The sequence below is a fragment of the Streptomyces roseifaciens genome (assembly GCF_001445655.1).
Lineage (GTDB): Bacteria > Actinomycetota > Actinomycetes > Streptomycetales > Streptomycetaceae > Streptomyces > Streptomyces aureoversilis.
In genome coordinates, this window is sequence record NZ_LNBE01000004.1 from 1,315,937 (window position 1) to 1,372,676 (window position 56,740).

The following is a 56,740-nucleotide window of genomic DNA, read 5'->3' on the forward strand; positions in this document are numbered from 1 at the left end:
GGCCCCAACAAGGGCTGACCCCCGTCATCGCGTGCACGGCACGCCGGGCGCCGCCACCGGGACCCCGCACCGCGGGGAACTCGGGGGCGGCGCCTCTTCGTTAGGCCCGTCCGCCGGGCCCGCCGCGGCGTCACCCGCCCGGCCTTTTCGCACGCCCTCCACCGGCGTGCCCGCTGTTCCCCGGTACGCGGGGGTGTGGCACGATGCTGATCGATTCCGCATCCCCGCAGCCACCGCCACAGGAGTCAGCGCGCGTGCAGCCACCGGCAGACAGTGCCCGTCCCGCCCCTGAGCCCGCCGCGCGCCGGCCGCACACCCGCTCCGGGCCCGGCCACTGGCTGGCCACCGCCGCGGCCCTGGCCGCCGTCGTCGCGGCCGCGGTCGTCGCCGGCCCGCGCGAGGATCCCGCGCCCGCTCCGGCCGCCGCCTCCGCCGCGACCGCCGAGACCCGCGCACAGCTCGCGGCCCGCTTCCCCCTGCGCTGCGGCCCCGGCGGCGGACCCGACGTCGTCCAGCAGGTCACCAGCGACCTCGACGGCGACGGCCGGCCGGAGACGGTGGCCGTCGTGCGCTGCCGCGCCGGGGGCGGCACTCCGCCCAGCGGCGTCTACGTCCTCGCCGCGCCCCGCGAGCCGGGCGGGCGGCCCCGTGTCCTGGCCACCCTCGTGGACCCCGGGGAGAAGATGACCGTCACCGGTCTCACCGTCACCCGGGGCACCGTTTCGGCCACTCTGCTCGGCTACTCCGGCCCGAGCGTGCCCCGTTGCTGCCCGGACATGAGCCGGACCGTCGAATGGCACTGGAAGAACGGCAAGTTCGTCCTCCGCCCGATGCCCGTAGCGGGGAGTGTGTGATCCGTTACCCGGCGTCCGGGCCGTAGATCTCCACCTTGTCCGAAATGCGGCGGACATGAATGCAGTCGCCCGGGCACTCCTTGGCCGAGTCGCGGACATCCGTGAGCAGGGGAAGCGGCACGGGCGTCGTCGCGCCCGGCTCCTGCAGCAGCTCGTCGTCGGCGCTCTTCACATACGCCAGGCCGTCGATGTCCAGCTCGAAGACCTCGGGCGCGTACTGGGCGCAGATCCCGTCCCCCGTGCACAGGTCCTGGTCGATCCAGACCTCCAGGGCCTCTCCGTCGGCCTCCGGGGCGGGGCCCGGGCCGTCCGCTGCGGTCGCCGTGGCCCCCGGGGCCACCGGGACCCCGGCCGCCTCCGCGCGGTCGTCGTTCTGCACGGTCATCTCGCCCTGCCGTTTCCTGCGTACGTGAATCAATTGGAGCCAGCCCTGACGGGTGTTGACCGACTCGACGATACAACCGCCCGCTTTCCGATGTTGATGGGTGGGTATTCCCCTGCTGTGGGGACGTGCGCAAGGGTGAAGATCGGACACACTCCGACCGGGTTTGTGATCTAGGGGTTTCAACCTGCACCGGCCCAGGTAGGGTCAGGAAGCGTCCAGCTCCCCTTGGAGGAGGTGAGGACCGTGGCAGCCCACGACGACGACATGAACCGCGGCATCCGGCCGGGACGAGCGTCCGACGACCTCGCGAGCCAGGTTGCCTATTACGAGCAGGAGATCGCCGTCCTGCGGCGCAAGCTCGCCGACTCTCCGCGTCACACGAGGATTCTCGAAGAGCGGATCGTCGAGCTCCAGACCAACCTGGCCGGAGTGTCCGCTCAGAACGAGCGGCTCGCCAACACCCTCCGCGAGGCGCGCGACCAGATCGTCGCCCTCAAGGAGGAGGTCGACCGGCTCGCGCAGCCGCCGGCCGGCTTCGGAGTCTTCCTCAAGGCCAACGACGACGACACGGCCGACATCTTCACCGGGGGCCGCAAGCTCCGGGTGAACGTCAGCCCCAGCGTCGACCTCGAGGACCTCCGGCGGGGCCAGGAGGTCATGCTCAACGAAGCGCTCAACGTGGTCGAAGCCATGGAGTTCGAACGAGCCGGGGACATCGTCACCCTCAAGGAGATCCTCGAGGACGGCGAGCGTGCCCTGGTCATCGGGCACACCGACGAGGAGCGGGTGGTGAGGCTCGCCGAGCCGCTGCTGGACACCACCATCCGCCCCGGGGACGCCCTGCTCCTCGAACCCCGATCCGGCTACGTCTACGAGATCATCCCGAAGAGCGAGGTCGAGGAACTCGTCCTCGAAGAGGTCCCGGACATCGACTACACCAAGATCGGCGGTCTGGGGAACCAGATCGAGCTGATCCGCGATGCGGTCGAGCTCCCCTACCTCTACCCCGACCTCTTCAAGGAGCACGAACTGCGGCCGCCCAAGGGCGTGCTGCTGTACGGCCCGCCCGGCTGCGGCAAGACGCTCATCGCCAAGGCCGTCGCCAACTCCCTTGCCAAGAAGGTCGCCGAGGTCACCGGCAAGCCCGCGGGGAAGAGCTTCTTCCTCAACATCAAGGGCCCCGAGCTCCTCAACAAGTACGTCGGGGAGACCGAGCGGCACATCCGGCTGATCTTCCAGCGCGCCCGGGAGAAGGCGAGCGAGGGCACCCCGGTCATCGTGTTCTTCGACGAGATGGACTCCCTCTTCCGCACCCGCGGATCCGGGGTCAGCTCGGACGTCGAGAACACCATCGTCCCCCAGCTCCTCTCGGAGATCGACGGCGTCGAGGGCCTGGAGAACGTGATCGTGATCGGCGCCTCCAACCGGGAGGACATGATCGACCCGGCGATCCTGCGCCCCGGCCGCCTCGACGTGAAGATCAAGATCGAGCGCCCGGACGCCGAGGCCGCCAAGGACATCTTCTCGAAGTACCTGACCCGGACCCTGCCCATCCACGCGGACGACCTCACCGAGCACGGGGGCGACCCCAAGGCCGCCGTGGCGGGCATGATCCAGTCGGTCGTCGAGCAGATGTACGCCGAGTCCGAGGAGAACCGCTTCCTCGAGGTCACCTACGCCAACGGCGACAAGGAAGTCCTCTACTTCAAGGACTTCAACTCCGGCGCCATGATCCAGAACATTGTGGACCGGGCGAAGAAGATGGCCATCAAGGCCTTCCTCGACCACAACCAGAAGGGTCTGCGCGTCTCCCACCTGCTCGCCGCCTGCGTCGACGAGTTCAAGGAGAACGAGGACCTGCCCAACACCACCAACCCGGACGACTGGGCCCGGATCTCCGGCAAGAAGGGCGAGCGGATCGTCTTCATCCGCACCCTCGTCACCGGGAAGCAGGGCGCCGACACCGGCCGCTCCATCGACACGGTGGCCAATACCGGCCAGTACCTGTAGCACCATCGTCCGGCTGCGGATGTCCCGTGCCCCCCGCCCCGGCGGGGGCACACCCCGGGACAACCGCGGCCGGATGTGTTTTCCCGCCGCCCGCGTCGTTTTCCGACGGGTTTCTCGCCAGGATTTCGCCACGGGGAGCGCCCATGGCCCGGGTACGCCACGAACCGGAGCAATGACTGTAATGATCTCCCCACCGCCGCAAAGCCGTTCTAGGCTCTTCGATACCGCCGCACAGCGCGATGGGGGATCGAGGGCCGGACACGGACCGGATGCGCAGCGGTACTTGAGCGCCGACCCCACCAGGGGGCGCCGCCGGGCAAGGAGGGCCGCATGACCGTACGGCGAGTAATGGGCATTGAGACGGAGTACGGGATCTCCGTCCCCGGTCACCCGAACGCCAATGCCATGCTCACCTCGTCCCAGATCGTCAACGCCTACGCCGCGGCGATGCACCGGGCGCGACGCGCCCGCTGGGACTTCGAGGAGGAGAACCCGCTGCGGGACGCCCGGGGCTTCGACCTCGCCCGCGAAGCCGCGGACTCCAGCCAGCTCACCGACGAGGACATCGGCCTCGCCAACGTCATCCTGACCAACGGCGCGCGACTCTACGTCGATCACGCCCACCCCGAGTACAGCTCCCCGGAGATCACCAATCCCCGGGACGCCGTCCTGTGGGACAAGGCCGGCGAGCGGATCATGGCCGAGGCCGCCGAGCGCGCCGCCCAGCTGCCCGGAGCCCAGCCGATCCACCTCTACAAGAACAACACCGACAACAAGGGCGCGTCCTACGGCACCCACGAGAACTACCTGATGAAGCGGGAGACCCCCTTCTCGGACATCGTGCGCCACCTGACGCCCTTCTTCGTCTGCCGCCAGGTGGTCACCGGCGCCGGCCGCGTCGGCATCGGCCAGGACGGCCACGAGCACGGCTTCCAGCTCAGCCAGCGCGCGGACTACTTCGAGGTCGAGGTGGGCCTGGAGACCACGCTCAAGCGGCCGATCATCAACACCCGCGACGAGCCGCACGCCGACGCCGAGAAGTACCGCCGGCTCCACGTGATCATCGGCGACGCCAACCTCTCGGAGATCTCGACCTACCTCAAGCTGGGCACGACCGCCCTGGTCCTGTCCATGATCGAGGACGGCTTCATCGTCTCCGACCTCGCCGTCGACCAGCCCGTGCGCACCCTCCACCAGGTCAGCCACGACCCCACCCTGCAACGCCTCATCACGCTCCGCAGCGGCCGCACGCTCACCGCCGTACAGCTCCAGATGGAGTACTACGAGCTGGCCCGCAAGTACGTCGAGAACCGCTTCGGGGCGGACGCCGACGAGCAGACCAAGGACGTGCTCGGCCGCTGGGAGGACGTGCTGAACCGGCTGGAGCACGATCCGATGAGCCTGGCCGGCGAGCTGGACTGGGTGGCCAAGCGGGAGATCCTGGAGGGCTACCGCCGCCGCGACGGCCTGGGCTGGGACGCGGCCCGCCTGCACCTGGTGGACCTGCAGTACGCGGACGTCCGGGCGGACAAGGGCCTGTACAACCGGCTCGCGGCCCGCGGCAAGATGAAGCGGCTGCTGGACGAGACCGAGGTGGAGCGCGCCCGCACGGTCCCGCCCGAGGACACGCGGGCCTACTTCCGCGGCCGCTGCCTGGAGCAGTACGCGGACGACGTGGCCGCGGCCTCCTGGGACTCGGTGATCTTCGACCTCCCGGGCCGTGACTCCCTGCAGCGGGTGCCCACCCTGGAGCCGCTGCGCGGCACGCGCAACCACGTCAAGGAGCTCCTGGACCGCTGCCGCACCGCGGAGGAGCTGGTCCGGGTGCTCTCCGGGGGCTGAGCAGGTCTGAGAGGACGGCGTTCAGGGAATCATCACCGTGGTTCCGGGACGTTGTAGCAAGTACAGGGCCGATGTCGGACCCTGCTTGTAGGGTCTGATCTTGCAGGGCTGAGTACGACTGAGTACGTCCGATCTTGTACGTCGAACCGAGCGGGGTGAGGGATATGGCGACCAAGGACACCGGCGGCGGTCAGCAGAAGGCCACGCGATCCACAGAGGACGTCGAGGAGCAGGCGCAGGACGCGCAGGTCTCGGAGGACCTCAAGGAACGGCAGGAGAAGCTGTCGGACGACGTCGACTCCGTGCTCGACGAGATCGACGACGTCCTCGAGGAGAACGCCGAGGACTTCGTGCGCTCCTTCGTCCAGAAGGGCGGCGAGTAGGCGGCTGCCTGCGCCTGTCGATCATGATCATGGGACCGGTAAGGTCCGTGACGTACTGTGCCCCAGCTCCGACGCGGCCCTGGGGCGGTTCAAGGATCGAGCGGACGTCATGGGGCGGGCCGCTGCATACGTGGAAGGAAACGTGTGGAAGCCAACACTCGTAGCACCGGGCATCTGCCGGCTGCCTTCCTGACCCCCGGCTCCTCGTCGTTCATGGATTTCCTGGCCTCGCACTCCCCGGAGCTGCTCCCGGGCAACCGGACGCTCCCCGTGGTGCAGGGCGCCGTGGAGATCCCGCACGGCACGACGATCGTCGCGGCGTCGTTCCCCGGCGGTGTGGTGCTGGCCGGTGACCGGCGGGCCACGATGGGCAACGTCATCGCCCAGCGCGACATCGAGAAGGTCTTCCCGGCCGACGAGTACTCGGCGGTGGGCATCGCCGGCACGGCCGGTCTGGCCGTGGAGATGGTCAAGCTCTTCCAGCTGGAGCTGGAGCACTTCGAGAAGGTCGAAGGGGTTCAGCTCTCGCTGGAGGGCAAGGCGAACCGGCTGTCGACGATGATCCGTGGCAACCTCGGCATGGCCATGCAGGGCTTGGCCGTGGTGCCGCTCTTCGCCGGCTGGGACGTGGACCGCCAGAAGGGCCGGATCTTCTCCTACGACGTGACCGGCGGGCGCTCGGAGGAGCACGGCTTCGCCGCCACCGGCTCGGGCTCGGTCTTCGCCCGGGGGTCGCTGAAGAAGCTCTTCCGTGAGGATCTGACGGAGAGTCAGACCCTCACGCTCGTCGTCCAGGCCCTCTACGACGCCGCCGACGACGACTCCGCGACCGGCGGACCGGATCTTGCGCGGCGTATCTATCCGATCGTCACCGTCATCACCGACGAGGGGTTCCGAAAGCTCACCGAGGCGGAGTGCTCCGAGATCGTCCGGGCGATCCACGACCGGCGCCTCCAGGAGCCGGACGGCCCCCGGGCCGCCCTCCTCTGAGGCCTCGGTCAGCATGTACCCCTCATTGACAGAAAGGGACGGATAACCGGTGTCGACGCCGTTCTACGTATCTCCTCAGCAGGCCATGGCCGACCGCGCCGAGTACGCCCGCAAGGGCATCGCGCGCGGCCGCAGTGTCGTGGTGCTCCAGTACACCGATGGCGTTGTCTTCGTTGCCGAGAACCCGTCCCGGGCGCTGCACAAGGTCAGCGAGATCTACGACCGGATCGCCTTCGCAGCGGTCGGCAAGTACAACGAATTCGAGAACCTGCGGATCGGCGGTGTGCGCTACGCGGATCTGCGGGGTTACACCTACGACCGGGACGACGTCACGGCCCGTGGCCTGGCCAATGTCTACGCACAGACGCTGGGTTCGATCTTCTCCAGCGCCGCCGAGAAGCCCTACGAGGTGGAGCTGATCGTCGCCGAGGTCGGCGCGGCTCCCGAGGACGATCAGATCTACCGGCTGCCGCACGACGGCTCGATCGTGGATGAGCACGGTTCGGTCGCCGTCGGTGGCAATGCCGATCAGATCAGCAATTACCTCGATCAGCGGCACCGCGACGGAATGACCCTCTCGGAGGCGCTGAAGCTCGCGGTCGAGTCCCTCACCCGCGACAACAACGGCGGCGAGCGCACGCTCACCTCCGAGCAGCTGGAGGTCGCCGTCCTGGACCGGACGCGGCCGCAGCAGCGGAAGTTCAAGCGGCTGCTGGGCCGTCAGCTGTCGCGTCTGCTGGAGGAGGGCACGCCCACCGGCGCGGCCGCCTCCGGTGCCGCCGAGTCCGGTGACGAGCCGGAGGGTTCGTCCGAGGAGGGCGGAGCGGCTTCCTCCGAGAGCTGATTCTTCTGCCTGCTGTCACACCGTGCGCCCCGTCGGATCATCCCGGCGGGGCGCACGGCTTTCGCCGCCCGGGCGCTGCCGGGCTGCGGGCGCTACGGGCGGGCGTAGGCCGTGGTGCCGCGGGTGACGAGCCGGACCGGGAGGGCCTCGGGGGCCGGCGGCCGCCCGTCGAGGACGGCCACGAGGGCGCGCATGCCGGCCTCGCCGACCGCTTCGGCCGGCAGCTGCACGGTGGTGAGCTCGGGCTCGACGGCCGTGGCGAGGGCCAGGTCGGTGAAGCCGGTGACGGAGAGGTCGGCGGGCACGTGCAGGCCCAGCCGGCGGGCGGCCTTGCACGCGCCCGCGGCGAGGACGTCGTCGTCGCAGACGATGGCGGTGGGGCGGTGGCCTGGCTCGGCGAGGGCCCTCTCGGTGGCGCGCAGCCCGTCGGCGACGGTCAGGGGCGCCCGCTCCGTCCGCACCGCCGCGCCCTCCGTCCCGCGCAGGGCCTCGGCCAGCGCCCGGGCGCGGACCCGGAACGTCCAGGTGTCGATGTCCGAGGCGAGGTGCAGGAACCGCCGGTGGCCGAGGCCCAGCAGGTGCTCCGCGACCTGGCGCATGCCGTCGGCGATCTCGGGATTGACGGTGGCGGAGGCGCCTTCGTGCCCGGGGTCGCTGTCGAGCATGACGAGCGGGAGGCCGCCGCCCCGGATGGCGCCGAGCGCCTCGGCGGCCATCGAGGAGGCGAGGACGCCGTCGAGGGTGGCGCTGGCGGAGGCGAACGGGTCGCGGGCCGGGCCGGTGCCCTCGGGGGAGAGGTAGAGAACGACGCCGAGGCCGTGCTCGCGGGCCACGCGGACGACGCCGGTGTGGACCCGGGCGAAGAATTCGTTGGTCAGCGCCGGGACGACGAGCAGGACCGTGCGGGTGCGGCCGAGGCGGAGGTCGCGGGCGGCGAGGTTGGGGCGGTAGCCCAGGCTGCGGGCGGCGGAGCGGACGCCCTCGGCGGTGCGCTCGGAGACCCGGCCCCGCCACTTCTCGCCCATGACGAGGGAGACCGTGGCCTGGGAGACGCCTGCGGCCCGGGCGACGTCGCGGCTGGTGGCGCGGGCCCCGGCGCGGGGGCCGCGGGCCGTGGGCCACCGCTCGTCGCGGCGCTGCGTCGTCTCGTCGCCGCTGGTCACTGTCGGTGCCTCCCCTATGCCCCAGCCTGCGGCGGTTGGACCCGCGGGCTGCGGCCATGATACGTATGACGCTTCTAGTTATACGTAAAACCCGAGGCTCGGGGAAGAGAGGAAGTCACCGATGGCGGCCGGCTACGGCGAGATGCTCAGAACGCGGCACGCCGCGCGCCTGCTCACAGGCACGCTGGTGGGCCGCCTGCCGAATGCCACGGCCGCGCTCGCGATCCCGCTCTTCGTCCTCGCCGAGGGCGGCAGCTTCGCGTTCGCCGGAGCGCTGTCCGCCGTCTACGGTGTGGCGAACGCCGTCGGCCAGCCCCTGCTGGGCCGGGCCGTCGACCTCTACGGCCAGCCCCGCGTCATGCTCCCGTCGGCCCTGATGGCCGCGCTCGGCATGGCGGTCTTCGCCGTCACCGGCCCGGAGCCGGCCTTCCTAGCGTACGCGGCCATGGTGGTGTCCGGATTCTTCACCCCGCCGCTGGAGGGCGGCCTGCGGGCGCTGTGGCCCTCGGTCCTCAAGAGCGAGGAGCGGATTCACGCCGCGTACTCCCTGGACGCCATCGCCCAGGAGCTCATGTACGTCGTCGGCCCGCTGATCATCTCGGGCATGGTCGCCGTGTGGTCCCCGGCCGCCGCACTGTTCGTGATCAACGCCCTCGGCGCCCTGGGCGCGCTCGCCGTCGTCACCTCGCGGCCCTCGCGGGAGTGGCGCAGCGCGCCGCGCGAGGCCCACTGGCTGGGCGCTCTGCGCTCGCCCGGACTGCGTGTCGTCCTCGGCACGTTCTTCTTCATCGGCACCGCGCTGGGCTCGATCGCCGTGGCGGCGATCGCCTACGGCAAGGACGCCGGGAACGACACCACCGCCGGGTACATCCTCTCCGCGATCGGCGTGGGCGCCCTCATCGGCGGCACGGTCTACGGCCACCGCCAGTGGCCGGGCACGCCGGAGCAGCGCCTGCGCCTCCTCGTGGCCGGGCTCGCGGTCTGCTACCTGCCGCTGCTGGTGGTCCCGGGCACCGTGATGATGACGGTGCTCGCCGGTGTGGCCGGCATCTTCCTGGCGCCCTGTCTGGCCTGTGCCTTCGTCGTCGTGGACCGGCACGCGCCGCGCGGTACCGTCACGGAGGCCTTCTCCTGGCTGGTGACCTCCTTCGGCGTGGGCGCCGCCATCGGTTCCGGCGTGGTCGGCCCGGCGGTCCAGAGCGGCGGTGCGCGGGCGGGGTACCTGGTCGCCGTGGGCGGCGGCGCGGCGGCGCTGCTCGTCATGGTGGCGGCCCGCCGGTGGCTGCAGGCTCCCGCGACCCCCTCGCCCATCGTGGCCCGGTCGGAAAATGATCGGAACGGTGCGGTCGAACCCGGTTTCAGCGCAGGGCATCAGGCGTAATGTTCAGGCATGGACCGCCGCATTTTCGGGCTGGAGAACGAGTACGGCGTCACGTGCACCTTCAGGGGACAGCGCCGGCTGTCGCCTGACGAAGTGGCGCGCTACCTCTTCCGCCGTGTCGTTTCCTGGGGCCGCAGCAGCAATGTCTTCCTGCGCAACGGAGCGCGTCTCTACCTGGATGTGGGTTCGCACCCCGAATACGCAACTCCGGAGTGCGACAGCGTGGTCGAGCTGGTCACCCACGACAAGGCCGGGGAGCGCATTCTCGAGGGTCTGCTCGTCGACGCCGAGCGGCGCCTGCACGAGGAGGGGATCGCGGGCGACGTCTACCTCTTCAAGAACAACACCGACTCCGCCGGGAACTCCTACGGCTGCCACGAGAACTATCTCGTCGCGCGGCACGGGGAGTTCTCGCGTCTTGCGGACATCCTCATCCCCTTCCTGGTGACGCGGCAGCTGCTGTGCGGGGCGGGGAAGGTCCTGCAGACGCCCCGCGGCGCGGTCTACTGCGTCAGCCAGCGCGCGGAGCACATCTGGGAGGGCGTCAGTTCGGCGACCACCCGCTCCCGCCCGATCATCAACACCCGGGACGAGCCGCACGCCGACGCCGAGCGCTATCGCCGCCTGCACGTCATCGTCGGCGACTCCAACATGTCCGAGACGACGATGCTGCTGAAGGTCGGCGCGACGGACCTGGTGCTGCGCATGATCGAGGCGGGCACGGTGATGCGCGACCTCACGCTGGAGAATCCGATCCGGGCCATCCGCGAGGTCAGCCACGACATCACGGGCCGGCGGAAGGTCCGGCTCGCGAGCGGGCGCGAGGCCTCGGCCCTGGAGGTCCAGCAGGAGTACTACGAGAAGGCCGTGGACTTCTGCGAGCGCCGCGGCATCCGCACGGGCACGGTGGAGCGGGTCCTGGAGCTGTGGGGCCGCACCCTGGAGGCCGTCCGGGACGAGGACCTGGACCGGATCTCCACCGAGATCGACTGGGTGATGAAGTACCAGCTCATCGAGCGCTACCGCGCGAAGAACAACATCACCATGTCGCACCCGAGGGTCGCGCAGATAGACCTCGCGTACCACGACATCCACCGCCGCCGCGGGCTGTACTACCTGCTGGAGAAGCGCGGCCAGGCGGCCCGGGTGTGCAACGACCTGAAGATCTTCGAGGGCAAGTCCGTGCCCCCGCAGACGACGCGGGCCCGGCTGCGGGGCGACTTCATCCGCCGCGCACAGGAGCAGCGGCGCGACTTCACGGTCGACTGGGTGCACCTGAAGCTCAATGACCAGGCGCAGCGGACGGTGCTGTGCAAGGACCCGTTCCGGTCGGTGGACGACCGGGTGGAGAAGCTGATCGCAGGGATGTGAACGGGCGGGTGCGCCGGGCCGCGGGGCCCGGCGTACCACCGTGTCGGGCAGGGTTGATCACACAGGATCAGGCCGTAAAGTGGCGGGCACTGCTCTGCCACCCCCTAGCCCGAGTTGGACTGATGAACCTCACGATGAACACGCGTCGCCTGGCCGCGGCGCTGGCCGTGCCTGTCCTGCTGTTCTCCGCCGCCGCGTGCGGTGATGACAAAGGCTCGTCCGAGGCGAAGGTCTCGGTGAAGGGGGACTTCGGCCAGAAGCCCGAGATCTCGGTGGAGAAGGGTTCGAAGCCGGGCGACGAGCTCACTGTGAAGACGCTGTCGGAGGGCAAGGGCGACAAGGTCGAGAAGGGCAGCTTCGTCCGTCTCGACTTCGCCGTGCAGAGCATGAAGGACGACAAGCCGCTGGGCGGCTCCTGGTCGAGCCAGGGGCAGACGCCGGGTGGCAAGGACGTGCGCCGCCAGGACGTCTTCGCCGCGGGCCAGCCGGGCCAGCAGGTGCCCGCGAAGGTGGCCGACGCCGTGATCGGCCAGCGGGCCGGCAGCCGGGTCGAGGTCCTGGGCACGGTGAAGGAGACCATCGGCGAGCAGGTCAATCCGCAGCTGGGCCTGGAGCCGGAGGACGGCCTGGTCTGGGTCGTCGACGTGGTGGGCGCGCAGAAGGTCGACCCGAAGAGCGAGGTCAAGGGCGACCAGGCCAAGCCGGACGAGGGCATGCCCGAGGTGAAGGTCCTCCCGCAGAAGGCTGCGGAGATCACCATTCCCAAGGACACCAAGGCGCCCTCGGACCTCAAGGAGCAGGTGCTGATCAAGGGCAACGGCCCGGAGATCAAGGCGGGTGAGGGGCTGATCGCCCAGTACACCGGGGTGAAGTGGGAGGACGGCAAGAAGTTCGACTCCTCCTGGGACCACTCGGGGGCGACGAGCTTCCAGATCGGCACCGGCTCGGTCGTCCAGGGCTGGGACAAGGGCCTGGTCGGCAAGCACGTCGGGGACCGGGTCGAGCTGGTGATCCCGCCGAAGCTGGGCTACGAGGGACAGGCCGGCAGCGGCCTGGACAAGAACACGCTGGTGTTCGTCGTCGATATCGTGGGCAAGGTCTGATCTTTGACCGGGATCTGCCAGAATTGCACGGTTGTCTACAAGATTCGTTCGTAGGAGCACTTTCGTGAGCATCGACAAGCCCGAGATCGATTTTCCCGAGGGCCCGGAGCCCACTGACCTGGAGATCACCGAGATCTGGGAGGGCGACGGCCAGGTCGCCAAGGCCGGCCAGCTGGCCCAGGTCCACTACGTGGGCGTGGCCTTCTCCACCGGCGAGGAGTTCGACGCCAGCTGGAACCGTGGCACGCCGCTGGAGTTCCAGCTCGGCGCCGGCCAGGTCATCGCGGGCTGGGACCAGGGCATCCAGGGCATGAAGGTGGGCGGCCGCCGCAAGCTGGTCATCCCGCCGCACCTGGCCTACGGCGACCGCGGTGCCGGCGGTGGCCGCATCGCCCCGGGCGAGTCGCTGATCTTCGTCTGCGACCTGGTCGCCGTCAAGGGCTGACCCCTTCTTCGCGGGCCGAGGCCCCACGCCTGCGGGCGTGGGGCCTCGGCTTTTGCGCTTGAAGGCCGGAGCGGTACGGTCAGCGGTTGAGAGCACAAGTAGAGAGGGCGTCGATGGCGATTGCCAAGGCCGAGCGGCTGATGAACCTGGCGCTGTGCCTGCTGGGGACGCGCCGTCCGCTGAGCAAGCGGGAGCTCAGGGGCTCCATCGAGGCCTACCTCGAAGCCTTCGGGCCGGGGAACGGTGCGGCCTCCGGCACGGCCTCCGGGGCCCCGGACAACGCCGCGGGCAGCGAAGACGCCTTCAACCGCATGTTCGAGCGCGACAAGGACGATCTGCGCGAGCTGGGCCTGATCATCGAGACGGTGGAGAGCGTCGACGGCGAGACCGGCTATCTGGCCCGCCGCGACAGCAACCGCCTGCCCCCCATCACGCTGGACGTCGAGGAGGCGGCCGCCCTGGGCCTGGCCGCCAGCGTGTGGCAGCAGGCCCGCCTGGCCGCCGCGGCCAGCGGGGCGCTGCAGAAGCTGCGGGCCGCCGGCATGCCGCTCGCGGAAGAGGTCTACGGCAACAGCGCCCTGGAGACGCGGATCCCGGTCCACGAGGCGGCCTTCGAGCCGCTGATGCTGGCCGCGCGCGACCGGCGCCCGGTCGTCTTCGACTACCGCAAGGCGAATTCGGCCCGCCCCGAGCAGCGGCACGTCGAGCCGTGGACGCTGGAGTGCTGGCGCGGCCACTGGTACCTGGCGGGCTGGGACCGCGACCGCAAGGCGGAGCGCGTCTTCCGGCTGTCCCGGATCACCGGCAAGGTGCGGTCGCGGGGCATCCCCTTCACCGCTCCGGTGCCCGACCACGTGACGGTCCGCGAGACCGTCGAGCGCTGGGCCGGCGAGACGGCGACGAGCACGGCCCTGATCAAGGTGCGGGCGGACCACGGGTATCCGCTGCGGGCCCGGGCCCTGGCCACGCGGGGGCTGGGCGACGGCTGGGACGAGCTGAAGATCCCCTACGGGCACGGGCTGGACGCGTGGCTGGTGGAGTTCGGCCCGGACGTGGTGGTGCTGGAACCGGCGGAGCTGCGGGCCGAGGTGCTCGACCGGCTGCGCGCCGTGGCCAAGGGCTGAGACAGCGGATACGGGCCGAAGGGCCCGCGACGAGGGCTGAGAGGAACGGACCGACTTCTGATGGCCGGAAACGCCATTGATCAGACGCGGCGGATGCTGTCGCTGGTCACCTATCTGCGGGAGCGCCCCGGCGCCCGGGTCACCGACGTGGCGCGCGCCTTCGGGATCACCGAGGACGAGCTGATCGGCGACCTCGACGTCCTGCCGATGTGCGGCACCAGCTTCCGCGGCGGTGACCTGCTGGACATCGACACCGACGGCGACCGCATCTGGTGGCACAACCCGGACGCCTCGGGCAACAGCACGGGCGAGCCCCTGCGGCTGGCCGCGGACGAGGCCACGGCCCTGCTGGTGGCCGCCCGCGCGGTGGCCACGCTGCCCGGTCTGCGGGAGAGCGACCGGCAGGCGCTGGTGCGCGCCACCGCCAAGATCGAGGCCGCGGCCGGCGAGGCGGCGGGTGCGAGCTCCCGGCTGTCGGTGACCTTCGAGTCCGAGGGCGGCGTCTTCGCCGACGTCGACCGGGCGATCGCCGAGCGCCGCCGCGTGTGGATCAAGTACTACTCGCCCGCGCGCGACGAGCTCACCGAGCGTGAGGTCGACCCCGTCCGGCTGTTCGTCGTGGGCCACACCTATATGGAGGCGTGGTGCCGGCTGTCGGAGGCCCGGCGCACCTTCCGCCTGGACCGGGTGGCCGAAATCCGGCTGCTCGACGAGCCGTCCGATCCGCCGCCGGTCGAGCTGCGGGACCTGTCCGAGGGGCTCGTGCAGCCGGCCGCGGAGGACCCGGAGGTCGTGATCGAGGTGGGCCCCGGCGGCCGCTGGGTCGCCGAGTACTACCCGCACGACAGTGCCGAGGAGCGGCCCGACGGAGGCCTGCGGATCACGCTGCGCACCCCGGACCCGGCCTCGCTGCGCCGGCTCGCGCTGCGGCTCGGCGGCGACGGGCGGATCGTCTCGCCGGCCGGGCTGGCGGTCAGCGCGCGGGACGCGGCCCGCGAGGCCCTTGCGGCGTACGGGGAGTGAGGGTGGACCCGATGGACGGGAGAGTGCCGGGGGCCGCGCTGTTCAAGGCGGCCTGCCCCGACTGCCGCGGCCGCTTCGAGCTGGCCGCGAGTGCGCTGCGGCTGGCGATCGGCGGCAGCCGGCGGACCACCTTCTACTCCTTCACCTGCCCGGACTGCGGTTCCGCGGTGCGCAAGCCGGCGGGGGAGCGGATCGTCGAGCTGCTGACCGGCGGCGGGGTGCGGACGCTGCGGCTGCACTCGACGGTGTGAGCCCCAGCCCAGTGCCGGGCCCGGTGCGTACGAACACAGTCCGTACGAAACACTCCGATAAACAGTTGTTTTGAGCCATTCCGACATCCCGATAGGTTCACCTCATGTTCTGGCCCATGCTCGCCGTCGCCCTCGCCTTCCTGGGGATCGCCGTCCTCGGGGTGCTGGCCGCCCGGGTGCTGGTCGAAGTGCGGCGGCTGGCGCGCCAGGTGTCGGAGAGCTCACAGCGGATCAGCCGGGCCGCGGAGGACCTGGAGCGGGCCGCGACGCCGCTCGCCGCGGCGAGTGCGCAGGCCGCGCACACTTTGCGCCAGGAATGAGCGGTTCTGACAACGTCGCTCCCGCTCTCTCCTGGGGCCGCTGACCGGGCGGTACGCTGTTTCGGCGGCCCCGGCGACGAGGCGGGGGGCCGCATCCGGGAGTACGCAAGGGGATTGCCCAGCGTTTACCCCTGCGCGTTACGATCGCTGCCGTACGGCTGATGGACAAATGTCCGATCAGTCGGCAGTACCCCACCCCATGCCGCCTCGGTGAGAAGGTAAACGCAAATGTTCGGTAGGCTCGGCGCCCCCGAGATCATCCTCATTCTCGTCGTCATCGTCCTGCTGTTCGGTGCGAAGAAGCTCCCGGACATGGCGCGTTCCCTCGGCAAGTCCGCCCGCATCCTCAAGAGCGAGGCGAAGGCCATGAAGTCGGAGGGCCAGGACAACGCCTCCGCCCCGGCCGACCCGCCCGCCGCCCAGGCCCCGCGTACGATCAAGGCGGCTCCCGGCGATGTGGCCGGCGCGCGTCCGGTCACCGAGCCGAGCGACCGCTCCACGCAGCACTGAGCAGCGCCGAACAGGCGCTGAGCAGCACTTTTTCAGGGACGATCGAGGCGGCCGCCCGCGGGGCGTCCGTCTGCCGCACGAGATAGGGACGTGGGTTGCCCAAGTCTGCCCGCAAGAAGGAGAAGGACCCCGAGGGGCGGATGCCGCTCGCGGAGCACCTGCGTGAGCTGCGCAACAGGCTGGCCAAGGCGGTCATCGCGATCGTCGTGGTGGCCATCGTCGCGGCGTTCTACCAGAAGCAGCTCACGGACTTCCTCTCGAGTCCCGTTCCCAAGTGCCCGGGCCGTGACCTGGCGCAGAGCCACGGCGGCAACTGCGCGGTCGTGGTGTTCAACAGCCTGGCCTCGCCGTTCACGACGATCGTGAAGGTGTGCCTGCTCGCGGGCGTCACCGTCTCCTCGCCGATCTGGCTCTACCAGCTGTGGGCGTTCCTCGCCCCGGGTCTGCACAAGAACGAGAAGAAGTACACGATCGCCTTCGTGGCGACGGCCGCTCCCCTCTTCGTCGCCGGTGCCTACCTGGCCTACGAGATCATGCCGATGAGCATGCGGGTGCTGCTGAAGATCACACCCGATTCCGCGGCCAACACCCTCAACCTCGACGACATCCTCGACTTCACCGTCCGGATGATCCTCGTCTTCGGCCTCGCCTTCGAGCTGCCGCTGCTCCTGGTCATGATGAACATCGCCGGGATGGTCACCGGCAAGACCATGATCAAGTGGTGGCGCGGCGTCGTCATGGGCGTCTTCGTCTTCGGTGCGATCGCGACCCCCAGCACCGACCCGTTCGGCATGTGCATCCTGGCCGTGCCGATCATCATCCTGTACTTCGGCGCGGTGGGCTTCTCGATGCTCAACGACAAGCGCCGCGTGCGCCGCAACCCCGACCGGCTGCTGTCCGACGACGAGGCCGCTCCCCTGGACCTGACCCCGCAGTCCGTCGGCGACTCCGAGCCGATGCCGGCCCTGCACGAGCGGTCCGGCGACGGCCACAGCCCCGCGGCCCGCAACAGCTACGACGACGTGACGTGACCCGGGCCGGCGCGCTCGGACGGAGCGCGCCGTACGGACACCGCCGCGGGGCGGCCGCTGATGCAGCGGCCGCCCCGCGGCGCATCCCGACCCGATAGGGTCCGGCGGGTGACCAGCGACATCACGCTCTTCGTCAACCCGGCGGCAGGCCGCGGGCGCGGGGCGGCCGCCGCCCAGCCGGCCGCCCGGGCGCTGCGGGCCGCCGGGTTCTCCGTGCGCACCGTCCTCGGCGAGAACGCCGCCGAAGCCCTGCGCCGGGCCCGCGAGGCCGTGGCGGGCGGCACCGGCGCGCTGATCGCCGTCGGCGGAGACGGCATGGTCTCGCTGGCCCTCCAGGCCGTCGCCGGCACCCCCGTCCCGCTCGGCGTGGTGGCCGCCGGCACCGGCAACGACTTCGCCCGCGCCGCGGGGCTGCCCGTCCGCGACCCCGCAGCGGCCGGCCGGCTCATAGCCCGGTCGCTCAAGGGCGACGGCGGCCGCCCGGTGGACCTCGGCCGGGCCGGCGGCACGTACTTCGCGACGGTGCTCGCCTCCGGCTTCGACTCGCGCGTCAACGACCGCGGCAACCGGCTGCGCTTCCCCACCGGCCGGCTGCGCTACGACGTGGCCCTGCTCGCCGAGCTGGCCGCGCTGCGCCCCATCCCGTACCGGATCCGGCTGGACGACGGCCCGGAGCAGGAGATCGAGGCGACCCTCGTCGCGGTCGGCAACAGCTCCTCGTACGGCGGGGGCATGCGCATCTGCGCGGACGCCCGCATGGACGACGGGCTGTTCGACATCACCGTCGTCGGCCCGTGCAGCCGCTCCACGCTGCTCAAGGTCTTCCCCCGGGTCTACCGCGGCACCCACCTCGGCCACCCCGCGGTCACCGTGCACCGCGTCGCCAAGGTGTCACTGTCCGCAGCCGGGCTCACCGGCTGGGCGGACGGCGAGCCACTCGGCCCGCTGCCGCTGACCGCCGAGACCGTACCGGAGGCCGTGCGCCTGCTCGGAACTGCGGAAAAGGCTGCATAAAAGATCGGGTGCGCTGTCGGGGGTCACCGGTAGGCTCGTAGACAAGATGACCGACGACATGTCCCCTGCTGAGCGCTACGCCCTGTCACGGGTGCGCGCCGCCGAGCAGGCCACCGCGCTCGCACCGTTCCGCGAGATGTACGAATTCGAACTCGACCCCTTCCAGATAGACGCCTGCAAGGCCCTGGAGGGCGGGAAGGGTGTGCTGGTCGCCGCGCCGACCGGTTCGGGCAAGACCATCGTGGGCGAGTTCGCCGTCCACCTGGCCCTCACGCAGGGCCGCAAGTGCTTCTACACGACGCCCATCAAGGCGCTGTCGAACCAGAAGTACAGCGATCTCGTCAAGCGCTACGGCGCCGCCAAGGTCGGCCTGCTGACCGGCGACAACAGCGTCAACGCCGACGCCCCGGTGCTCGTGATGACCACCGAGGTCCTGCGCAACATGCTCTACGCCAACTCCCAGGCTCTCATCGGCCTGGGCCACGTGGTCATGGACGAGGTGCACTACCTCTCCGACCGCTTCCGCGGCGCCGTCTGGGAGGAGGTCATCATCCACCTCCCGGAGTCGGTGACCCTGGTCTCCCTGTCGGCCACCGTCTCCAACGCCGAGGAGTTCGGCGACTGGCTGGACACCGTGCGCGGCGACACCGAGGTCATCGTCTCCGAGGAGCGGCCCGTCCCGCTGTGGCAGCACGTGCTCGCCGGCCGGCGGATGTACGACCTCTTCGAGGAGGAGACGGACCACGGCGGCCGCGGCGCCGCGCGGCGCGAGGTCAACCCCGACCTGCTGCGCATGGCCCGCATGGAGAACAGCCGCACCTACAACCCGCGCGAGCGCCGCCGCGGCAAGATGGTGCGCGAGGCCGACCGCGAGCGCGAGCGCCGCCAGCGCAGCCGCATCTGGACGCCCGGCCGCCCGGAGGTCATCGAGCGCCTCGACGCCGAGGGCCTGCTGCCCGCGATCACCTTCATCTTCAGCCGCGCCGGCTGCGAGGCCGCCGTCCAGCAGTGCCTCTACGCCGGCCTGCGGCTCAACGACGACGAGGCCCGCGCCAGGGTCCGCTCGATCGTCGAGGAGCGCACGGCCGCCATCCCCGACGAGGACCTGCACGTCCTCGGCTACTTCGAGTGGCTGGAGGGGCTGGAGCGCGGCATCGCCGCCCACCACGCGGGCATGCTGCCGACCTTCAAGGAGGTCGTGGAGGAGCTCTTCGTCAAGGGCCTGGTCAAGGCCGTCTTCGCCACCGAGACGCTGGCCCTCGGCATCAACATGCCGGCCCGCACGGTGGTGCTGGAGAAGCTCGTCAAGTGGAACGGCGAGACCCATGCGGACATCACCCCCGGCGAGTACACCCAGCTGACGGGCCGGGCCGGGCGGCGCGGCATCGACGTCGAGGGGCACGCCGTCGTGCTCTGGCAGCGCGCCATGGACCCGGCCGCGCTCGCCGGCCTCGCGGGCACCCGCACGTACCCCCTGCGCTCCAGCTTCAAGCCGTCGTACAACATGGCGGTCAACCTCGTCTCGCAGTTCGGGCGGCACCGCTCGCGCGAGCTCCTGGAGACCTCGTTCGCGCAGTTCCAGGCCGACAAGTCGGTCGTCGGCATCTCCCGGCAGGTGCAGAAGAACGAGGAGGGCCTGGCGGGTTACCGCGAAGCCGTCACCTGCCACCTGGGCGACTTCGAGGAGTACGCCCGGATGCGCCGCGAGCTGAAGGACCGTGAGACCGACCTGGCCAAGCAGGGCGCGGTGCAGCGGCGTGCCGCCGCGGCGACGGCCCTGGAGCGGCTCAAGCCCGGCGACGTCATCCACGTCCCGACCGGCAAGTACGCGGGCCTGGCCCTCGTGCTGGACCCCGGCCTGCCGCCCGCCCGTGCCGACCGCCACCGCGGCTTCGACGCCCACGACGGCCCGCGCCCGCTGGTGCTCACCGCCGAGCGGCAGGTCAAGCGCCTCGCCCCCATGGACTTCCCCGTGCCGGTCGAGCCGCTGGAGCGGATGAGGATCCCCAAGTCCTTCAACCCGCGCTCCCCGCAGTCGCGCCGCGACCTCGCCTCCGCGCTGCGCACCAAGGCGGGCCACATCGTGCCCGACCGGCACCGCAAGCCCCGGGCGGCCGGCGCCGACGACGCCGAGATCAACCGGCTGCGCGCCGCCCTGCGCGCGCACCCCTGCCACGGTTGCTCCGACCGCGAGGACCACGCCCGCTGGGCGGAGCGCTACCACCGGCTGCTGCGGGACACCCGCCAGCTGGAGCGGCGCATCGAGGGGCGTACGAACACCATCGCCCGTACCTTCGACCGGATCTGCGCCCTCCTGACCGACCTGGACTACCTGCACGGGAACGAGGTCACCGAGCACGGCAAGCGGCTCGCCCGGCTCTACGGCGAGCTGGACCTGCTGGCCTCCGAGTGCCTGCGCGACGGCGTGTGGGAGGGGCTGAAGCCGGCCGAGCTGGCGGCGTGCGCCTCGGCGCTCGTCTTCGAGGCGCGCATGGCCGACGACGCGGCGCCCCCGAAGCTGCCCACGGGCCCGGCGAAGGAAGCCCTCGGCGAGATGGTCCGCATCTGGGGCCGGCTCGACGCCCTGGAGGAACAGCACAAGATCAACCAGGCGGAGGGGGTCGGCCAGCGCGAGCCGGACCTCGGCTTCGCCTGGGCCGCGTACCGCTGGGCGTCCGGGCACGGCCTGGACGAGGTCCTGCGGGAGGTCGAGATGCCGGCCGGCGACTTCGTCCGGTGGTGCAAGCAGCTGATCGACGTACTGGGCCAGATCGCGGCGGCGGCGCCGCAGGACGGCAGCACGGTGGCGCGGAATGCGCGGCGCGCGGTGGACGGCTTGCTGCGGGGTGTCGTGGCGTACTCGTCGGTGGGCTGAGCCCGGCCCGGCACCGCCGGTCACCTCCGGTGGGGGTTGCCCGCCGCGGCGGGGGGATTTTCCCCTGACCCGCCCCTTCCCGAAACCCCTGCGGGGGGCTCGGGAAGGCGGCGGGCGGCCGGTCGCGGCTATGCCGCGGCCGCGCCCTCCTGCTCCGTCTCGACCTGCTGGTTCCACTCGGGCTTGGACGCCTGCCAGCCGTCCTCGTCGTGGCCGCGGCGCCAGTAGCCCGACACCGACAGGCGCTCGCGCGGCACCTCCCGCTCCACGCGCAGGTAGCGGCGGAGCTCCTTCACGAAGCCGGCCTCGCCGTGGACGAAGGCCTGGACGTCGCCGGTGGGGAAGTCGAGCGCACGCACGGCCGCGACGAGGGGCTCGCCGACGGGCGCGTCGCCGCGGTGCAGCCACGTGACCTCGACGCCCTCGGCCAGCTCCAGCTTCTGCTCGTCCTCCGGGCCCGCGATCTCGACGAAGGCGTGCACGCGCGCGCCCGCCGGGATCCGCTCCAGGGACGCGGCGATCGCCGGCAGCGCGCTCTCGTCGCCCGCCAGGAGGTGCCAGTCGGCGGCCGGGTCGGGGGAGTACGCGCCGCCGGGGCCGCGGAAGAACACCTCGGCGCCCGGCCGGACGGAGGCCGCCCACGGGCCGGCCAGGCCCTCGTCGCCGTGGACGACGAAGTCGATGACCAGCTCGCGCGCCTCGCGGTCGAAGGAGCGCACCGTGTAGGTGCGGGTCTTCGGCCACTGCTCGTGGGGCAGCTCGCGGCGGATGATCTCCATGTCGAAGGACTCGGGATAGGTGACACCGGGCACGGGGAAGAGCAGCTTCACGTAGTGGTCGGTGTGCTCGCCCGCGCCGAAGTCCGCGAGGCCCTCGCCGCCGAGCACCACGCGCACCATGTGCGGCGTGAGCCGCTCGGTGCGCACTACGCGGGCTCGGTTGAGCTTCGGCCTCTGCCGGACGGGACGCTCTGCCATGGTGTCTCCCCTGATCCCCTGATCCTGAAAAGTTAGGTTCACCTAACCTAACAGCTCAGCCGGCGAGGACGCCCAGCAACCGCTGCAGCGAGCCGCCCAGCCCCCACCGCTCGGCCAGGGCGTCGAGCGTCTCCGGGTCCCGCGGCCCGGCCGGCAGCGCCGGATCGAAGGGCGCCAGCGGGACGTCCGACGCCACCCGTACGACCTTCGGGGCCACCGCCAGATACGGCTTGGCCTCCGTCAGGCGCGTGCGCTGCGCCGGGGTGAGCTTCGCCGCCGGGTCGTCCACGGCCGCCATGATCCCGGGCAGGTCGCCGAAGGCGGCCAGCAGCTTCGCGGCCGTCTTCTCGCCGATGCCCGGCACGCCCGGCAGCCCGTCGCTGGGGTCGCCGCGCAGCAGCGCCAGGTCCGCGTACCCGGATCCGTCCACCCCGTACTTCTCGCGCAGCAGCGCCTCGTCGACCACCTGCAGCGTGCCCACTCCCTTGAGCGGGTACAGCACCCGCACCCCGCGCCGGTCGTCCACCAGCTGGTAGAGGTCGCGGTCGCCGGTGACGATGTCGACCGGGCCCTCGGCGCGGCCCGCGAGCGTGCCGATCACGTCGTCGGCCTCGTAGCCCGTGGCGCCGACCCGGGCGATGCCGATCGCGTCGAGCACGGCCTCGATCACCGGGACCTGCGGGGAGAGGGTGTCGGGCACCTCCTCCTCGTCGGGGCCGGTCTCCGTCTCCTCGGCCACCCGGTGCGTCTTGTAGGTGGGGATGAGCTCGACCCGCCAGTGGGGCCGCCAGTCGAAGTCCATGCAGGCCACCAGGTCGTCGGGGTGGTGGTCCTGGACCAGGCGGGCGATGAAGTCGAGCAGGCCGCGCACCGCGTTCACCGGGGTGCCGTCGGGGGCGCGGACGGAGTCGGGCACGCCGAAGTAGGCGCGGAAGTACAGGGAGGCGGTGTCGAGGAGCATCAGGCGTCGCGTCACGGGTCGATCATGCCGCAGACCACTGACACGCCTCCCGCAACCCCGCCCCGCCGATGTGAACCGGGTCACTGTTCCGTTTGCCCGGATTGATCGGGGGCAGGCGCGGCACCGGAGCGGACCCCGTCCTCGGCACGTGTGCCGGAAGCGGGCACGCGGACCGATGCCGCACCGCTCCACGGCCCTGCCACAGGGGGAGGCAGGGCCGTCCTGAGTTCGACCCGAGAGGTGTATGTGTCCAGGCTCCAGGCCGAGCATCTGTACAAGGTGTTCGGCAGACGACCCGAAGCCGCCGTCCAACGGCTCGAAGGCGGCGCCGACCGCGACGAGCTGCGTGCCGACGGCACCACCGCAGCGGTCATCGACGCCTCGTTCGAGGTGGAGGCGGGCCAGATCTTCGTGGTGATGGGTCTGTCCGGATCCGGCAAGTCCACGCTGCTGCGCATGCTCAACGGACTGCTGGAGCCGACCGCCGGCCGCGTCCTCTTCGACGGGGAGGACCTGACCGCCCTGGCCCCGCGCGACCTGCGCACCGTGCGCTCCCGGAAGATCAGCATGGTCTTCCAGCACTTCGCGCTCTTCCCGCACCGCAGCGTGCTGGAGAACGCGGCCTACGGCCTGGAGGTGCAGGGCGTGGCCCGCGCGGAGCGCCAGGAGCGCGCCGCCGAGGCGCTGGAGCTCGCGGGCCTCAAGGGCTGGGAGGCCTCCTGGCCCGACGAGCTCTCGGGCGGCATGCAGCAGCGCGTCGGGCTCGCCCGCGCGCTGGCCACCGACGCGGACCTGCTGCTGATGGACGAGTCCTTCAGCGCGCTCGACCCGCTGATCCGCCGCGACATGCAGGACCAGCTGCTGGACCTGCAGACGCGGCTGAAGAAGACCATCGTCTTCATCACCCACGACCTCAACGAGGCCATGCGCCTCGGCGACCGGATCGCCGTCATGCGCGACGGCCGGATCGTGCAGAACGGCACCGCGGAGGACATCCTCGTGCGCCCGGCCAACGACTACGTGGCCTCCTTCATCCAGGACGTCGACCGCAGCCGGGTGCTGACCGCCGGCTCGATCATGGACCGGACCGGCCGCGGCTCCGGCGCCGAAGGGGCGGCCACCGTCCCCGCGGCCACGCCCGTCGCCGACCTTTTCGCCTCCTTCGCCCGCAGCGCCGCCCCCGTCACCGTCACCGACGAGCGGGGCGAGCCGGCCGGCGTCGTCACCCGTGACCTGCTGTTCGCCGCGCTCGGCGAGGAGCCGGGGGTGCCCGCCCCGCGTCCCGCGGAGGCCGCCACGCCTGCCCGCGCCGACGAGGCGGAGGTGAGCGCCCGTGCCTAGGATCCACTTCGGAAGCTGGGCCGAGGACGCCGTCAGCTGGCTGCAGACCCACCTGAGCTGGCTCTTCGACGTCATCAACACGGTCCTGACCGGTATGTACGACGGGGTGAACGCCGTCCTCGGCGCCCCCGATCCGCTGCTGATGGCCGGCATCCTGGCCGTCGTCGCCTGGTGGCTGCGCGGGCTGCTGCCCGCCGTGCTCACCTTCGCCGGCTTCGCCCTGGTCGACTCGTTCGGCCTGTGGGAGGCGGCGATGGCGACGCTGTCGCTCGTCCTCGTCGCGAGCCTGATCACGCTGCTGGTCGCGGTGCCGCTCGGCATCTGGGCGGCGCGCAGCAGCAAGGTCAGCGGGGTCCTGCGGCCCGCGCTGGACGTCATGCAGACGATGCCCGCCTTCGTCTACCTGATCCCCGGCGTCATGTTCTTCTCGATCGGTCCGATCCCCGGCCTGATCGCGACCGTCGTCTTCTCGATGCCGCCCGGCGTCCGCATGACCGAGCTGGGCATCCGGCAGGTCGACGGCGAGCTCGTCGAGGCCGCGACGGCCTTCGGCACCACGCCGCGCGACACCCTGACCCGGGTGCAGCTGCCGCTCGCCCTGCCCACGATCATGGCGGGCGTCAACCAGGTCATCATGCTGGCCCTGTCCATGGTCGTCATCGCCGGCATGGCGGGCGCGGGCGGTCTCGGCGAGGCCGTGTACGCGGCCGTCACCAAGGTCGACATCGGCGGTGGCGTCGAGAGCGGCCTGGCCGTCGTCGTCCTCGCCATCTACCTGGACCGCATGACCGGCGCCCTCAACCAGCGGGTCTCCCCGCTCGGCCGGCGCGCCGCCGCCAAGGCCGCCTCCGCCGCCCGCGGGCTCGCCTTCCTGCGCTACCGGCCCGGCACGGCCGTCGCCACCGTCGGCGTCGTCGTCCTGGCGCTGGTCGCCGGAGGGATGAACCTCGCCGGCAGCGGCGACGACCGGCAGAACGTGGCCGCGGGCGCGAACGTGGGCCAGGGCCGGGGCATCAAGCTCGGCTACTTCCCCTGGGACGAGGCCATCGCCACCACCTACCTGTGGCAGAACATCCTCGAGGACCGCGGGTACAAGCCGGACGTCAAGCAGCTCGACCCCGGGCCGCTGTACACCGCGCTGGCGCAGGGCCAGATGGACCTGCAGTTCGACGCCTGGCTGCCGACCACCCACAAGCAGTACATGGACCGCTACCGCGACAAGCTCTCCGACCTGGGCGCCTGGTACGGGCCCACGTCGCTGGAGCTGTCCGTGCCCGACTACGTCAAGGGCGTGGACTCGCTGGAGGACCTCAAGGGCAAGAGCGCCCAGTTCGGCGGGAAGATCGTCGGCATCGAGTCCAGCGCGGGCATGATGGGCACGCTCAACGACAAGGTGCTCAAGGAGTACGGACTGGACGGCGAGTACAAGGTCGTCTCCTCCTCCACCGCCTCGATGCTCGCCGACCTCGACCGGGCCATCAAGAAGAAGGAGCCCATCGTCACCACCCTGTGGTCGCCGCACTGGGCCTACGGCAAGCACCAGCTGAAGAAGCTCAAGGACCCCAAGGGGGCCTGGGGCAAGGGCGAGGAGATCCACGCCGTCGGCAAGAAGGACTTCGGCAAGGACTTCCCCGAGGTCACGGCCTGGCTGAAGGACTTCAAGCTGTCCGAGAAGGACCTCGCCTCCCTGGAGGTCGAGATCCAGAACGGCGGCAAGGGCAAGGAGAAGGAGTCCGCACGCCGCTGGCTGGACGCCCACCCGGGCCTCACCGACAAGCTGGCGCCTGTCCGCCACTGACGAACAGGCGTACGGTGGGGCGGTGGTCCCGCCCAGGAGCAGCCGCCCCGCCGTACGCCGTGTCGTCTCCCTCGTGCCGTCGCTGACGGAGGCCGTCGCCGCGACCGAGCCCGGGCTGCTCGCCGGCGCCACCGACTGGTGCGACCACCCGGCGGGCCTGGACGTCGTACGGATCGGTGGCACGAAGAACCCCGACACGGCGCGCATCGCCGCCCTCGCGCCCGACCTCGTCCTCGCCAACGAGGAGGAGAACCGCGCACCCGACCTCGGCGCGCTGCGCGCCGCCGGGCTGGAGGTGCTCGTCACCGAAGTGCGCACGCTGCCCCAGGCGTTCGCCGAGCTGGAGCGGGTCCTGGTGCGCGGCTGCGGCCTGGCCAGGCCCGCGTGGCTGGCCGACGCGGAGGACGCGTGGCGGGACGTGCACGCCGCCGGGCCGGCGGTACGGGCCGTGGTGCCGGTGTGGCGACGGCCCTGGATGGTCCTCGGCCGGGACACCTTCGCCGGAGACGTCCTCGCCCGGCTCGGCGTCGCCAACGTCCACGCGGGCCACCCCGAGCGCTATCCGCGCATCCCCCTCGACGAGCTGAACGCGTGCGGCGCCGAGCTGGCCGTTCTGCCCGACGAGCCCTACCGCTTCACGCGCGACGACGGCCCGGAGTCCTTCCCCGGGCTGCCGTGCGCGCTCGTCAGCGGGCGTCACCTCACGTGGTACGGACCCTCACTGACGGAAGCGGCTGAGGTGCTGGGCGCGGCGCTGCGAGCAGCCGGCCGCTGACCAGGCCGTGCGCGGTGCGGGCTGCCGCCACCGCCCAGGCCGTGACCAGCACCGCGTACAGGCCCGCCGACAGCCAGGTCAGGGCGTGCAGGCCCGTGTGGCGGGACAGGGCCGCGGCACCCGTGACGCAGGTGCCTATGGGGAAGGTGAACGCCCACCAGGTCATCGCGAAGCCCATGCCCTGCCGGAACGCCCGCAGCACCATGGCCGCGGCCAGGACCAGCCACAGCAGCGCGAAACCCATCACCGGGACCCCGTACAGCACGGCGAAGGGCGCCGCCGCGTGTGCGTACGGGGCGGCGAGTGCGCCCTGCGCGGCGTCGGCGAGGTTGCCGACCGCGGTGGTCGACTGGCCCAGCGGGCCCAGGACGAGGAAGAGGGCCGGGGTCAGCGCGAGCGGCAGCGGACCGTGGTGGATCAGCCGCGCGAAGACCGCGGGCAGGATCAGCAGGGTCGCCAGGAGACTCATCCCGAAGAGGGCATAGCAGGCCAGCACCATCGCCGCCCGCCACTGGCCGGCCGGCAGGTGCGGAACCAGGGCGGGGCCCAGCGCCGCGGACACCATCGGAGCGACCACGGGCAGCAGCCACACGGGGGAGGCCTGGCCCGGCTCGATGCGGTGCCGGGTCACCATCAGGTACGGGATGCCCGCCGCCGCGGCCAGCCCGGTCACGGTGCCCGCCACCCACAGGACGGCGTCCGCGGCGACCGCCGCGCCCTGGCCCACGACCCCCGAGCCCACGGACAGGGTGGCCCCGCCGACCGCCAGCAGCGCCATCGCCGCGCAGCCGTAGAACGGTGCCACGGCCGGGTCGCCGAGGTGGCGCCGCGCCTGGTCGGAGTGGCGGGCCCAGTGCACGGCCCGCGCCACCAGCAGCACGGCCAGCGCCGCCGCCGACAGCGCCCACACCGCCTCGCACGCCCCGCGCAGGCCCGGCGGACGTACGGGCAGCGCCGCGCCGGCGCTCGCGACGATCGCGGTGCCCATGACGGACGCGTACCAGTTCGGGCCCAGGTGGCGGAGGGGAGAGGTGGTGCGGGCGGTTGTGCCGGAGGTGCTCATGCGTCCAGCGTCGGCCGCGGGACCCCCGCTCACCAGGGCCCTTGTCTCTATGAGGACATAAGCTGAAGTTATGAGCAATGAGGACGGCGGGAGCCGGCGGGGCCCGCTCGCGCACCGCGTGCCCGACCTCGCGGCGCTGGAGCTGCTGCTGGCCGTCGCGCGGCTGGGCAGCCTGGGGCGGGCCGCGCGCGAGATGGGCATCACCCAGCCCGCCGCCAGCGGGCGGATCCGCAGCATGGAGCGGATGCTCGGCGTCGGCCTCGTCGAGCGGTCGCCGCGCGGGTCGCGGCTGACGGACGCCGGGGTGCTCGTCACCGACTGGGCGCGGCGCATCGTGGAGGCGGCCGAGGCCTTCGACGCCGGGGCGCAGGCGCTGCGCGGGCAGCGGGACTCGCGGCTGCGGGTGGCCGCGAGCATGACCATCGCCGAGTACCTGCTGCCGGGCTGGCTGGTCGCCCTGCGCACCCGGCTCCCCGGCACGGCGGTCACGCTCCTCGCCGGGAACTCGGCGGCCGTCGCGGAGCGGCTGCGGGCCGGCGAGGCGGACCTGGGCTTCGTCGAGGGCCTCGCCGCCCCGGCCGGGCTGGACGGCGCGGTCGTCGGCGGCGACCGGCTCGTGGTCGTCACGGCGCCGGCCCACCCCTGGGCCCGGCGGAGGGCCCCGATCGGCGCGGCCGAACTGGCGGCCACGCCGCTGATCCTCCGCGAGCGGGGCTCGGGCACGCGACAGGTGCTGGACGCGGCCCTCTCCGCGTACGGGGGGCTCGCCGAGCCCCTGCTCGAACTCGCCTCCACGACGGCGGCGAAGGCCGCGGCGGTGAGCGGGGCGGGGCCGTCCGTGCTCAGTGAGCTCGCGATCGGGGAGGAGCTGGCGGCCCGCCGCCTGGTCGAGATCCCCGTCGCGGATCTCGACCTGCACCGCGCGCTCCGGGCCGTCTGGCCCACGGGCCACCGCCCCACGGGCCCGGCCCGCGACCTGCTGGGCCTGACCCGGACGCCCTAGCGGTCCCGCACCGGGCACTTCCTTTCCGCCGCGACGGCGAGTCACCGCGTACGACCTGTCCGGCGGTGCCGAACCGGCGTCGGCCGGGGGGTCAGCGGGCCGTCGCCGCCTCCACCAGTGCCCGCATCAGACGCAAGTCGTCCCGCGCTTCCGGGTGCCACTGGACGCCCACCGCGAAGAGGTCGCCCGGGCGTTCCAGTGCCTCGATCGTGCCGTCCTCCGCGTGGGCCGTCGCGACGAGGCCGTCGCCCAGGCGGTCGACGGACTGGTGGTGGTGCGTGGCGACGTCGCAGGGTTCGGGGAGGAGGTGGCCCAGGCGGCTGTCCGGTTCCGGCTTGATCAGGTGGTCGGTGAAGGTGCCCAGGACGGGGTTGTGCTCCTCGTGCCCCACCTCGTCCGGCAGGTGCTGGCACAGCGAGCCGCCGGCGTGCACGTTCATCAGCTGCATGCCGCGGCAGATCCCGAGCACCGGGACGCCCTGCTCCAGGGCGGCGCCCAGCAACGCCAGCTCCCACGCGTCGCGTTCGGGGACCGGCACGCCCGCGCGCAGGTGCGGCTGTTCGCCGTAGAGGACGGGGTCGAGGTCCTCGCCGCCGGCGAGGACGAGGCCGTCGAGCCGCCGCACCAGGTCGCCCGCGGCGGCCGGCCCGTCCGGCGGCAGCTGTACGGCGAGGCCGCCGGCCCGCTGGACGTGCTGGGCGTAGGAGGCGGGCAGGAGCGCGGCCGGCAGGTCCCACGCGGCGCCCCAGCGGGCCCGGGTGAGGTAGGTGGTGACGCCGATCAGTGGCTGGCGGAGCATGGAGCGGGTCCTTTCCGTACGTGGTCGTTCGTACGCTACGACGTTGATCACATGGTCAGTCGCGGTTCAGTTCCGCTTCCGCCGCCGCGAGCGCCGCGAACTCCTCCTCGGGCGCCCCGGCGACGAGCCGGTGCCGGCTCCAGCAGGCGAAGTACACGGCTGCCACGGCGTAGACGCCGAGGGCGACGAACGCCGCGGTGACGTCCACCAGGAAGGTCGCCACCAGCGCCGCGCAGGCGAGGACGAAGGCGAGCGCCGAGGTGGCGACGCCTCCCGGCGTCCGGTAGGGCCGCTCCAGGCCCGGCTCGCGGCGCCGGAGCACGATGTGGGAGAGGGACATCAGTGCGTAGGAGACGGTGGCGCCGAACACGGCGACGTTGAGCATCCGCGCCCCGTCGCCGGTCGCCGCCGCGAGCCCGAACCCGAGCGCGCCGGGCACCACCAGGCCCAGCCAGGGGGCCTTGCGGCGGCTGGTGAGGGAGAGGAAGCGGGGGAGGTAGCCGGCCCGGGAGAGGGCGAAGAGCTGCCGCGAGCCGGCGTAGATGAGGGAGAAGAAGGAGGCCACCAGGCCGGCGAGCCCGGCGTAGTTGACGATGCGGCCGAGCAGGGTGGGCCGCCCGTCCGGCTGCACGGCGGCCACCAGCGGGTTCCCGGCGTCCTTGAGGGCGTCCGCCCCGCCCGCGCCGGTCGAGGCGAGGAAGGTCAGGAGCGCGAGGACCAGCAGGATGCCCATCGACGTGGCCATGGCCCGGGGCAGCGAGCGCACGGGGTCCTTGGTCTCCTCGGCCGCGAGCGGCACTCCCTCGACGCCGAGGAAGAACCACATCCCGAACGGGAAGGACGCCCAGATCCCGAGGAGGCCGAACGGCAGCCAGGAGGAGGCGCCGAGCGCGCCGGTGTCGACGGGGATGTCGTGCAGCCGCCCCGCGTCGAAGTCGGTGAACGCACCCGCCGCGAAGACGAGCAGCGCGGCGACGGCGATGCCGGTGACGACGAAGCTGAAGCGCAGGGCCTCGCCCACGCCCCACAGGTGGATGCCGATGAAGACGACGAAGCAGGCCAGGTACACCGGCCAGGACGAGGTGAGCCCGAACAGGCCGAGCGACTCCACGTAGTCGCCGATGAAGAGGGAGATCGCCGCGGGCGCGAGGACGTATTCGATGAGGATGGCGGTGCCGGTGAGGAAGCCGCCCCACGGGCCGAGCGCGCGCCGCGCGAAGCCGTAGCCCCCGCCCGCCGTCGGCAGGACGGAGGCCAGCTCCGCGAGGGCGAAGACCATACAGGTGTACATCAGGCCCATCAGGGCGGCGGCGACGGCGAGTCCGCCGAAGCCGCCGTGCGCCAGGCCGAAGTTCCAGCCGGAGAAGTCGCCGGAGACGACGTAGGCGACGCCGAGGCCGGTGAGCAGCAGGGGGCCGGCGCTGCCGCGGCGCAGTGTGCGCTTCTCCAGGTAGTCCGCCGGCCGGTCCGAGGCGCGTGGTGGTGCCGTGGGTGTCTCCGTGCGTTCGGGCATGCTGCCGCTCCTGCCTCGGGAGGTAAAGGTTTTGCGCCATACCTTTGCCTCGCCGTGGCTGATTCGGCAACCCCCTTGAGTAAAAGACTGGTTACGAGAGTGGTCCTTGTGGGTTAACCCGGCTTGTGCGGGCTACGCCAGGAAGCCCCGCAGCAGCGCCGCCGTCCCGCAGCAGTGCTCGCGCATCACCTCGCGCGCCGCTTCCGCGTCGCCGTCCAGGACCGCCTCCACGAGCGCGGTGTGCTGCAGCTGGGAGTGCTCCAGGTTCCGTACCAGCAGCGGAATGCAGTCCAGCAGGTCGTTGACCGTCGCCCGCACCGCCGCGTAGTGCGCGGCCAGCGACGGGGAGCCCGACAGCTCGGCCAGCGTCAGGTGGAACAGGGTGTCCATGCGCCGGTATTCGGCCAGCGGCGCGTCGTGCGTGGCGGCCAGCGCCGCGCGCAGCCGCCCGGCCCCGCCCTCGGGGAGCCCGTGCGCGGCGCACAGCGCGGCCGCGCCCACCTCCAGCACCTCGCGGAAGCGCAGCGTGTCCTCCACGTCCACGTCGGCGACCCGGCGCCGCAGCTCCTCCTCGCCCGCGGTCGCGGGCCGCGCCAGCACGAACGTGCCGCCGTAGCGGCCGCGCCGGCTCTCGACCAGGCCCTGGTCCTGCAGCACCTTGAGCACCTCGCGCAGCGTCACCCGGCTGACCCGCAGGCGGTCGGCCAACTCGCGCTCGGCGGGAAGCCGTTCCCCCTCGGCCACCAGGCCCAGTCGCATGATCTGGAGTATCTGCTCCAGCGCTTCCTCGAATCCGTTGCCCGCGCGGACCGGCCGCAGCACCGGCGCCAGGCGGTCCGTCGCATGATCGTTCATCTGACCCCTTCCCTTTAATGGTCTACAGCCCTACCTTAAGACCTCCGGTCACACCGACAGGAGGCATCACTGTGGCAGACCGCACGCCCCCGCTCGCCGTCGAGGAGCTGCGCAGGCTGGTCGACACCGGGGAGATCGACACCGTCGTCCTCGCCTTCACCGACATGCAGGGACGACTCCAGGGGAAGCGGTTCGCCGCCCGGTTCTTCCTCGACGACGTCCTCGACCACGGAACCGAAGGCTGCAACTACCTTCTCGCCGTGGACGTCGACCTCAACACCGTCGACGGCTACGCCATGTCGTCGTGGGAGCGCGGCTACGGGGACTTCGCCATGCGCGGCGACCTCTCCACCCTGCGCCGCACCCCCTGGAACCCGGGCACCGCCCTCCTCACCGCCGACCTCGCCTGGCACGACGGCTCGCCCGTCCTCGCCTCGCCCCGGCAGATCCTGCGCCGCCAGCTCGACCGGCTGGCCGAACGCGGCTGGAGCGCGTACGCCGGCACCGAGCTGGAATTCATCGTCTTCAAGGACACCTACGAAGAGGCCTGGGGCCGCGGCTACCGCGACATGACCCCGGCCAACCAGTACAACTGCGACTACTCCGTCCTCGGCACCGGCCGCGTCGAACCCCTCCTGCGCCGCATCCGCAACGAGATGGGCGCCGCCGGGATGACCGTGGAGTCCGCCAAGGGCGAGTGCAACCTCGGCCAGCACGAGATCGCCTTCCGCTACGACGACGCCCTCACCACCTGCGACCAGCACGCCGTCTACAAGACCGGAGCGAAGGAGATCGCCTCCCAGGAGGGCATGGCGCTCACCTTCATGGCCAAGTACGACGCGCGTGAAGGCAACTCCTGTCACATCCACCTGTCGCTGCGCGACGAGGCCGGGCGGCCCGTCCTCGCCGACGACGAGGGCCCGTACGGCATGTCGAAGACGATGCGGCACTTCCTGGCCGGGCAGCTGGCCGCGCTGCGCGACTTCACCCTCCTCTATGCGCCGAACATCAACTCCTACAAGCGGTTCCGGCCCGGCTCCTTCGCACCCACCGCCGTCGCCTGGGGCCCCGACAACCGCACCTGCGCCCTGCGCGTCATCGGCCACGGCCACTCCCACCGCTTCGAGAACCGGCTGCCCGGCGGGGACGTCAACCCCTACCTCGCCGTCGCGGGCATGGTGGCCGCCGGGCTCTACGGCGTCGAGCACGAGCTGGAGCTGCCCGAGGTCTGCACCGGCAACGCCTACGCCGGCGACGCCGAGCACGTCCCCGCCACCCTGCGCGAGGCCACGGCGCTGTGGGAGCAGAGCCCCATCGCCCGGGAGGCCTTCGGCGACGAAGTCGTCGAGCACTACCTGCACATGGCACGCGTCGAGCAGGAGGCGTACGACACGGCGGTCACGGACTGGGAGCGGTTCCGCTCCTTCGAACGGATGTAAGGACCCCGCCGCGTTGTGGGCAGACGTTCCGCGGGCGGAACGGGTGGGCACAACGCGACCACCGGCGTGCAGCCGGACACGAAACGCGGCGCAGCGAACCACAGGAGAGGACTTGCACGAGCTTCACGTACTCAATCCGGCGACCGAGGAACTCGTCGCCACCGTCCCGGCCGCGACGCGGCAGGACGTCCACGCGGCCGTGACGCGCGCCGCCGAAGCCCAGCGCAGCTGGTCCCGGCTCGCCCCCGGCGACCGCGCCCGCCACCTGCGCCGCTTCGCCGCCGTCGTCGACGCGCACCTGGAGGAGCTCGCACAGCTGGAGGTCCGCGAGGCCGGGCACCCGATCGGCAACGCCCGCTGGGAGGCGGGCAACGCCCGCGACCTGCTGGAGTACGCGGCCGGGGGAGTGGAGCGGCTGACCGGCGCGCAGATCCCCGTCGCAGGCGGCCTGAACGTCACCTTCCACGAGCCCCTCGGCGTCGTCGCCGTCATCGCCCCGTGGAACTTCCCGATGCCCATCGCCGCCTGGGGCCTCGCCCCGGCCCTGGCCGCGGGCAACGCCGTGCTCCTCAAGCCGGCCGAGACCACCCCGCTGACCGCCCTGCGGCTGGCGGAGCTGGGGCTGGAGGCGGGGCTGCCCGAGGGTCTCTTCCAGGTCCTCCCCGGCGCCGGGCCCGTCGCCGGTGACGCCCTCGTGGAGCACCCCGGCGTCGCCAAGGTCGTCTTCACCGGCTCCACCGCCGTCGGCAAGCAGATCATGGCCAAGTGCGCGGCGGGCGTGAAGCGCGTGACGCTCGAACTCGGCGGCAAGAGCCCCAACATCGTCTTCGCCGACGCCGACGTCGAGCGGGCCGCCGCGGCCGCGCCCGGCTCCTTCCTCGACAACACCGGGCAGGACTGCTGCGCCCGCAGCCGCATCCTCGTCCAGCGCTCCGTGTACGACCGCTTCATGGAGCTGCTGGAGCCGGCGGTCACGTCGTTCGTCGTGGGCGACCCGGCGGATCCGGCGACGCAGATGGGGCCGCTGATCTCGGCCGCGCACCGCGAGCGCGTACGGTCCTACGTCCCCGAGTCCGCCCCCGCGGCCATCCGGGGCGAGGCTCCGGCGGGCAAGGGCTTCTGGTACCCCGCCACCGTCCTGGAGGGCGGGCCGGAGGACCGCACCGCCGTCGAGGAGATCTTCGGCCCGGTCGCCGTCGTCATCCCCTTCGAGGACGAGGCGGAGGCGGTGCGGATCGCCAACGCCACCGACTACGGGCTCTCCGGGTCGCTCTGGACCCGCGACGTCTCCCGCGCCCTGCGCGTCTCCCGCGCCGTCACCGCCGGGAACCTCTCCGTCAACTCCCACAGCAGCGTCCGCTACTGGACGCCGTTCGGCGGCTTCGGCCAGTCCGGCCTGGGCCGCGAGCTGGGCCCCGACGCGCTGGCCGCCTTCACCGAGACCAAGAACGTCTTCATCAGCACCGAGGAGTAACAAGTGACCGACCAGACCCCCGTCTGCCGCCGACTCGTCGGCCGCACCGCCGTCGTGACCGGAGCCGGCAGCGGCATCGGCCTGGCCACGGCCCGCCGCTTCGCCTCCGAGGGCGCCCGCGTCGTCTGCGCGGACATCGACGAGACCGCCGGCAAGGCCGCGGCCGCCGAGACCGGCGGGCTCTTCGTCAAGGTCGACGTCACCAGCCCCGAGGAGGTCGAGGCGCTCTTCAAGACCGCCTACGACACCTACGGCTCGGTCGACGTCGCCTTCAACAACGCCGGCATCTCCCCGCCCGACGACGACTCCATCCTCACCACCGGGCTCGACGCCTGGAAGCGCGTCCAGGAGGTCAACCTCACCTCCGTCTACCTGTGCTGCAAGGCGGCACTGCCCTACATGCAGCGCCAGGGCAAGGGCTCGATCATCAACACCGCCTCCTTCGTCGCCGTCATGGGCGCCGCCACCTCGCAGATCAGCTACACCGCCTCCAAGGGCGGCGTGCTGGCGATGTCCCGCGAGCTCGGCGTGCAGTTCGCCCGCGAGGGCATCCGGGTCAACGCCCTGTGCCCGGGGCCGGTGAACACCCCGCTGCTCAAGGAGCTCTTCGCCAAGGACCCCGAGCGGGCCGCGCGCCGCCTCGTGCACGTGCCCGTCGGCCGGTTCGCCGAGCCCGAGGAGATCGCGGCCGCCGTCGCCTTCCTCGCCAGCGACGACTCGTCCTTCGTCAACGCCGCCGAATTCCTCGTGGACGGTGGCATCGCGGGCGCGTACGTGACCCCGCTGTAGGGTCCATGATCAAACGGTAGGACCGGCTTGCGGGTGCAGACCCGGGAGCCGGTCCCGCCGTGGATTCCCTGCCATGCACGCACCACCGCAAAGAGAGCACATGCGCACCAAGTCCGCCATCGTCGTCGGCCTCGCTGCCGCCGCGGCCCTCGCCACGACGGTCCCCGCCACCGCGGCCCCCTCCCACGACGCCCCCCGCCGCAACTGCCCCCAGCTCGACAAGAAGCTCCCGTGGGCCGGCGACAACCGCGCCAGGCTCCAGAAGATGATCGACGAGCGCGGCACCTGTTCCGGCAAGAAGGGCCCCCGCCCCGTCGCCGCCTTCGACTGGGACAACACCGTCGTCAAGAACGACATCACCGACGCCACGCTCGCCTGGGCCCTCAAGCACGACAAGATCCTGCAGCCGAAGAGCTGGAAGGACACCAGCGCCTGGCTCACCCCGGCCGCCGACAAGGCCCTGGCCAAGGCGTGCGGCACGGCCGTGCGCCCCGGCCGGCCGCTGCCCACCTCCAGGAACACCGCCTGCGCCGACGAGATCTTCGAGATCCGCGAGAAGTCGCAGACCATGGCCGGGGACGCCGCCTTCGCCGGCGACTGGAACCACCGCCGCACCGTGCCCGCCTACGCCTGGATCCCCCAGCTGTTCGCCGGTCACACCCCCGCCGCTCTGAACTCCTTCGCCAAGCAGGCGCGCGCCGAGCAGCTCGCGGCGCCCGTCGGCACCAAGCAGACCGTCGGCACCCACACCCTCGCCGGCTACGTCCGCTACTACGACCAGCAGAAGGACCTCATCCGTACGCTCAAGGCGGCCGGCTTCGACGTCTACATCGTCTCCGCCTCCTCCGAGCCGATCGCCGAGGCCTGGTCGAGCGGCGTGGGCCTGGACCGCAAGCACACCATCGGCATCCGCAGCATCACCAAGCACGGCCGCCTCACCACGGCCATCAAGGGCTGCGGCGGCGTCGAGACCGGCCGCGGCGACGCCCTGCCGTACATGGACGGCAAGCGCTGCATGATCAACCAGGAGATCTTCAAGATCAAGGGCGCCAAGGCCTGGCAGCAGCAGGACTTCGACCACCGCATCGCGCTCGGCGCGGGCGACGCCGACACCGACGTGACGTTCGTCAACGACGCCACCGGCGCGCACGTGGCCATCAACCGCAACAAGTCCGAGCTGATGTGCCGCGCCTACGACGACGCGGACCGCCGCTGGGTCGCCAACCCGATGTTCATCGAGCCGATGCCGCGCAAGTCCGGCACGTACCCGTGCTCCACGACGGGTGCCACGGCCGAGGACGGCACCAAGGTGCCCGTCCGGCGCGCCGACGGCTCCGTGATCCCGGACCAGGCCGACAAGGCCTTCTGAGGCTCCCCGAGCCACCCCTGAGGTCCTCGCGCGCTACGGGGACCGGCTGCCGACGGCGCACCGGTCCCCGTATCCCCTCCTGCCACAGGAGCACAGCGCACGGCCCGGGACCCGGCGTTGCGGGCGCGCGGGCTCACAGGAACGTACGGGCCTCGCCGCGGTACGTCGGGACGGTCTCCACCACGCGGTCGCCGTCGATCAGGTGCAGCGCCTCGAAGCGCTCGCACATCTCGCCCGCCTTCGCGTGCCGGAACCACACCTTGTCGCCCACCAGCAGGTCGTCGGCGGGCTGCCCGGTCAGCGGCGTCTGCACCTCGCCCGCACCCTCGCGGGGATCCAGCCGCAGGCCGGCCGGGAGGTACGGATGCGGCAGCCGGTCCGCGCCGGCCGCGCCCGACGCCGGGTACCCGCCGCCCTGGGCGGTCACCACGCCCGGCCCCGGACGGCGCACCACCGGCAGCGCGAACAGGGCCGCCGGACGGCCGCGGAACGATCTGTAGTGGTCGAACAGCCGCGGCACGAACAGCCCCGAACCGGCCGCCACCTCCGTCACCGCGTCCTCCGCGGCGGTGTGCTGCACACTGCCCGTACCGCCGCCGTTGACGAACTCGAGGTCCGCCACCGCGCGCACGGCCCGTACCGCCTCCGCCCGGCGCGCCGCCAGCTCCCTGCGGGCCGCGGCCTGCATCAGCCGGACCGAACGGGAGTACAGGGGCCGTCCCTCCACGGCATCCCCCACACCCGCCACATGCGCCTCGTAGGCCAGCAGGCCCACCAGCCGGAACCCCGGCCGGCGCACGACGGACCGCGCGAGATCCGTCAGCCGCTCCGGATCGTGCACCGGTGAACGCAGCGCCCCGAGCCGCAGCCTGCCGCCCAGCAACCGCAGCGACGTGTCCAACTCCAGGCACACCCGTACCTCTTCGCGGCCCGCCCGCGCCGCATCGATCAGCGTCAGCTGCGCGGGGTCGTCCACGGTCACCGTGACCGCCCGGGCCAGCTTCGGGTCCGAGGTCAGCTCCGCCAGCCCCGCCCGGTCCGCCGACGGATACGCCAGCAGCACGTCCTCGATGCCCGAACGCGCCAGCCACAGCGACTCGGCCAGCGAAAAGCTCATCACACCCGTGAAGCCGTCCCGCACCAGCACGCGCTCCAGCAGCGCCCGGCAGCGCACGGACTTGCTCGCCACCCGCACCGGCTTGCCCTGCGCACGGCGCACCAGATCCGCCGCGTTGGCGTCGAACGCCTGCAGATCGACCACGGCCAGCGGCGCGTCGCAGGAGGCGGTCGCCCGGTCCAGACGGGCCCGCTCGGCGCTTGCGCAGGCGACGGGAGGTGCGGCGGGAAGACGCATGGGGCGCAGCTTGCCAGAGGCGTCCGGCGCTGGATAGGGGCCCTGCACGGGCGAGATGGCAGCGCCCGCCGCCCGCCCCGTAGAGTGGCGCACACGCCGTGGGCCGCAGCCCGGCGGCGTGATGTCCGGATACGAACCGGCCTGTCCCGAAGGGCAACCGGGCCCCGACAGCGGGGAGACGGCTCACGAGGGGGAGCGCAGGGTGAGCACCGAGACGGACCCCGCACTCGCGCTGCCCGTCCGCCCCCTCCCGGCCTCCTCCTGCTTCGCGCCCCACCCGCCCCGCCCGCCCCGGCCGCCGCACGTGCCCCAGCCGGACGGCGGCCGCGGCGCCCGCACCCTCACCGCCGCCGTCTGCCTCGTGCTCGGACTCGGGCTCATCGGCGGTGCCGCCGCAGGGAGTTGGCTCGCGGACGGCACCGGCGGCGGCACCGCCGCCGAACGCGCCTTCGCCCGCGGCGGCACGCTCTGGCGGACCGTCCCCGTCGACGAACTCTTCCCGCCCGTGCTGCGCGGCGACGCCGCCGGCCCCGGCGGCGCCGCCCGCGTGTGGACCCGGATCGGCGTCGCCCCCGACAGCGGGTGCGACGAGGCCTTCGACCCGCTCCTGGAGAAGGCACTCGCCCCCGTCGGCTGCACGCGGCTGCTGCGCGCCACCTACACCGACGCCACCTCCAGCGCCGTCACCACCGTCGGACTGCTCGTCACCGCCGCCGACAGCCGGGGCATGCGCGACCTGCGCCGCCGCTTCGCCGACGAACGGCTCGACGAGCGCACCGACCTGATGCCCCGCCCGTACGCGCCCCGCGGCACCGCCGCCGAACGCTTCGGCACGGCGCAGCGCGCCAGCTGGGCCCTCAGCGTCCTCACCGACGCCCCCGCCGTCGTCTACGCCGTCACCGGCTTCGCCGACGGCCGCACCGGCACGCCCCCGCAGCCCGCCGCCCTCGCCACCCGCCCCGGCGCCACGACCGCCCCCGCCCAGGCCGGGCTCGGCCACGAGGCCTCCGCCCTCGCCGGGCGCGTGGAGAGCGGCTTCCGGCAGGCCGTGCGCCGGACCGTCCAGGAGGACGCCCGGTGACCGCCGCCGCGCCCCGGGGCCGCCGGCCCCTGCTCACGGTCCTCCTCGCCTCCGCCCTCGCCGTGCTGCCCGCCGCGGGCACCGCGCGCGCCGACTCCATACGCGTCCAGGAATGGGCGCTCGACGCCCTCCACACCGAGGAGGCCTGGCAGACCACCAAGGGCGACGGCATCACCGTCGCCGTCCTCGACACCGGCGTCGACGACGGCCACCCCGACCTCGCCGGGCAGGTGCTGCCCGGCAAGGACCTCATCGGCTTCGGCGCCGGCCCCGGCGACCGCGCCTGGGCCCGGCACGGCACCGCCATGGCCGGGATCATCGCGGGGCGGGGGCACGGGGCGGACGGCGCCGACGGCGTCCTCGGCGTCGCCCCCGAAGCCAAGATCCTTCCCGTCCGGGTGATCCTGGAGGACGGCGACCCCTCCCGCTCCAAGGCCCGCAGCGGGCGCGGCAGCGCCCTCGCCGACGGCATCCGCTGGGCCGCCGACCACGGCGCCGACGTCATCAACCTCTCCCTCGGCGACGACAGCGACACCGCCCACCCCGAGCCGCAGGAGGACGCCGCCGTCCAGTACGCCCTCGGCAAGGGCGCCGTCGTCGTCGCCTCCGCCGGGAACGGCGGCGAGCAGGGCGACCACGTCTCCTACCCCGCCGCCTACCCCGGGGTGATCGCCGTGACCGCCGTCGACCGCTACGGCAGCCGCGCCGCGTTCTCCACGCGCCGGTGGTACGCGACCGTCAGCGCGCCCGGCGTCGACGTCGTCATCGCCGACCCCGACCGGCGCTACTACGAGGGCTGGGGCACGAGCGCGGCCGCCGCCTTCGTCTCCGGCGCCGTCGCCCTGGTCCGCTCCGCGCACCCCGGGCTGAGCCCCGCCCAGATCCGCAAGCTGCTCGTGGACACGGCCCGCGACACCCCGCCGGGCGGGCGCAGCGACGCGCTCGGCGCCGGGGTCGTCGACCCGGCCGCCGCGATCGCCCGCGGCGCGGCCCTCACCCCGCAGGGCCCGGGCCCCCGTGTCACCCGCGAGTACGGCAGCCCGTACTTCGGCGGGACCGACCCGGCCCGCCTGCCCCACGCCCCGGCGGCGCGCTCCCCGCAATACACGGCCTGGGCGGCCGCCGCGACGGGAACGCTCCTGCTGGCCACGGCGGCCTGGACCTGGCGCCGCCCCCGCGGAACGGGCTGAGCAGCCCCGGGCCTCGCCGGCCTGCCCCCGGCCCGTAGGCCCGTCCGTAGCCATGGGGCGCTCCGGCGAAGAACAGGGCGCCCCATAGACTCTGGGGGTGGCGCTCAAGAACATTCCTGATCCCGGGTTCTCCGACGACGACGGTTCCGCCGACGCGGAGCTGACCGCCGCGCTGGCCGCGTGGGCGGGTGACCGCGGCGCCGAGCCGCGCGTGCTCGCCGCGCTGCGCGGCGCGCGCCTGCTCGTCCCCGTCGTGGCGGTGCTCGGCGAGGTCGAGACCGGGCCGGACGGGCTGAAGCGGGAGAAGACCAGCGACATGGCCGTGCCGACGCTGCAGGCGCCGGACGGCCGCAAGGCGCTGCCGGCCTTCACCTCCATCGAGTCGCTGGCCCGCTGGCGCGCGGACGCGCGGCCCGTGGCCGTGCCCCTGCACCAGGCCCTGCAGGCGGCCGCGCACGAGAAGGCCGACACGATCGTCCTGGACATGGCGGGCCCGGTGCCGTACCAGCTGACGGGCCCGGCCCTGCTGGCCCTGGCCGAGGGCCGCGAGAGCACCGACCCCCTGGCGGACCCCGCGGTCGCGGAGGCGCTCCGCGCCGTCCTCACGGCCGAGCCGGCGGTGCGCCGCGCCCACCTGGCCCCCTCGCGGGACGCGGACGGCACGCTCGCCCTGGCCCTGGCCGACGACGCCGAGGTCTCCGCCGCGGTGCAGCGCGTGGCGCAGGCGCTGGCCTCCGACGAGGTCCTGCGGGCCCGGCTCGTCCGCGGCCTCGACCTGGCCCTGCTGCCCGCCGGCGCCTCCGTCCCCGGGGAGCCGCTCTTCACCCGCTAGCCGCGTTCCAGCCGACAGGCGCCCCGTCGTGGATCGACCGACAATGCGAAGAGGTCCACGAGATCCCTGGAGGACGCCATGGACGTGAAGCTGGGGGCCGCAAGTCTCGACTCCGTGGAGACGAGAACCGTCGCCGCCGAGTTCCTCGGCACTCTGCTGCTGGTCTTCTTCGCCGTCGGCTCCGCGGTCCTCGCGGCCGATTACATCGGGGTCCTCGGCATCGCCCTGGCGTTCGGCTTCACCCTGCTGGCCCTCTGCTACGCACTGGGCCCGGTCTCGGGCTGCCACGTCAATCCGGCGGTGACGCTGGGCATGCTGCTGGAGGGCCGCATCGCCCCGCGCACGGCGATCGAGTACTGGGTGGCGCAGCTGCTCGGCGGCATCGTGGGCGCGGCCCTGCTGTTCCTGCTGGCCAAGCAGGTGCCGGGGCTGAAGACGCACGGCGCGTTCGGCAGCAACGGCTGGGGCAGCCGCTCGGCCGTGCACCTGAACACGGGCGGCGCGTTCCTCGCGGAGGTCGTCCTGACCTTCCTGCTGGTCTTCGTCGTGCTCTCGGTGACCCACAAGATCGCGCTGGTGGGCTTCGACGGCCTGCCCATCGGCCTGGCCCTCGCGGTGATCCACCTGGTGGGCATCCCGCTGACGGGCACCTCGGTGAACCCGGCGCGGAGCCTGGGCCCGGCGCTGTTCGCGGGCGGGGGCGCGCTCTCGCAGCTGTGGCTGTTCATCATCGCGCCACTGATCGGCGGCGGGCTGGCGGCCGGTGCGCACCGGCTCACCCATCCGCCGATGGGTCCGGCCAACCTGGCCGACGACCTGGCGCTCCCGCACTACCCGAAGGGGCCGACGACGGCCGCGCACCCGACGGAGGAGCGCCCCGAGCCGCGGGAGGACCGCGACGACGGGGACGAGGGCGGGGAAGGCGGGGAACGCCCCGGCCGGCCGGGCCCGGCGGGCACGGTCTGACCGGGGCGCGGAAGAGCCGAAGAGCCCGGGGGAGGCTCAGCCGAAGACGGGGCCCGTGTACTTCTCGCCGGGCCCCTGACCCGGCTCGTCCGGCACGACGGACGCCTCGCGGAAGGCGAGCTGGAGGGACTTCAGGCCGTCGCGCAGCGGTCCGGCGTGGAAGTTGCTGATCTCGGTGGCACTGGCGGTGACCAGCCCGGCGAGCGCGGTGATCAGCTTGCGGGCCTCGTCGAGGTCCTTGTGCTGCTCGCCCTCCTCGGCCAGGCCGAGGTTGACCGCCGCCGAGCTCATCAGGTGCACCGCGACCGTGGTGATCACCTCGACCGCGGGGACGTCCGCGATGTCACGGGTCATGGTGTCGAAGTCGGGGTTCTCGGGGGTGGCGGGGTTCGCGTCGCTCATGGCGCACACGATACGTGGCGTGGCCGATCGGCCCGCGTGCCGGTGCCGAATCGGTTCGCCACGGGTTAGCACGCCTGCTCCACAGCTGCTAGAGTTGTGGATCGACCGGCTGGACACTCCCGTGCCCGGCCCACAAGTGGAGCTCCGTTCTCCCACCTCGCCCGGCCTCAGGCCGGCAGGTCTCCGGTCAGGCGGCGCCCATCGTTCCGTACGGACGATGGAGCTGCCCGATGCGCCCCGCGGCATGCCGTGGCGGTGTTCCGGTTTCATGGAGCCCCGCCTGTGTCCCGTCGGGGCATTTTTGTTGCACCGGCGCGGTTGGTCTTAGGAAAAGACGTTACGTGGCCGCCCGCCAGGCCGCCGCGTGGTGCTACCGAGGAGGATCCATCAGCGCCGAGCCCCGCATCAACGACCGGATTCGAGTCCCCGAGGTGCGACTTGTCGGTCCCAGTGGCGAGCAGGTCGGCATCGTGCCGCTTGCCAAGGCACTGGAGCTTGCGCAGGAGTACGACCTCGACCTCGTCGAGGTGGCGGCGAACGCCCGTCCGCCGGTCTGCAAGCTCATGGACTACGGGAAGTTCAAGTACGAGTCGGCCATGAAGGCCCGTGAGGCGCGCAAGAACCAGGCGCACACGGTCATCAAGGAGATGAAGCTCCGGCCGAAGATCGACCCGCACGACTATGACACCAAGAAGGGTCACGTCGTCCGGTTCCTCAAGCAGGGCGACAAGGTCAAGATCACGATCATGTTCCGTGGTCGCGAGCAGTCCCGGCCGGAGCTCGGCTACCGACTGCTGCAGCGCCTCGCGGAAGACGTCCAGGACCTCGGTTTCGTCGAGTCGAACCCGAAGCAGGACGGCCGCAACATGATCATGGTCCTCGGTCCGCACAAGAAGAAGACCGAGGCGATGGCCGAAGCCCGCGAGGCACAGGCCGCCCGTAAGGCGGAGCGTTCCGGCGCCTCGCCCGCGGACGCCGCCGAGGAGCCCGCAGAGGCGTGATCCGGGGGGCGCTCCGCGCCCCGGATGACCCCCGGGGCATCCGCCCCGGACACCAACCGAAACAGATGACACTCCCGTACGCCCTGATACGGCCGGGGAGTGCCACGACGAGGAGAGAACGGCGCTATGCCGAAGAACAAGACGCACAGCGGTGCCAAGAAGCGCTTCAAGGTCACCGGCTCCGGCAAGGTCCTGCGCGAGCGCGCCGGCAAGCGCCACCTGCTCGAGCACAAGTCGTCCCGCCTGACGCGTCGCCTCACCGGCAACGCCGAGATGGCCCCGGCCGACGCCAAGAAGATCAAGAAGCTTCTCGGCAAGTGACGTTCCGGCTTCGGCCGCACGTCCACACCGGGACCCAATCGATTTCGGGTCGTGTGAGAATCCACCACGGCCCCGCTACAAGGAGTTAACAAGTGGCACGCGTCAAGCGCGCAGTCAACGCGCACAAGAAGCGTCGGGCGATCCTCGAGGCGGCCAGCGGTTACCGCGGCCAGCGGTCGCGCCTGTACCGCAAGGCCAAGGAGCAGGTCACCCACTCCCTGGTCTACAACTACAACGACCGCAAGAAGCGCAAGGGCGACTTCCGTCAGCTGTGGATCCAGCGCATCAACGCCGCTGCCCGCCAGAACGGCATGACGTACAACCGCCTCATCCAGGGTCTGAAGGCCGCCAACATCGAGGTGGACCGCAAGATCCTCGCCGACCTGGCCGTCAACGACATGAACGCGTTCGCCGCGCTCGTCGAGGTCGCCCAGAAGGCCCTGCCGGCCGACGTGAACGCCCCGAAGGCCGCTGCCTGAACCGGCGCCCCGAGGCTGTAGCGACCCGGACCCGCAGGCCCACGGCCTGCGGGTCCGCTCGCGTCCGGCCCCCGGCACCCGCCGTGCCGGCCCGGCCCGTCACACCACCGCACCGCGCACACCAGCAACCGAAAGTGAGCCCATGGCGGCCCCCGAGCTGACCTCCCTGCGATCTCCCCGTGTCGTCGCGGCCCGCCGACTGACCAAGCGCAGCTTCCGCGCCAAGGAGCGCCGCTTCCTGGCCGAGGGGCCGCAGTCCGTCCGCGAGGCCGTGGATCACCTGATCGAGGTCTATGTGACGCCGGACGCCGCCGAGCGCCACGCGGACATCGTCGCCGCCGCCCTCGCCGCCGGCGTGCCCGTGCTGACCGCGACGGACGAGGTCATCGCGGAGATGTCCGACACCGTCACCCCGCAGGGCATCGTCGGCCTCTGCCGCTTCCTGGACACGCCCTTCGAGGAGATCCTGGCCGGCCGTCCGCGGCTGGTCGCCGTCCTCGCCCACGTGCGCGACCCCGGCAACGCCGGCACGGTCCTGCGCTGCGCGGACGCCGCGGGTGCGGACGCCGTCGTGCTCACCGACGCCTCCGTGGACCTCTACAACCCCAAGGCCGTGCGGGCCTCCGTCGGATCCCTCTTCCACCTGCCGGTGGCCGTGGGCGTCCCCGTCGACCAGGTGGTGAGCGGCCTGCAGGGCGTCGGCGCCCGCATCCTCGCCGCCGACGGCGCGGGCGACCGCGACCTGGACGCCGAGCTGGACCGGGGCACCATGGGCGGTCCCACGGCCTGGGTCTTCGGCAACGAGGCCTGGGGCCTGCCCGAGGAGACCCGGGCGCTCGCCGACGCCGTGGTGCGCGTGCCGATCCACGGAAAGGCCGAGAGTCTGAACCTCGCGACCGCCGCCGCCGTGTGCCTCTACGCCTCCGCCCGTGCGCAGCGTGCACCCGGAGGGTGCCGCTCCGTGACCTTCAGCTAGTAGGGTTGCCCCCCGGGGGAGTCGGGAGGGGGTGCGGATGATGAACGTCAGGACTTCCGGAAGCGTGGCCGACGCCGCTCCGGCGGCGGCCCGTGCGCCGCACGGGTCCCACGAGCCGGACGACCCCCTCGCGCAGGGGCTCACCGGGCTCGGCCTGCACCCCGACGACCTCCCCGACGGCCTCGTCGTCGCCGATGAGAACGGCCGCGTCACCTGCTTCAACGCCGCCGCCTCCCGCATCACCGCGGTCCGGCCCGACGAGGCGATCGGCCGCCCCCTGGAGAGCGCCCTCCCCCTGGAGGACCTGGAGGGCCGCCGCTGGTGGCCGCTCACCGACCCCTACGGCGGGCCGGCCACCCGGCTGGGCCAGCCCGAGCGGAATCTCCTGCTCCCCGGCGGCCGCGAGGTCCTGGTCTCCGCGCGCTACGTCCGCGAGCGGCCCACCGGGCCCGTCCGCCGCCTGGTCGTCCAGCTGCGCGGCACCGACGCCCGCCGCCGCACCGAGCGCAGCCACGCCGAGCTGATCGCCACCGTCGCCCACGAGCTGCGCTCGCCGCTGACGTCCGTCAAGGGCTTCACGGCCACGCTGCTCGCCAAGTGGGAGCGGTTCACCGACGACCAGAAGCGGCTGATGCTGGAGACCGTCGACGCCGATGCGGACCGCGTCACCCGGCTGATCGCCGAGCTGCTCGACATCTCCCGGATCGACTCCGGCCGCCTGGAGCTGCGCCGCCAGCCCGTCGACATCGTCGCCGCCGTCCGCCGCCACGTGCAGGCGTACACCACGGCGGGCCACCGCGCCGACCGCTTCGAGGTCAAGGTCGCCGATCCGCTGCCCGCGCTCTGGGCCGACCCCGACAAGGTCGACCAGGTCCTCGGCAACCTCCTGGAAAATGCGGTGCGCCACGGCGAGGGGCGCGTCACGATAGAGGTGGCGCCGGCGCTGCTGAAGGCACGCGCGGAGGACACGGAGGGAACGGCGGTCACCGTGAGCGACGAGGGGCCCGGCATCCCGGAGGAGTCGATGAGCCGCGTCTTCACCCGCTTCTGGCGGGGCAGCAAGCGCGGCGGCACCGGCCTCGGCCTCTACATCGTCAAGGGCATCGTCGAGGCCCACGGCGGGGCGATCACCGTGGAGCGGGCCGCCGGCGGTGGCGCCCGGTTCCGATTTACCCTGCCCGTGGGCGCCCCGGCCTTTCTCTCACAGGCCTGAGCGGGCGGCCCGCGGGCCCACCGACCCCCATGCGCCCCTTAGACTCGACCTTTGGCACCTTTGGCACGACCTTGGCACCCATTCGATGGGCAAGCGCCGCCAGCGAAGCGAAGCCTGGGGGCACCTCCCAGCGGTAGCTGGGGGACAAACCGGAAGCACGGGAAGAGATGTCCGCACCCAATAAGTCGTACGACCCTGTCGAGGTCGAGGCACTGAAACCGGAAGAGATCGAGCGCATGCGGGACGAGGCGCTCGCCGCCGTCGCCGCGGCCGCCGACCTCGACGCCCTGCGCGAGGTCAAGGCTGCGCACGCCGGTGACCGCTCGCCCCTCGCCCTCGCCAACCGCGAGATCGGCGCCCTGCCGCCGCACGCCAAGGCCGAGGCCGGCAAGCGCATGGGCATGGCCCGCGGTGCCGTGAACAAGGCTTTCGCCGCCCGCCAGGCCGAGCTGGAGGCGGAGCGCGACGCCCGCGTGCTGGTCGAGGAGGCGGTGGACGTCACCCTGCCGTACGACCGCACGCCGGCCGGCGCGCGCCACCCCATCACGACCCTCAGCGAGCGCATCGAGGACGTCTTCGTGGCCATGGGCTACGAGGTCGCCGAGGGCCCCGAGGTCGAGACGGAGTGGTTCAACTTCGACGCGCTGAACATCGCGCAGGACCACCCGGCCCGCGCCATGCAGGACACGCTCTTCGTCCAGGCCCCGGGCAAGAAGGCCAAGGAGGCCGAGTCCGGCGTCGTGCTGCGCACCCACACCTCCCCGGTGCAGGTCCGCACGATGCTCGACCGCGAGCCGCCCGTCTACGTGATCTGCCCCGGCCGCGTCTACCGCATGGACGAGCTGGACGCGACGCACACGCCGGTCTTCACCCAGGTCGAGCTCCTCGCCATCGACGAGGGCCTGACCATGGCCGACCTCAAGGGCACCATCGAGCACATGGTGCGCTCGCTGTTCGGCGAGGGCCTGACCACGCGCCTGCGCCCCAACTACTTCCCCTTCACCGAGCCTTCCGCCGAGCTGGACATGCAGTGCTATGTCTGCCGCGGCGAGTCGGCCGGCAACCCCGACCGCCCCTGCCGCACCTGCTCCAGCGAGGGCTGGATCGAGCTGGGCGGCTGCGGCATGGTCAACCCGCGCGTGCTGACCGCCGCGGGCATCGACCCGGAGAAGTACAGCGGCTTCGCCTTCGGCTTCGGCATCGAGCGACTGCTGATGTTCCGCCACAACGTTGAGGACATGCGAGACATGGTCGAAGGTGACGTGCGCTTCACCCGGCCGTTCGGGATGGAGATCTGATGCGCGCCCCGCTTTCCTGGCTGCGGGAATACGTCGACCTTCCGGCCGGTGAGACCGGTCGCGACGTGCAGGCCAAGCTGATCGCCGCGGGTCTCGAGGTCGAGCGCGTCGAGAGCCTCGGCGCCGGCCTCAAGGGCCCCCTGGTCGTCGGCAAGGTCCTCACGATCGAGGAGCTCGAGGGCTTCCGCAAGCCGATCCGCTTCTGCACCGTCGACGTCGGCACGGCCAACGGCACCGGTGAGCCGCAGGAGATCGTCTGCGGCGCCCGCAACTTCTCCGTCGGCGACAAGGTCGTCGTCGTGCTGCCCGGCGCCGTCCTGCCCGGCGACTTCGCCATCGCCGCCCGCAAGACCTACGGCAGGGTCTCGCACGGCATGATCTGCTCCGGCGAGGAGCTGGGCATGGGCGACGACGGCACGCACGGCATCATCGTGCTGCCGCAGGAGTACGAGCCCGGCACCGACGCCATCGAGCTGCTCGAGCTCGTCGACGAGGTGCTGGACATCGCGGTCACCCCCGACCGCGGCTACTGCCTGTCGATGCGCGGCATCGCCCGCGAGGCCGCCACCGCCTACGGCCTGCCGCTGCGCGACCCGGCCCTGCTGGACGTGCCCGCGCCCAACTCCCTCGGCTACCCCGTCAAGGTCGCCGACCCGGCCGGCTGCGACCGCTTCACGGCCCGCACGGTCACCGGTCTCGACCCCGAGGCCCGCTCCCCGATCTGGCTCCAGCGCCGCCTGCAGAAGGCCGGCATGCGCCCGATCTCCCTGGCCGTCGACATCACCAACTACGTGATGCTGGAGCTCGGCCAGCCGCTGCACGCCTACGACCGCTCGCGCCTCGACGGCCCGATCGGCGTCCGGCGTGCCGAGCGCGGCGAGAAGCTGACCACCCTCGACGGCACCAAGCGCGTCCTGGACCCCGAGGACCTGGTCATCACCGACAACCGCGGCCCGATCGGGCTCGCGGGCGTCATGGGCGGCGCCGAGACCGAGATCGGCGACCACGCCGCCGGTTCGGGCACCACCGAGGTCGTCGTCGAGGCGGCGCACTTCGACCCCGTCGCCATCGCCCGCGCCGTCCGCCGCCACAAGCTGCCCTCCGAGGCGGCCAAGCGCTTCGAGCGCGGCGTCGACCCGCAGGCGGCCTCCGCGGCCGCCCAGCGCACCGTCGACCTGCTCGTGCTGCTCGCGGGCGGCACCGCCGAGGCCGGCGTGACCGAGTTCGCCGCCCCCAGCGGTCCGCGCACGATCGCCATGCGCGCCGACCACCCGGACGGCGTCGCCGGTGTGGAGTACGGCCGGGAGACCGTCGTCCGCCACCTCCAGGAGGTCGGCTGCGACGTCTACGGGCAGGACGAGCTGATCGTCACCGTCCCGAGCTGGCGCCCGGACCTCACCGACCCGAACGACCTCGCCGAAGAGGTCATCCGGCTCGAGGGCTACGAGAACCTGCCCGCCACCCTGCCGGCGCCCCCCGCCGGCCGCGGCCTGACCCACCGGCAGCGGCTGCACCGCCGCGTCGGCCGGGCGCTGGCCGGCGCGGGCTACGTCGAGGTGCTCAACTACCCCTTCGTCGGGGACTGGGCGCTCGACCACCTGGGCCTGGAGGCCGACGACCCGCGCCGCACCACGGTGCGTCTGGTCAACCCGCTCTCCGAGGCCGAGCCGTCGCTGCGCACCACGATGCTGCCGGGCCTGTTCACGGCCCTGCGCCGCAACGACAGCCGTGGCGAGCACGACCTGGCCCTCTTCGAGACCGGTCTCGTCTTCCTGCCCACCGGCGAGGAGACCACCCCGGTCCGGCTGCCCGTCGACCGCCGTCCCACCGACGAGGAGATCGCCGGCCTGAACGCCGCGCTGCCCCGGCAGCCGCGCCGTGCCGCCGTCGTCCTCGCCGGGGCCCGTGAGCTCGACGGCTACTGGGGCAAGGGCCGTCCGGCCGGCTGGGCGGACGCCGTCGAGGCCGGCCGTTCGGTCGCGCGCGAGGCGGGCGTCGAGCTGATCGTCCGTCAGGACCAGCGGGCGCCGTTCCACCCGGGCCGCTGCGCCGCGTTCTACGCGGTGGTCGACGGCGCCGAGGTGTTCGCCGGCTCCGCGGGCGAGCTGCACCCGCGCGTCGTGAAGGCCTTCGGCCTGCCGGAGCGCACCTGCGCCATGGAGATCGACCTCGATGTCCTGCAGCAGGCCGGCGCCGGTGCCGTCGAGGCCCCGCACGTGTCCTCCTTCCCGGTGGCCACGCAGGACGTCGCGCTCGTCGTGGACGCCTCGGTGGCGGCCGCCGACGTCGAGGCCGCGCTGCGGTCCGGCGCGGGCGAGCTGCTCGAGTCGCTGCGCCTGTTCGACGTCTTCACCGGCGAGCAGATCGGCGCGGGCAAGAAGTCGCTCGCGTACGCGCTGCGCTTCCGCGCTGCCGACCGCACCCTGACGGCCGAGGAGGCGACCGGCGCGCGCGACGCCGCCGTGGCCGCGGCCGTCGAGCGCACGGGCGCGGTGCTGCGCGGCGCGTGACACTGTGTGATGCTGCGTGACCGCCTGCGCGGCGCAAAGCCACGGCTGAAAACAGCTGGAAGCAGCTGAAGGAAGCCGAGGAGAGCGCAGGCAATTGCGGCCCGAACGAGGGGCGCATCCGGTGAACCGGATGCGCCCCTCTCGCGTTTCCTCACTCAGGAGTGTCCGAATATCACTCAATAGGGTGGAATTGAAGGCCCGGGTCGTTACTTAGCGCTGATAGCTCGCGAGAATCGAGGGCGTCATTGCTGCTAGGGGGGCCAACGGCATGATTCGGACAAGGGCGGTGCGCCGGCAGCGGGGGGTGGTGTTCGTTCTCCCCGGGCTGTGGGTACTCGGAGTGGTCGCGTGGGAGCTCGTGAGCCCCCGCGGCGAGGGCGTGCACCTGCTCGCGATCGTCGCCGTCGCCGCCACGGGATGCGCCGTCACCGGCCGCCGGCGCCGGCTCCTGCGCGAGCTGGAGCGCGCCCGGGAGGTCGCCGCCACCGCCCAGCGCGTGCTGCTGCGGCCCCTGCCGCCCCGGCTCGACGGGATCAACCTCGCCGGCGGTCACCTGTCGGTCAGCGAGGGCGCCCTGGTCGGCGGCGATCTGTACGAGGCGCTGGCCACTCCGTACGGCGTGCGCATCGTCATGGGGGACGTCCGCGGCCACGGCCTCACCGCCATCGGCACCGTCGCCGCCGTCCTCGGCAGCTTCCGCGAAGCCGCCCACGACGAGCCCGCCCTGGCCGATGTCCTGCGCCGCCTGGACCGCGCCCTGCAGCGCCATCTGTGCGAGCGCGCCCGCGCCGAGGCCCAGGCCAGGCCCGGGGCGGAGCAGGAGCGCGGGCTGGGCGAGGAGTTCGTGACCGTCCTGCTGCTGGAGATCCGCTCCGACGGCCTGGTCACCGCGGTCAACTGCGGCCACCCCTGGCCGTACCGCCTCTCCCGCACCGCCTGCGAGGGCCCCCGCGCCGCCGCGGTGGGGCGGGGCGATCCGCTGCCGCCGCTCGGGCTCTTCCCGCTGCCGCCCGAGCTGCCCGTCGCCCCCCTGACCCGGCTGCTGCCGGGGGACGCCCTGGTGCTCCACACGGACGGGGCGGAGGATGCGCGCGATGCGGCCGGGGCCTTCTTCCCGCTCGCGGGCGTCCTCGACGCCGTCGCCGACCGTACGCCCGTCGTCCCCGCCGCGGTCATCGAGCACGTGCAGTCCGCCCTGCTGCGCCACACCGGCGGCCGGCTCTCCGACGACATCGCGCTGCTGGTGCTGAGCAACGACCGCTGCCGTGCCCCGGAGCGCGAGCCCCGCCCCTGTCTGGCCCGTTCGGGCCGCCCCCGCCGCTGACGCTCAGCCACGGCCGGTTCACACCCCGTGCGAAGGGATCTCCATTACGCTGGCCCCACCGAGCGCATGCGGAGGGCAGGATGGAGCCCAACACTCTCCTTGACGCCATCCTCGACGAAGCGGGCATATCCCACGCCGGCCTGGCCGCCCACGTCAACGCGGCAGGCCGGGCCCGGGGTCTGGCGCTGCGTTACGAACACACGGCCGTCGCCCGCTGGCTGAAGGGCCAGCGGCCGCGCGGCCAGGTGCCGGATCTGATCTGCGAAGTCCTCGGCGAGCGGCTGCACCGCGCGCTGACCCTGGACGACATCGGCCTCGGCACCCCGGGCAGCCCGCGGCTGCCCAACACCCCGCTCTCCGGCTTCGTCGAACGGGCCACCGCCCTCTGGCGCTCCGACGAGCAGCAGCGCGAGCACGTCGTCACCGCCCCCGCCGTCACCGGGACCCCCGCCGTCATCCCGGTCTGGGAGTGGGAGAACCCTCCCGAGGACGCCGACGTCTCCCGGCGCGGCCTCACCCGCGTCTCCATGGACGACATCGAGATGCTGCGCGCGGCCCGCACCCACTACGAGCAGATGTACCGCAAGGCGGGCGGGATCGCGACGCGCGCCCGCGTCGTGGGCTTCCTCAACGCCGAGGCCGCCCCCCTGCTGCGCGGCAGCTACACGGACGAGACGGGCCGTCAGCTGCACCGGGCCACCGGCGGGCTGGTCGCCGTCGCCGGCATCTGCGCCTACGACTCCGACGCGCACGGCCTGGCCCAGCGCTACTTCCACCAGGCGCTGCGGCTGGCCAAGGCCAGCGGCGACCGCGGTCTCGGCGGCTACGTCATCGCCCTGCTCGTCAACCAGTCGCTGTTCATGCGCGAGTACCGGCAGGCCGTGGCGTTCGCCGAGTCCGCGCTGCGGGCCGCGGGCACGGAGCTGACCCCGGCCCTCGCGGCCGATCTCTACGCCATGCAGGCCAAGGCGTACGCGCGGCTCGGCGACGGCGCCGGCGCGCTCGCCTGCATCCGCCGCGCCGAGACCGCCGCCGAGCGCATCCGCCGCGGCCAGGAGCCCGCCGAGACCGGCTATGTGCAGCCCGGTCTGGTGAACGTGCAGGTGGCCGAGGCGCTCCTGAGCCTCGGCGACCTCGGACCCGCCCGTGAGCACGCGGACCGGGCCGTCGACACCCCCGCCCACGACCGGGGACGTGTCCACCGGCTCGCCATGCTCACGCACATCGAGCTGCGTCAAGGAGACGCGGACAAGGCGGTGGCCACCGCACGGGAGATGACCGAGCAGGCGAGAGGCATGGAATCGCAGCGCTTACGGGACCGGCTCCGGGCGGTGCGCGAGCATCTGATCGAAAGCGGGTGTGCGGCCACTGCCGAGGCCGCCGAGATGATCGACGGGGCGTTGCGCGTGCCCCTGTGAGGACAGCGCCCGGGGAGGTGGCCACCTCGGCGGAAGGTGGCAACACGTGCGTTGGAAGAATCTCAGGGAGCGGACGGTCTATGCGAACCGCTGGTTCCGGGTCAATCTCGCAGACGTTCAACTCCCCGACGGCCGCCACCTCGACCACTTCCTCATCCGGCTGCGGCCCGTCGCCGTGGCCACGGTGGTCAACGAGGCCAATGAGGTCCTGCTGTTGTGGCGGCACCGCTTCATCACCGACAACTGGGGCTGGGAACTGGCCGCCGGCGTCGTCGAGGACGGCGAGGACCTCGCCGGCGCGGCTGCCCGGGAAATGGAGGAGGAGACCGGGTGGCGGCCCGGCCCGCTGCGGCACCTGATGTCGGTCGAGCCGTCCAACGGCCTCACCGACGCCCGGCACCACATCTACTGGTCGGACGAGGCCGAGTACATCGGCGACCCGGAGGACGACTTCGAGTCCGACCGGCGCGAGTGGGTGCCGCTGAAGCTGGTGCCCGACATGATCGGCCGCGGCGAGGTGCCGGCCGCCAACATGGCGGCGGCGCTCCTGCTGCTGCACCACATCCGGCTCGGCTAGCGGCCGGCCCCGCGAGCGGCGGCCGTGGCACGCCCCGCGCTCACCGGCCGGTCGCCTGCCAGACGGCGAGTGCCAGGGCGGCGACACCGGTGAGCGCGGCCAGTGAGGGCAGGGGCCACCTGCCGTGCTCCAGGGCCCTTACCCGGTCCGCCATCTCGGTGATCTCGCGTTCCGACTGATCGCTGCGCTGGGTGAGGAGGGCGAGGTGGCCGTCGATGCGGACGACGCCGACATCGAGGCTACGACGGAGCTCCGCGAGCTCAGCCGTTCTGGTGGCCTGCTCGGGATGCATGGTCACTTTCCGTACCCCTTCCGGAATGACTCCTGTGTGTCCGACGAGCCGAGTCAACCGTGTCGGCGCGCGGAGCGGGAGCGTGTGCGGGGGGTATATGCGAGTCACCGCCGCACACCCCGTGCGAACACGGGTGTGCGGCGGTGCCGGATGGTGACGGTCCGTGACGGGCGCGGGGGCGCTCGGTACGGGTCCGGGCACACGGGGCTCAGTACGTGTAGAAGCCCGAGCCGGTCTTGCGGCCGAGGCGGCCCGCGTCGACCATGCGCTGGAGCAGCGGGGGAGCGGCGTACAGCGGCTCCTTGTACTCCTGGTACATGCTGTCGGCGACCGAGGCGACCGTGTCCAGGCCGATCAGGTCGGAGAGCTTGAGCGGGCCCATCGGGTGGGCGCAGCCGAGCTCCATGCCGTTGTCGATGTCCTCGCGGCTGGCGATGCCGGACTCGAACATCCGGATGGCCGAGAGCAGGTACGGGATCAGCAGGGCGTTGACGACGAAGCCGGAGCGGTCCTGGGCCCGGATGGCGTGCTTGCCCAGCACGTTGGCGACCAGCGCGTCGGCGCGCTTGATCGTTTCCTCGCTGGTGGTGAGCGCCGGGATGAGTTCGACGAGCTTCTGCACCGGGGCCGGGTTGAAGAAGTGGATGCCGATGACGCGGTCCGGCCGGGAGGTGGCCACGGCCAGCTTCACCAGCGGGATCGAGGAGGTGTTGGAGGCCAGGATCGCGTCGGGGCGGGTGACCACCTGGTCGAGGACCTGGAAGATCTCGGACTTGACCTGCTCGTTCTCGACGACGGCCTCGATGACCAGGTCGCGGTCGGCGAACTCGCCGAGGTCCGTGGTGAAGCTCAGCCGGGCGAGCGTCGCGTCGCGCTCCTCCTCGGAGATCTTGCCGCGCTCGGCGGCCTTGCCGAGGGAGTTGGTCAGGCGGGTGCGGCCGATCTCCAGGGCCTCCCCGGTGGTCTCGGCGACCATGACGTCCAGGCCGGCCCGGGCACACACCTCCGCGATCCCCGCGCCCATCTGGCCGCAGCCCACCACCCCGACACGCGCTACGTCTGCCACAGTGTCCGTCACATCGTGCCTTTCGCTGTTCTCGGTCGTCCGGCGGGCCGCGTCTCGCCGCGGTGCCCGCCTCGTTCCAGACGTTACTCCGCGCCGTGCGGTCCCGATGGGGCTGGGGCGGGCATGCTGGCCTCGAACGGTGTGACCGATCCGACGAGACGGCGAAGAGAGGTCCCGCATATGGGGCGTATGACCCGAAGAGGGTTCACCGTGGCCGCCGCAGGGATGATGTCCGCCATGCTGGCGTCCGGCGAGGCGGGAGCGGCCGCGGGCCGGTCGTGGCCCGCTCCGCGGACGACGGGGGCGGGCGGCCCGGCCGAGCGCCGGCGGAAGCGCGAGTTCCGGGGGATGTGGATCGCCACCGTCGTCAACGTCGACTGGCCGTCCAAGCCGGGCCTGAGCCCCGACCGGCAGCGCGAGGAGCTGATCACCCTCCTCGACACGGCCGCCGACCGCCGCCTCAACGCGGTCATGCTGCAGATCCGGCCGACCGCGGACGCCTTCTGGCCCTCCCCGTTCGAGCCCTGGTCGGAGTACCTGACGGGAACTCAGGGCCGCTATCCGGGCTGGGACCCGCTGGCCTTCGCCGTGCGCGAGGCCCACCGGCGCAGGATCGAACTGCACGGCTGGTTCAACCCCTACCGCATCGCCAACCACCCCGACCCCGGCCGGCTCGTCGCCACCCACCCCGCGCGCATCCACCCCGAGTGGGTCGTGCCCTACGGCGGCAAGCTCTACTACAACCCCGGCCTCCCCGAGGTGCGCCGCTTCGTCCAGGACGCCATGCTCGACGCCGTCTCCCGCTACGACCTGGACGGCGTGCACTTCGACGACTACTTCTACCCGTACCCGGTGGCCGGCCAGCGCTTCGACGACGACACCGCGTACGCCCGCTACGGCTCCGGCTTCCCGGACCGGGCCGCCTGGCGGCGCGACAACATCGACCTGCTGGTGCGGGAGATGGGGCAGCGCATCAAGCGGCGCAAGCGGCACGTGCAGTTCGGGATCAGCCCGTTCGCGGTCTGGCGCAACCGCTCCAGCGACCCGCTCGGCTCGGACACCCGCGCGGGCGTGCAGACCTACGACGACCTCGGCGCGGACACGCGGAAATGGGTCGTGGAGGAGTGGATCGACTACATCGTGCCCCAGGTGTACTGGCACATCGGCTTCGCCGCCGCGGACTACGCGAAGCTCGTGCCGTGGTGGGCGGAGACCGTCCGGGACACGGACGTGCAGCTGTACGTCGGCGAGGCGCTGTACCGGGCGGGCGACCCCGCGCAGCCCGCGCCCTGGCAGGACCCGGCCGAGCTCTCGCGCCACCTCACACTGTGCCGGGAGTACCCGGAGGTGCTCGGGAACGTGTAC

General features: G+C 72.4%; 54 protein-coding genes and 1 pseudogene (2 of these 55 cut by a window edge). 43 read left to right on the forward strand and 12 right to left on the reverse strand.

The window, feature by feature from the left end; genetic code table 11:
* Both AS857_RS22990 and AS857_RS22995 read left to right on the forward strand, forming a co-directional pair.
* A protein-coding gene (locus tag AS857_RS22990) for a tRNA (adenine-N1)-methyltransferase (protein ID WP_058045161.1) crosses the window boundary here: on the forward strand, positions 1-18 show its 3' end. The gene continues 870 nt to the left of window position 1, outside the view; only the last 18 of its 888 coding nucleotides appear in the window; its start codon lies beyond the left edge, outside the window; the stop codon is at positions 16-18.
* 236 nt (positions 19-254) lie between these two features.
* Positions 255-854, forward strand: coding sequence for a hypothetical protein (locus AS857_RS22995; protein WP_058045162.1), 600 nt, complete (start codon positions 255-257; stop codon positions 852-854).
* Positions 855-858: 4 nt separating this feature from the next.
* On the opposite strand, the gene AS857_RS23000 is transcribed toward AS857_RS22995, so the two are convergent.
* Positions 859-1,125: a ferredoxin gene (locus AS857_RS23000; RefSeq protein ID WP_058047003.1), complete on the reverse strand. Its 267-nt coding sequence runs from the start codon at positions 1,123-1,125 to the stop codon at positions 859-861.
* 357 nt (positions 1,126-1,482) lie between these two features.
* On the opposite strand from AS857_RS23000, the gene arc reads away from it, so the two are divergent.
* The 6 genes from arc (at position 1,483) to prcA (ending at position 7,308) form a co-directional block, all read left to right on the forward strand.
* Positions 1,483-3,249 carry a proteasome ATPase gene (gene arc / locus AS857_RS23005; protein WP_058047004.1) on the forward strand — a complete coding sequence of 589 codons (1,767 nt, stop codon included), beginning with the start codon at positions 1,483-1,485 and terminating at the stop codon, positions 3,247-3,249.
* A 330-nt stretch (positions 3,250-3,579) separates the two neighbouring features.
* Positions 3,580-5,091 carry a depupylase/deamidase Dop gene (gene dop, locus AS857_RS23010; RefSeq protein ID WP_079110578.1) on the forward strand — a complete coding sequence of 504 codons (1,512 nt, stop codon included), beginning with the start codon at positions 3,580-3,582 and terminating at the stop codon, positions 5,089-5,091.
* Positions 5,092-5,255: 164 nt separating this feature from the next.
* Positions 5,256-5,474: a ubiquitin-like protein Pup gene (locus tag AS857_RS23015; protein ID WP_058045164.1), complete on the forward strand. Its 219-nt coding sequence runs from the start codon at positions 5,256-5,258 to the stop codon at positions 5,472-5,474.
* 4 nt (positions 5,475-5,478) lie between these two features.
* Positions 5,479-5,667, forward strand: coding sequence for an endonuclease domain-containing protein (locus AS857_RS37975; protein WP_338058290.1), 189 nt, complete (start codon positions 5,479-5,481; stop codon positions 5,665-5,667).
* Positions 5,619-6,464, forward strand: coding sequence for a proteasome subunit beta (gene prcB / locus AS857_RS23020; RefSeq protein ID WP_058045165.1), 846 nt, complete (start codon positions 5,619-5,621; stop codon positions 6,462-6,464). Before AS857_RS37975 ends, prcB begins: the two co-directional genes overlap by 49 nt.
* A 49-nt stretch (positions 6,465-6,513) precedes the next feature.
* Positions 6,514-7,308 carry a proteasome subunit alpha gene (gene prcA, locus AS857_RS23025; protein ID WP_058045166.1) on the forward strand — a complete coding sequence of 265 codons (795 nt, stop codon included), beginning with the start codon at positions 6,514-6,516 and terminating at the stop codon, positions 7,306-7,308.
* A gap of 92 nt (positions 7,309-7,400) precedes the next feature.
* On the opposite strand, the gene AS857_RS23030 is transcribed toward prcA, so the two are convergent.
* A complete protein-coding gene (locus AS857_RS23030; protein WP_058045167.1) occupies positions 7,401-8,471 on the reverse strand; it encodes a LacI family DNA-binding transcriptional regulator in 1,071 nt (356 codons plus the stop codon).
* Positions 8,472-8,592: 121 nt separating this feature from the next.
* Between AS857_RS23030 and AS857_RS23035 the strand changes: the two genes are divergently transcribed.
* The 12 genes from AS857_RS23035 (at position 8,593) to AS857_RS23090 (ending at position 20,919) form a co-directional block, all read left to right on the forward strand.
* Positions 8,593-9,852 carry an MFS transporter gene (locus tag AS857_RS23035; RefSeq protein ID WP_058045168.1) on the forward strand — a complete coding sequence of 420 codons (1,260 nt, stop codon included), beginning with the start codon at positions 8,593-8,595 and terminating at the stop codon, positions 9,850-9,852.
* Positions 9,853-9,861: 9 nt separating this feature from the next.
* Entirely contained in the window at positions 9,862-11,223 is a 1,362-nt protein-coding gene (gene pafA / locus AS857_RS23040; RefSeq protein WP_058045169.1) for a Pup--protein ligase, read from the forward strand.
* Between the two features lie 134 nt (positions 11,224-11,357).
* The gene (locus AS857_RS23045) at positions 11,358-12,326 is read left to right on the forward strand and encodes an FKBP-type peptidyl-prolyl cis-trans isomerase (RefSeq protein WP_245700435.1); all 969 of its coding nucleotides are present in this window, start codon (positions 11,358-11,360) and stop codon (positions 12,324-12,326) included.
* A gap of 64 nt (positions 12,327-12,390) precedes the next feature.
* On the forward strand, positions 12,391-12,771 hold the full coding sequence (locus tag AS857_RS23050) for an FKBP-type peptidyl-prolyl cis-trans isomerase (protein ID WP_058045171.1): 381 nt from the start codon (positions 12,391-12,393) through the stop codon (positions 12,769-12,771).
* A 113-nt stretch (positions 12,772-12,884) separates the two neighbouring features.
* Complete coding sequence (locus AS857_RS23055) at positions 12,885-13,895, forward strand: helix-turn-helix transcriptional regulator (RefSeq protein ID WP_058045172.1); 1,011 nt, start codon at positions 12,885-12,887, stop codon at positions 13,893-13,895.
* A gap of 60 nt (positions 13,896-13,955) precedes the next feature.
* Positions 13,956-14,918 carry a helix-turn-helix transcriptional regulator gene (locus tag AS857_RS23060; protein ID WP_058045173.1) on the forward strand — a complete coding sequence of 321 codons (963 nt, stop codon included), beginning with the start codon at positions 13,956-13,958 and terminating at the stop codon, positions 14,916-14,918.
* A gap of 11 nt (positions 14,919-14,929) precedes the next feature.
* On the forward strand, positions 14,930-15,169 hold the full coding sequence (locus AS857_RS23065; RefSeq protein ID WP_058047005.1) for a hypothetical protein: 240 nt from the start codon (positions 14,930-14,932) through the stop codon (positions 15,167-15,169).
* A gap of 104 nt (positions 15,170-15,273) precedes the next feature.
* Positions 15,274-15,489 carry a hypothetical protein gene (locus tag AS857_RS23070; RefSeq protein WP_058045174.1) on the forward strand — a complete coding sequence of 72 codons (216 nt, stop codon included), beginning with the start codon at positions 15,274-15,276 and terminating at the stop codon, positions 15,487-15,489.
* Positions 15,490-15,717: 228 nt separating this feature from the next.
* The gene (gene tatA, locus AS857_RS23075) at positions 15,718-15,999 is read left to right on the forward strand and encodes a Sec-independent protein translocase subunit TatA (RefSeq protein WP_058045175.1); all 282 of its coding nucleotides are present in this window, start codon (positions 15,718-15,720) and stop codon (positions 15,997-15,999) included.
* A gap of 140 nt (positions 16,000-16,139) precedes the next feature.
* Positions 16,140-17,030, forward strand: coding sequence for a twin-arginine translocase subunit TatC (gene tatC / locus AS857_RS23080; RefSeq protein WP_058045176.1), 891 nt, complete (start codon positions 16,140-16,142; stop codon positions 17,028-17,030).
* Positions 17,031-17,138: 108 nt separating this feature from the next.
* On the forward strand, positions 17,139-18,044 hold the full coding sequence (locus tag AS857_RS23085; RefSeq protein WP_058045177.1) for a diacylglycerol kinase: 906 nt from the start codon (positions 17,139-17,141) through the stop codon (positions 18,042-18,044).
* A gap of 46 nt (positions 18,045-18,090) precedes the next feature.
* Complete coding sequence (locus tag AS857_RS23090) at positions 18,091-20,919, forward strand: DEAD/DEAH box helicase (RefSeq protein ID WP_058045178.1); 2,829 nt, start codon at positions 18,091-18,093, stop codon at positions 20,917-20,919.
* A 128-nt stretch (positions 20,920-21,047) separates the two neighbouring features.
* Here the strand turns inward: AS857_RS23090 and AS857_RS23095 are convergent, their stop codons facing one another.
* The gene (locus AS857_RS23095; protein WP_058045179.1) at positions 21,048-21,896 is read right to left on the reverse strand and encodes a siderophore-interacting protein; all 849 of its coding nucleotides are present in this window, start codon (positions 21,894-21,896) and stop codon (positions 21,048-21,050) included.
* A gap of 55 nt (positions 21,897-21,951) precedes the next feature.
* Complete coding sequence (locus tag AS857_RS23100; RefSeq protein WP_058045180.1) at positions 21,952-22,857, reverse strand: 5'-3' exonuclease; 906 nt, start codon at positions 22,855-22,857, stop codon at positions 21,952-21,954.
* A 246-nt stretch (positions 22,858-23,103) separates the two neighbouring features.
* On the opposite strand from AS857_RS23100, the gene AS857_RS23105 reads away from it, so the two are divergent.
* The 3 genes and pseudogenes from AS857_RS23105 (at position 23,104) to AS857_RS23115 (ending at position 26,771) form a co-directional block, all read left to right on the forward strand.
* Positions 23,104-24,198 (forward strand): quaternary amine ABC transporter ATP-binding protein, encoded by a 1,095-nt coding sequence (locus AS857_RS23105; RefSeq protein WP_058047006.1) that lies wholly within the window; start codon positions 23,104-23,106, stop codon positions 24,196-24,198.
* A pseudogene (locus AS857_RS23110) lies at positions 24,191-25,987 on the forward strand (ABC transporter permease/substrate binding protein); the annotation flags it as partial. The gene AS857_RS23105 and the pseudogene AS857_RS23110, both read left to right, overlap by 8 nt.
* Before the next feature lie 31 nt (positions 25,988-26,018).
* A complete protein-coding gene (locus AS857_RS23115; protein ID WP_058045182.1) occupies positions 26,019-26,771 on the forward strand; it encodes a helical backbone metal receptor in 753 nt (250 codons plus the stop codon).
* Here the strand turns inward: AS857_RS23115 and AS857_RS23120 are convergent.
* Positions 26,698-27,834, reverse strand: a complete 1,137-nt coding sequence (locus AS857_RS23120; RefSeq protein ID WP_058045183.1) for a TDT family transporter — start codon at positions 27,832-27,834, stop codon at positions 26,698-26,700. The genes AS857_RS23115 and AS857_RS23120 overlap by 74 nt on opposite strands.
* A 70-nt stretch (positions 27,835-27,904) precedes the next feature.
* Here AS857_RS23120 and AS857_RS23125 point away from each other — a divergent pair, with 70 nt between their 5' ends.
* Entirely contained in the window at positions 27,905-28,837 is a 933-nt protein-coding gene (locus AS857_RS23125) for a LysR family transcriptional regulator (protein ID WP_058045184.1), read from the forward strand.
* Positions 28,838-28,928: 91 nt separating this feature from the next.
* Here the strand turns inward: AS857_RS23125 and AS857_RS23130 are convergent, their stop codons facing one another.
* The 3 genes from AS857_RS23130 to AS857_RS23140 form a co-directional block, all read right to left on the reverse strand.
* Positions 28,929-29,636 (reverse strand): gamma-glutamyl-gamma-aminobutyrate hydrolase family protein, encoded by a 708-nt coding sequence (locus AS857_RS23130; protein ID WP_058045185.1) that lies wholly within the window; start codon positions 29,634-29,636, stop codon positions 28,929-28,931.
* Positions 29,637-29,691: 55 nt separating this feature from the next.
* Complete coding sequence (gene eat / locus AS857_RS23135; RefSeq protein ID WP_058045186.1) at positions 29,692-31,149, reverse strand: ethanolamine permease; 1,458 nt, start codon at positions 31,147-31,149, stop codon at positions 29,692-29,694.
* 132 nt (positions 31,150-31,281) lie between these two features.
* On the reverse strand, positions 31,282-32,004 hold the full coding sequence (locus AS857_RS23140; RefSeq protein ID WP_058045187.1) for a FadR/GntR family transcriptional regulator: 723 nt from the start codon (positions 32,002-32,004) through the stop codon (positions 31,282-31,284).
* Between the two features lie 71 nt (positions 32,005-32,075).
* Between AS857_RS23140 and AS857_RS23145 the strand changes: the two genes are divergently transcribed.
* From AS857_RS23145 to AS857_RS23160, 4 genes are all read left to right on the forward strand, one after another.
* Positions 32,076-33,443, forward strand: a complete 1,368-nt coding sequence (locus AS857_RS23145) for a glutamine synthetase family protein (protein WP_058045188.1) — start codon at positions 32,076-32,078, stop codon at positions 33,441-33,443.
* 112 nt (positions 33,444-33,555) lie between these two features.
* Positions 33,556-34,917 (forward strand): aldehyde dehydrogenase family protein, encoded by a 1,362-nt coding sequence (locus AS857_RS23150; RefSeq protein WP_058045189.1) that lies wholly within the window; start codon positions 33,556-33,558, stop codon positions 34,915-34,917.
* Positions 34,918-34,920: 3 nt separating this feature from the next.
* Entirely contained in the window at positions 34,921-35,706 is a 786-nt protein-coding gene (locus AS857_RS23155; protein ID WP_058045190.1) for a 3-oxoacyl-ACP reductase, read from the forward strand.
* A gap of 100 nt (positions 35,707-35,806) precedes the next feature.
* Positions 35,807-37,075, forward strand: a complete 1,269-nt coding sequence (locus AS857_RS23160; RefSeq protein ID WP_058045191.1) for an HAD family hydrolase — start codon at positions 35,807-35,809, stop codon at positions 37,073-37,075.
* A 133-nt stretch (positions 37,076-37,208) separates the two neighbouring features.
* On the opposite strand, the gene AS857_RS23165 is transcribed toward AS857_RS23160, so the two are convergent.
* The gene (locus AS857_RS23165) at positions 37,209-38,429 is read right to left on the reverse strand and encodes an amino acid deaminase/aldolase (protein ID WP_058045192.1); all 1,221 of its coding nucleotides are present in this window, start codon (positions 38,427-38,429) and stop codon (positions 37,209-37,211) included.
* 202 nt (positions 38,430-38,631) lie between these two features.
* On the opposite strand from AS857_RS23165, the gene AS857_RS23170 reads away from it, so the two are divergent.
* The 4 genes from AS857_RS23170 (at position 38,632) to AS857_RS23185 (ending at position 42,498) form a co-directional block, all read left to right on the forward strand.
* Entirely contained in the window at positions 38,632-39,510 is an 879-nt protein-coding gene (locus AS857_RS23170) for a hypothetical protein (RefSeq protein WP_245700437.1), read from the forward strand.
* Complete coding sequence (gene mycP, locus AS857_RS23175) at positions 39,507-40,700, forward strand: type VII secretion-associated serine protease mycosin (RefSeq protein ID WP_058045193.1); 1,194 nt, start codon at positions 39,507-39,509, stop codon at positions 40,698-40,700. Before AS857_RS23170 ends, mycP begins: the two co-directional genes overlap by 4 nt.
* Before the next feature lie 97 nt (positions 40,701-40,797).
* Positions 40,798-41,532, forward strand: coding sequence for an SseB family protein (locus AS857_RS23180; protein ID WP_058045194.1), 735 nt, complete (start codon positions 40,798-40,800; stop codon positions 41,530-41,532).
* Between the two features lie 114 nt (positions 41,533-41,646).
* On the forward strand, positions 41,647-42,498 hold the full coding sequence (locus AS857_RS23185) for an MIP family channel protein (protein WP_079110830.1): 852 nt from the start codon (positions 41,647-41,649) through the stop codon (positions 42,496-42,498).
* A 36-nt stretch (positions 42,499-42,534) separates the two neighbouring features.
* Here the strand turns inward: AS857_RS23185 and AS857_RS23190 are convergent, their stop codons facing one another.
* A complete protein-coding gene (locus AS857_RS23190) occupies positions 42,535-42,900 on the reverse strand; it encodes a DUF1844 domain-containing protein (RefSeq protein ID WP_058045195.1) in 366 nt (121 codons plus the stop codon).
* Between the two features lie 341 nt (positions 42,901-43,241).
* Between AS857_RS23190 and infC the strand changes: the two genes are divergently transcribed.
* The 10 genes from infC to AS857_RS23240 all read left to right on the forward strand — a co-directional run bounded on the left by infC (position 43,242) and on the right by AS857_RS23240 (position 54,017).
* Positions 43,242-43,901, forward strand: coding sequence for a translation initiation factor IF-3 (gene infC / locus AS857_RS23195; protein WP_058045196.1), 660 nt, complete (start codon positions 43,242-43,244; stop codon positions 43,899-43,901).
* 126 nt (positions 43,902-44,027) lie between these two features.
* On the forward strand, positions 44,028-44,222 hold the full coding sequence (gene rpmI / locus AS857_RS23200) for a 50S ribosomal protein L35 (protein WP_030369870.1): 195 nt from the start codon (positions 44,028-44,030) through the stop codon (positions 44,220-44,222).
* A 92-nt stretch (positions 44,223-44,314) separates the two neighbouring features.
* A complete protein-coding gene (gene rplT / locus AS857_RS23205) occupies positions 44,315-44,701 on the forward strand; it encodes a 50S ribosomal protein L20 (RefSeq protein WP_030369869.1) in 387 nt (128 codons plus the stop codon).
* Positions 44,702-44,843: 142 nt separating this feature from the next.
* Positions 44,844-45,677, forward strand: a complete 834-nt coding sequence (locus AS857_RS23210) for a TrmH family RNA methyltransferase (protein WP_058045197.1) — start codon at positions 44,844-44,846, stop codon at positions 45,675-45,677.
* Positions 45,678-45,717: 40 nt separating this feature from the next.
* Entirely contained in the window at positions 45,718-46,890 is a 1,173-nt protein-coding gene (locus AS857_RS23215; RefSeq protein WP_058047008.1) for a sensor histidine kinase, read from the forward strand.
* Between the two features lie 167 nt (positions 46,891-47,057).
* Positions 47,058-48,188 (forward strand): phenylalanine--tRNA ligase subunit alpha, encoded by a 1,131-nt coding sequence (gene pheS, locus AS857_RS23220; protein WP_058045198.1) that lies wholly within the window; start codon positions 47,058-47,060, stop codon positions 48,186-48,188.
* Entirely contained in the window at positions 48,188-50,698 is a 2,511-nt protein-coding gene (gene pheT, locus AS857_RS23225) for a phenylalanine--tRNA ligase subunit beta (protein WP_058045199.1), read from the forward strand. Before pheS ends, pheT begins: the two co-directional genes overlap by 1 nt.
* 307 nt (positions 50,699-51,005) lie before the next feature.
* Positions 51,006-52,022, forward strand: a complete 1,017-nt coding sequence (locus AS857_RS23230; RefSeq protein WP_420823959.1) for a PP2C family protein-serine/threonine phosphatase — start codon at positions 51,006-51,008, stop codon at positions 52,020-52,022.
* 80 nt (positions 52,023-52,102) lie between these two features.
* Positions 52,103-53,440, forward strand: coding sequence for a tetratricopeptide repeat protein (locus tag AS857_RS23235; RefSeq protein ID WP_058045201.1), 1,338 nt, complete (start codon positions 52,103-52,105; stop codon positions 53,438-53,440).
* A 46-nt stretch (positions 53,441-53,486) separates the two neighbouring features.
* Entirely contained in the window at positions 53,487-54,017 is a 531-nt protein-coding gene (locus AS857_RS23240) for an NUDIX hydrolase (protein ID WP_058045202.1), read from the forward strand.
* Between the two features lie 40 nt (positions 54,018-54,057).
* Here the strand turns inward: AS857_RS23240 and AS857_RS23245 are convergent, their stop codons facing one another.
* Together AS857_RS23245 and AS857_RS23250 are read right to left on the reverse strand one after the other, a co-directional pair.
* Entirely contained in the window at positions 54,058-54,315 is a 258-nt protein-coding gene (locus AS857_RS23245) for a hypothetical protein (RefSeq protein ID WP_373300757.1), read from the reverse strand.
* Between the two features lie 202 nt (positions 54,316-54,517).
* Complete coding sequence (locus AS857_RS23250; RefSeq protein ID WP_058045204.1) at positions 54,518-55,375, reverse strand: 3-hydroxybutyryl-CoA dehydrogenase; 858 nt, start codon at positions 55,373-55,375, stop codon at positions 54,518-54,520.
* Positions 55,376-55,555: 180 nt separating this feature from the next.
* Here AS857_RS23250 and AS857_RS23255 point away from each other — a divergent pair, with 180 nt between their 5' ends.
* Positions 55,556-56,740, forward strand: partial view of a glycoside hydrolase family 10-like protein gene (locus AS857_RS23255; RefSeq protein ID WP_058045205.1) — the 5' portion only. Its footprint extends 93 nt past the window's final position; the window shows 1,185 of its 1,278 coding nt (coding positions 1-1,185); the start codon lies at positions 55,556-55,558; its stop codon lies off the right edge, out of view.

Coding starts and splice junctions, on each gene's coding strand:
- dop (WP_079110578.1), top strand. CDS start 3,580: ATGACCGTACGGCGAGTAATGGGCATTGAGACGGAGTACGGGATCTCC.
- AS857_RS23015 (WP_058045164.1), top strand. CDS start 5,256: ATGGCGACCAAGGACACCGGCGGCGGTCAGCAGAAGGCCACGCGATCC.
- AS857_RS23035 (WP_058045168.1), top strand. CDS start 8,593: ATGGCGGCCGGCTACGGCGAGATGCTCAGAACGCGGCACGCCGCGCGC.
- pafA (WP_058045169.1), top strand. CDS start 9,862: ATGGACCGCCGCATTTTCGGGCTGGAGAACGAGTACGGCGTCACGTGC.
- AS857_RS23045 (WP_245700435.1), top strand. CDS start 11,358: ATGAACACGCGTCGCCTGGCCGCGGCGCTGGCCGTGCCTGTCCTGCTG.
- AS857_RS23055 (WP_058045172.1), top strand. CDS start 12,885: ATGGCGATTGCCAAGGCCGAGCGGCTGATGAACCTGGCGCTGTGCCTG.
- AS857_RS23060 (WP_058045173.1), top strand. CDS start 13,956: ATGGCCGGAAACGCCATTGATCAGACGCGGCGGATGCTGTCGCTGGTC.
- AS857_RS23065 (WP_058047005.1), top strand. CDS start 14,930: ATGGACGGGAGAGTGCCGGGGGCCGCGCTGTTCAAGGCGGCCTGCCCC.
- AS857_RS23070 (WP_058045174.1), top strand. CDS start 15,274: ATGTTCTGGCCCATGCTCGCCGTCGCCCTCGCCTTCCTGGGGATCGCC.
- tatA (WP_058045175.1), top strand. CDS start 15,718: ATGTTCGGTAGGCTCGGCGCCCCCGAGATCATCCTCATTCTCGTCGTC.
- tatC (WP_058045176.1), top strand. CDS start 16,140: ATGCCGCTCGCGGAGCACCTGCGTGAGCTGCGCAACAGGCTGGCCAAG.
- AS857_RS23090 (WP_058045178.1), top strand. CDS start 18,091: ATGACCGACGACATGTCCCCTGCTGAGCGCTACGCCCTGTCACGGGTG.
- AS857_RS23095 (WP_058045179.1), bottom strand. CDS start 21,896: ATGGCAGAGCGTCCCGTCCGGCAGAGGCCGAAGCTCAACCGAGCCCGC.
- AS857_RS23100 (WP_058045180.1), bottom strand. CDS start 22,857: ATGCTCCTCGACACCGCCTCCCTGTACTTCCGCGCCTACTTCGGCGTG.
- AS857_RS23120 (WP_058045183.1), bottom strand. CDS start 27,834: ATGAGCACCTCCGGCACAACCGCCCGCACCACCTCTCCCCTCCGCCAC.
- AS857_RS23125 (WP_058045184.1), top strand. CDS start 27,905: ATGAGCAATGAGGACGGCGGGAGCCGGCGGGGCCCGCTCGCGCACCGC.
- AS857_RS23130 (WP_058045185.1), bottom strand. CDS start 29,636: ATGCTCCGCCAGCCACTGATCGGCGTCACCACCTACCTCACCCGGGCC.
- eat (WP_058045186.1), bottom strand. CDS start 31,149: ATGCCCGAACGCACGGAGACACCCACGGCACCACCACGCGCCTCGGAC.
- AS857_RS23140 (WP_058045187.1), bottom strand. CDS start 32,004: ATGAACGATCATGCGACGGACCGCCTGGCGCCGGTGCTGCGGCCGGTC.
- AS857_RS23160 (WP_058045191.1), top strand. CDS start 35,807: ATGCGCACCAAGTCCGCCATCGTCGTCGGCCTCGCTGCCGCCGCGGCC.
- AS857_RS23165 (WP_058045192.1), bottom strand. CDS start 38,429: ATGCGTCTTCCCGCCGCACCTCCCGTCGCCTGCGCAAGCGCCGAGCGG.
- AS857_RS23190 (WP_058045195.1), bottom strand. CDS start 42,900: ATGAGCGACGCGAACCCCGCCACCCCCGAGAACCCCGACTTCGACACC.
- rpmI (WP_030369870.1), top strand. CDS start 44,028: ATGCCGAAGAACAAGACGCACAGCGGTGCCAAGAAGCGCTTCAAGGTC.
- AS857_RS23210 (WP_058045197.1), top strand. CDS start 44,844: ATGGCGGCCCCCGAGCTGACCTCCCTGCGATCTCCCCGTGTCGTCGCG.
- AS857_RS23215 (WP_058047008.1), top strand. CDS start 45,718: ATGAACGTCAGGACTTCCGGAAGCGTGGCCGACGCCGCTCCGGCGGCG.
- pheS (WP_058045198.1), top strand. CDS start 47,058: ATGTCCGCACCCAATAAGTCGTACGACCCTGTCGAGGTCGAGGCACTG.
- pheT (WP_058045199.1), top strand. CDS start 48,188: ATGCGCGCCCCGCTTTCCTGGCTGCGGGAATACGTCGACCTTCCGGCC.
- AS857_RS23235 (WP_058045201.1), top strand. CDS start 52,103: ATGGAGCCCAACACTCTCCTTGACGCCATCCTCGACGAAGCGGGCATA.